The 42449-nt window shown below is 37.0% G+C and carries 29 protein-coding genes; 20 read left to right on the top strand and 9 right to left on the bottom strand.

Features of this window, described 5'->3' with window-relative positions:
* The 14 genes from A3EM_RS0126560 to A3EM_RS0126490 all read left to right on the top strand — a co-directional run.
* Window positions 1–557 (top strand): c-type cytochrome (locus tag A3EM_RS0126560; RefSeq protein ID WP_026210616.1); only part of this gene is annotated, 557 nt, incomplete at its 5' end.
* Window positions 558–570: 13 nt separating this feature from the next.
* Window positions 571–699, top strand: coding sequence for a twin-arginine translocation signal domain-containing protein (locus tag A3EM_RS47745; RefSeq protein WP_157638104.1), 129 nt, complete (start codon window positions 571–573; stop codon window positions 697–699).
* Between the two features lie 305 nt (window positions 700–1004).
* On the top strand, window positions 1005–2201 hold the full coding sequence (locus tag A3EM_RS0126550) for an FG-GAP repeat domain-containing protein (protein ID WP_026210615.1): 1197 nt from the start codon (window positions 1005–1007) through the stop codon (window positions 2199–2201).
* A gap of 311 nt (window positions 2202–2512) precedes the next feature.
* Window positions 2513–6769, top strand: coding sequence for a two-component regulator propeller domain-containing protein (locus A3EM_RS0126545; protein WP_169513408.1), 4257 nt, complete (start codon window positions 2513–2515; stop codon window positions 6767–6769).
* A 147-nt stretch (window positions 6770–6916) separates the two neighbouring features.
* The gene (locus A3EM_RS46315; protein WP_020531279.1) at window positions 6917–9391 is read left to right on the top strand and encodes a glycosyl hydrolase; all 2475 of its coding nucleotides are present in this window, start codon (window positions 6917–6919) and stop codon (window positions 9389–9391) included.
* A 191-nt stretch (window positions 9392–9582) separates the two neighbouring features.
* Window positions 9583–10269, top strand: coding sequence for an RNA polymerase sigma factor (locus A3EM_RS0126535; protein ID WP_020531278.1), 687 nt, complete (start codon window positions 9583–9585; stop codon window positions 10267–10269).
* An 87-nt stretch (window positions 10270–10356) separates the two neighbouring features.
* Complete coding sequence (locus A3EM_RS0126530) at window positions 10357–11391, top strand: FecR family protein (RefSeq protein WP_020531277.1); 1035 nt, start codon at window positions 10357–10359, stop codon at window positions 11389–11391.
* Window positions 11392–11576: 185 nt separating this feature from the next.
* Entirely contained in the window at window positions 11577–15020 is a 3444-nt protein-coding gene (locus tag A3EM_RS0126525) for a SusC/RagA family TonB-linked outer membrane protein (protein ID WP_245576560.1), read from the top strand.
* Between the two features lie 31 nt (window positions 15021–15051).
* A complete protein-coding gene (locus tag A3EM_RS0126520) occupies window positions 15052–16407 on the top strand; it encodes a RagB/SusD family nutrient uptake outer membrane protein (RefSeq protein ID WP_020531275.1) in 1356 nt (451 codons plus the stop codon).
* A 197-nt stretch (window positions 16408–16604) separates the two neighbouring features.
* A complete protein-coding gene (locus tag A3EM_RS0126510) occupies window positions 16605–17513 on the top strand; it encodes a hypothetical protein (RefSeq protein WP_020531274.1) in 909 nt (302 codons plus the stop codon).
* 55 nt (window positions 17514–17568) lie between these two features.
* Window positions 17569–18522, top strand: a complete 954-nt coding sequence (locus A3EM_RS0126505; protein ID WP_020531273.1) for an MCP four helix bundle domain-containing protein — start codon at window positions 17569–17571, stop codon at window positions 18520–18522.
* Between the two features lie 81 nt (window positions 18523–18603).
* Window positions 18604–19707: a WD40 repeat domain-containing protein gene (locus tag A3EM_RS0126500; protein WP_020531272.1), complete on the top strand. Its 1104-nt coding sequence runs from the start codon at window positions 18604–18606 to the stop codon at window positions 19705–19707.
* A 98-nt stretch (window positions 19708–19805) separates the two neighbouring features.
* Window positions 19806–21683: an aldolase/citrate lyase/malate synthase family protein gene (locus A3EM_RS0126495; RefSeq protein ID WP_020531271.1), complete on the top strand. Its 1878-nt coding sequence runs from the start codon at window positions 19806–19808 to the stop codon at window positions 21681–21683.
* 575 nt (window positions 21684–22258) lie between these two features.
* Entirely contained in the window at window positions 22259–23452 is a 1194-nt protein-coding gene (locus tag A3EM_RS0126490) for a mandelate racemase/muconate lactonizing enzyme family protein (protein ID WP_020531270.1), read from the top strand.
* Between the two features lie 93 nt (window positions 23453–23545).
* On the opposite strand, the gene A3EM_RS0126485 is transcribed toward A3EM_RS0126490, so the two are convergent.
* The 9 genes from A3EM_RS0126485 to A3EM_RS0126445 form a co-directional block, all read right to left on the bottom strand.
* Entirely contained in the window at window positions 23546–25018 is a 1473-nt protein-coding gene (locus A3EM_RS0126485; protein ID WP_020531269.1) for a sulfatase family protein, read from the bottom strand.
* A 112-nt stretch (window positions 25019–25130) separates the two neighbouring features.
* A complete protein-coding gene (locus A3EM_RS48000) occupies window positions 25131–25373 on the bottom strand; it encodes a hypothetical protein (RefSeq protein WP_020531268.1) in 243 nt (80 codons plus the stop codon).
* Between the two features lie 138 nt (window positions 25374–25511).
* A complete protein-coding gene (locus A3EM_RS0126475) occupies window positions 25512–26216 on the bottom strand; it encodes a sugar-binding protein (protein WP_020531267.1) in 705 nt (234 codons plus the stop codon).
* A 303-nt stretch (window positions 26217–26519) separates the two neighbouring features.
* Window positions 26520–27842, bottom strand: a complete 1323-nt coding sequence (locus A3EM_RS0126470; protein WP_020531266.1) for an NHL repeat-containing protein — start codon at window positions 27840–27842, stop codon at window positions 26520–26522.
* A gap of 118 nt (window positions 27843–27960) precedes the next feature.
* The gene (locus A3EM_RS0126465; protein ID WP_157638102.1) at window positions 27961–29310 is read right to left on the bottom strand and encodes a hypothetical protein; all 1350 of its coding nucleotides are present in this window, start codon (window positions 29308–29310) and stop codon (window positions 27961–27963) included.
* A 232-nt stretch (window positions 29311–29542) separates the two neighbouring features.
* Window positions 29543–30967, bottom strand: a complete 1425-nt coding sequence (locus A3EM_RS0126460; protein WP_157638101.1) for a GH39 family glycosyl hydrolase — start codon at window positions 30965–30967, stop codon at window positions 29543–29545.
* A gap of 245 nt (window positions 30968–31212) precedes the next feature.
* Window positions 31213–32082, bottom strand: coding sequence for an AraC family transcriptional regulator (locus A3EM_RS0126455; protein WP_020531263.1), 870 nt, complete (start codon window positions 32080–32082; stop codon window positions 31213–31215).
* A 153-nt stretch (window positions 32083–32235) separates the two neighbouring features.
* Window positions 32236–35253 (bottom strand): glycoside hydrolase family 2 protein, encoded by a 3018-nt coding sequence (locus A3EM_RS0126450; protein WP_020531262.1) that lies wholly within the window; start codon window positions 35251–35253, stop codon window positions 32236–32238.
* A 213-nt stretch (window positions 35254–35466) separates the two neighbouring features.
* Window positions 35467–36792 (bottom strand): TolB-like translocation protein, encoded by a 1326-nt coding sequence (locus tag A3EM_RS0126445; protein WP_020531261.1) that lies wholly within the window; start codon window positions 36790–36792, stop codon window positions 35467–35469.
* 192 nt (window positions 36793–36984) lie between these two features.
* Between A3EM_RS0126445 and A3EM_RS0126440 the strand changes: the two genes are divergently transcribed.
* The 6 genes from A3EM_RS0126440 to A3EM_RS0126410 all read left to right on the top strand — a co-directional run.
* A complete protein-coding gene (locus A3EM_RS0126440; RefSeq protein ID WP_020531260.1) occupies window positions 36985–38175 on the top strand; it encodes a hypothetical protein in 1191 nt (396 codons plus the stop codon).
* 155 nt (window positions 38176–38330) lie between these two features.
* Complete coding sequence (locus A3EM_RS0126435) at window positions 38331–39008, top strand: TetR/AcrR family transcriptional regulator (RefSeq protein WP_020531259.1); 678 nt, start codon at window positions 38331–38333, stop codon at window positions 39006–39008.
* Between the two features lie 508 nt (window positions 39009–39516).
* Window positions 39517–40089 carry a hypothetical protein gene (locus A3EM_RS43765; protein WP_020531258.1) on the top strand — a complete coding sequence of 191 codons (573 nt, stop codon included), beginning with the start codon at window positions 39517–39519 and terminating at the stop codon, window positions 40087–40089.
* A gap of 859 nt (window positions 40090–40948) precedes the next feature.
* Window positions 40949–41254, top strand: coding sequence for a type II toxin-antitoxin system HigB family toxin (locus A3EM_RS0126425; RefSeq protein WP_044239914.1), 306 nt, complete (start codon window positions 40949–40951; stop codon window positions 41252–41254).
* 8 nt (window positions 41255–41262) lie between these two features.
* On the top strand, window positions 41263–41631 hold the full coding sequence (locus tag A3EM_RS0126420) for a helix-turn-helix domain-containing protein (RefSeq protein WP_020531256.1): 369 nt from the start codon (window positions 41263–41265) through the stop codon (window positions 41629–41631).
* 408 nt (window positions 41632–42039) lie between these two features.
* Window positions 42040–42449, top strand: a 410-nt coding sequence (locus tag A3EM_RS0126410; RefSeq protein ID WP_169513407.1) for a recombinase family protein, incomplete at its 3' end; no start/stop codon positions are given.

The raw sequence follows: 42449 nt of genomic DNA, 5'->3' as shown, positions 1-42449 counted from the left end.
TGAAAACTGATCTTCAGGAAATAATCAACTCGAAAACTGAAAAAGGAAACCTGGCAAAAATATGGAATTTTTGTAGCGAATTTACCCCGGAAGAAAATCGTCCTCAAAATGATAAATCATGGGAGGATTTTCTGAATGAAGGAGAAGGTGATCCGGTAAAAGGTCAGTTTGTTTTTCAGCAACAAAGAAACCAGTGCCAGACCTGCCATAAAGTAAATGGCTGGGGAGGGGATTTTGGTCCGGATTTATCACACATTGGAAGCAGTAAGACTAAGGAACAACTTATAAGGGCCATTCTGGAACCCTCAGCTGAGATTGCTCCGGAATGGCAGGGTTGGTTTGTGAAATCAGCTGATGGAAAAATGCACTACGGAAGGCAGATAGATGTGGGCTTCAAAAATGTAGAGTTAATGGGAAGTGATGGAGAGTTTGTGACTTACAAGGAACCATTGGATTATGGAATTACCCCCTCATCCCTAATGCCGGAAGGTTTGGAAAACAACCTCACTGCCAGGGAATTAAAAAATTTAATCGCTTATTTAACTGAATTGAAATAAATTACTACTGACTATGGACTCAAAAATTAACAGGCGTGCCTTTGTGAAAAATACATCCACAATGTTAGCCGGAATGGGGCTTGGCTTGGCTGCCCAGGGGAAATCTAATGAAAAAAATTCACTTGCCGATATTGATATATAATAGGCTCCACCAATTGAAGGACTGGATTTAGCCACCGAAATGGAAAGAATAAGAAAGATTTTCACGCCTTTTGAGAAGTGAAAAATGGAATTAATGGACTATAGCGGTAATGCTTAATAATAATTTCTTTTTAGTATTAGCAACAATGGAAGAAAGGTCCAGTTTTACACGCATTGTGTGGTTTAGGATGATGATTGTTAAGCCCAAAGCAAAACATATAGTAGCAGTAAAAAAATAAGCACAAAAACATTGCAACATTGATTATACTGGAATTAATTATGAATGGATTATTAAAATATAACTTAATGCTTTTCTCATTCATGGTAATTTTGACAGCCTGTTGTACTGAACAAAAAGTTGAGAATGTGAAGGAAAGGGTATTTGAGAAGCAAATACTTTCAACAGAGTTTTATGCTGAAGGAGTGGGTGTAGGGGATATCAATAGTGACCAAGTTCCCGATATTGTAGCAGGACCTTTCTGGTTTAAGGGACCTGACTTTACAGAAAAGATCAGCTTTTACAAGCCAAAACTATTTGATAAAAAAAAGGAATATTCCGATAATTTTTCTGTGGCTATCAGGGATGTAAACGAGGATAATAAAAATGACATTCTAATCATTGGATTTCCCGGAGAAGCAGCTTATTGGTACGAAAATCATGGACAGGATATGGGTTATTGGGAGAAACACCTTATTTACCCAAAGGTGGATAATGAATCTCCTACATTTTATGATTTGACAGGAGATGGGCGATTAGAACTCATTTTCCATACAAATGGATATTTGGGCTATGCAGTGCAGAATACCGATGCCCCTAATGAACCCTGGACTTTCCATGCCATTTCAAAGGACTGGGGTTGGCAAAAATTTAGCCATGGACTCGGTCTTGGCGATATCAACGATGATGGCAGGGTCGATATCATGAAAAACGAAGGGTGGTGGGAAAACCCTGGTAAAGACAAATTAAATAGCCAATGGACTTTCCACTCGGTTGACTTTGGACCGGGAGGTGCACAAATGTACGTGATGGACATTGATAAAGATGGGTTGAACGATGTGGTTACTACATTGGATGCACATGGGTGGGGTTTGGCCTGGTTTAAACAGGTGAGATCGGGTAATGTATTGACTTTTGAGCAGCAATTAATCATGGGTGAAAAGTTGAGTGACAACCCTTATGGCGTGCGCTTCTCCCAACCCCACGCCCTCAAACTAGAGGACATAGACAAAGATGGTGTCACCGATTTGGTTTCTGGTAAAAGGGTGTGGACCAGAGGACCTCAGGAAAGTTGGGAACCCGATGAACCTGCAGTAGTATACTGGTTTAAACTGACGTACAAGGCAGGAAACCCCCATTTTATACCCTATTTGATGGATGATGATTCGGGTGTTGGCGTAGATTTTTCTATTACCGACCTTGATAACAATAATTATCCAGATATCATTACCTGCAATAAAAATGGGGTTTTTGTTTTCAAAAACTTTGGTAAATCAACCAATTGAGAAAAGACTTGAAGTAGAAAACTTCACAGACTAAAAACAATGACAAACCTGCTATAAAGATTAATTGAGAATCCTATACACATTATATATAGTATTTACTGATAATTATTTTTCTATGTTGTACACCAGCGTTCTTCCTGAAATTTGCAACAGACCCGAATTAGGAGGGTAAATGCACCTATATAATACCACCGTAAATTTAAAATAATAAAAGTCTGAATTTATTTAGACTACTTAATAAAGTGGTTTGGCAGAAATGACTATCTTATAATTTGTAAACCTAAGTGGAACTCAGGTATCTAAATATGAAAATGAAGCACAAAGTATTTTACTTTCTTACAAGGTTAATACTTCTTTTACTTCTTTTGGGTAACCAAAATGTCTATTCACAAGAAGAAATAGCTTTTGAACACATCACATTAAAAGATGGCCTTTCTCAAAGTACGCCACTTTGCTTTTTACAGGATAGTTATGGGTTTATGTGGATTGGGACTTACAATGGGCTGAATAAATTTGATGGCTATAGTTTTGCCCACTTCATCCCTGTTGAAGGAGACACCAACAGTATTTCCCACCAGCAAATAAATGTGTTGTTTGAAGATTCAAAACAAAACCTTTGGATAGGCACAAATGGTGGAGGGCTTTGTTTATTTAATAGAAATGAAGAAAATTTTACCCGTTTCTTTAATAGCCCTGAAAACCCACTTAGCCTAAGCAATGACGATATAAGGGCTATTGCAGAAGATAAATGGGGCAATTTATGGATAGGCACAAATGGTGGAGGGCTTAACAAGGTAGTTATCCCAGAAAATGAAGGGGTTAATGGAGCTCTTTTTGAGAAGTACTCTGCTAATGGTGAGAGCCAAACACCCTTAGCCTCCAACCATATAAGGGCTATTACAAGGGATGCCGAAGGAAACCTTTGGGTAGGCTCCCTTTCCCCTAATAAAAGTGGCCTTACTAAAATTGTATTTAATGAATCAGGTGAAAACCCAGTGTTCAAAAACTTTTTTCATGAACCTGAAAACCCATATTCACTCTCCCATAATTTCGTCAAAACACTGTTTACAGATGAGAAATCAAATATTTGGGTAGGTACAGATGGTGGCGGTCTTAGCAAGTTTGACCAACAAAAGGAGGTATTTAAACAGTATTCTGTGAAAAAATATAAGGCTAAGGGGCTTACAAGCGACTTTGTATGGCATATTGCCAGTGCAGGTAAAAATAAGCTTTGGATTGGCACTAAAAGCAATGGCCTTTTACTCTTTGACATGATTGCTGAAACTTTCACCAGCTATACCAATAACCCAACTAACCCGGAAAGTTTGAGTGGAAACAGAGTTTCAGCACTTTATCAGGACAAAAACGGGATTTTATGGGTAGGGGTTAACAATGGGTTTATTAATAAGTCGGACTTGTCTACTAATAAGTTTAAAAGTGTTACCTCAGGTTATGCCTTTCCAAATAGTATTAGGAACAATAATGTATGGGCTTTTTTAGAAGATAGGCAAAAAAACCTTTGGGTTGGGACAGATGGGGGGATTACAGTAATCTCCAAGAATAAGAAAAAATACACTCACTACTATAAAGGAAAAGGTTTGTTAGATGATTATGTACGCAGGCTCCATTTAGACAAACAAGGTGACATTTGGGTAGGGACTATGAATGGTGTATCTAAATATTCTGCTGAAAAAGGTACTTTTAAACATTTTAATCTGAATGTAAATGTAAGTTGTATTAAACAAGACAAAGATGGAAATATTTGGATTGGTAGTTGGGGCAATGGTATTCTAAAATACCTTCCAGAAGCTGATACCTTTAAGGTATATACTTTTCAGCCACATGGTACTTATAAGGCAGAAAATAACCAGGTATGGATTATTCATTTCGATAAGCAGGGCAACCTTTGGGCAGGGGTTAAAAACCATGGTTTAATGCGGTTGAATACAGAAACAGGGGAGTTTTCTTCCTATACTAAAACAATTAAAGGTATACCTAGCCATAATATTTACAATGTTTATTTTATTTATGAAGATAGTAGGGAAAAGTTGTGGCTGGGTACAAATAGTGGGCTTTTTGAATTTACTGGAGCAGAAGGGAAAATTTGCTGTAATAGTGCTTACCATGTCCCCGGTTTAATAGCCTATGCCGGAATTTTAGAAGATAGTGAAGGATTTTTATGGGTGGGCACGAATACAGGGATTGCAAGGCTAGACCCCGAAACTAAAGCTTATACCTTATTTGGGATTGATGATGGGTTGCAAGGGAAAGAACTTAACAAGGGTGCGGTTTACAAAGATAGTAGAGGGAAACTCTATTTTGGGGGAAAAATGGGCTATAATTATTTTCACCCTAGGCAATTAAAAATTAACACAAATAAGCCCCCCGTAGTAATTACCGATTTTAAAATTAATAACCGGCCTGTAAAAAGTGGTGAAGGTTCTCCCTTAAATACCCACATCACTTTAACTAAAGAAATTGTATTGAACCACAAGCAAAACTCTTTTTCATTTGGGTTTGTGGCCATAAATTTCAGCAAAACACAGAATAACAAGTACGCTTGTAAGCTGGAAGGTTTTGATAAAGATTGGGTGGACTTCGGGAAAATGCGGGTGGCAAACTATACCAACATTGAAGAAGGTGAATACACATTTAGGGTAAAAGCGGCCAATAACGATGGTGTCTGGAATGAACAGGGTGCTGCAATTAAAATAATTGTCGAACCGCCTTTTTGGCGAACCTGGTGGTTTCGCCTAGGTTTATTTACTATTTGTGTATTAGCAGTGGTAAGTTGGAACAGAGCAAGGTTGTACAGCCTCCGCAAACAAAAGCAAAGGCTTGAAATTGAAGTAGAAAGACGGACAAAAGAAGTGATAGACCAGAAGAAAGACCTGGAAACAAAAAATAAAGCATTGCAATTTCAAAAGGAACAAATAGCCGAAATGTCTAAAAAAGTGCATGAGGCAGACCAAATGAAAATTAACTTTTTCACGAATATTTCCCATGAATTCCGGACTCCTGTCACTTTAATTTTAGGTCCTCTAAACGAGCTCTCTGAATCGGCCTTGCTCAAAAATAATGTATCCCACCAAAGGTTAATCAACATCATTGACAAAAATGCCCATCGCTTATTAAGGCTTGTCAATCAATTACTTGATTTGTCAAAAATAGAAAGTGGGCATACAACACTTGAGCTAAGTAAGGTAGATATCGTGAAAAAAATTAAAGAACTTTTTTCTTCTTTTGAATACCGGGCAAAGGCTAAAGATATAAGCTATCATTTCAATTCCCCTCGGGTTTCTTTTACAGGATATGCAGATTTTGACAAGCTTGAAAAAATTATTTACAACCTGCTTTCAAATGCTTTTAAGTTTACAATGGAAGGAGGGAAAGTATGCTTATCAATCAATTTTATCTTAAAAAGTGCTATTAACTATTTATCTGTAAAAGTAGAAGATAATGGAGAGGGAATTGCCCCTGAGCATTTAAATCTGATATTTAAGTCTTTTTATCAGGCAAGCTATGGTGACCAGCAAGGGGAGGGGAAAGGAACGGGCTTAGGCTTGGCTTTAGCTTACCAATTGACAAAACTACACCAGGGCAATATTTCTGTTGAAAGCCAACAAGGGATTCGTACAGAGTTTTTACTGGAAATCCCTATTTCAAAAAGTTTTTATGAAGATAAAGGGATTACAATAGTTGAAAATAATGGAAAGCTCAACAACAAAATGTATGATGGATTTGATGGTAAAACTGGAAACATAAGCCACAACCTGCCCTTTCAGCCTATAAACACAACAAAAATATTAATTGTAGAAGACAATCCGGATGTACAGGAATTCCTAAAACATTCTTTTGAAAAGGAATATACTGTCCTTCAGGCTTATGATGGGGAACAAGGCTTGGAAAAAGCTTTACAACACCTCCCTGATTTAGTGCTAACGGACATTATGATGCCCAGACTTGATGGCTTGGCTCTTTGTAAAAAACTAAAAGCGCATGAACAAACAAACCATATTCCCATATTAATGTTAACAGCCCAATCAGATGGGGAAAATGAGTTGCAAGGTTTACAAATCGGGGCAGACGATTATATCTCCAAACCTTTTAATATGCCTTTGCTTAAAGCAAGAGTAGATAACCTTATTTCTTCCCGGCAATTTTTAAAGCAAACCTTTATTGGAAATATGGGGCTTGGTAGCAAGAATGAAATAAGCTTTCCAGAAAATGAATTTATTGCCAAGGCTATGGCGGTAGTAGTGAAACATTTGGGCAACCAAACTTTTGATGCGGAAATTTTTGCAATAGAAATGGGTATGAGTCGTACGCAACTTTACAAAAAATTAAACCAGGCTACCAGTTTATCTGTAAACGTATTCACTAAAACAATACGCTTAAAAAATGCGGCTTTGTATTTAATTGAAACTGAAATGGACACTACCGAGATAGCCGTGAAAGTAGGGTTTAATTCTCGTAGGTATTTCAGTAAATGTTTTAAAGAAATGTATAACCTTTCCCCAACTGAATACAGAGAAACTATGCGAAAAAGCCTACATAAAGTCCCTTAGAAGTCGATTTTACTATAATAGGCAGAATTGGGACAATAGTTCCCCCCGTATTTTTCTTTCTCATTTAGCTTTAAAAACACTACCAAAATGGGTAGTGAGGTACAAGCGTTTTCAGTACCTTATTCTTAAACTAAATGTATAGTGAAAATGAAAAAACACCAATTTTTATCTATTAAATCCTTATTTGGGACAGTTGCTACAGCGGCTTTTTTACTGTTCGTTCAAATGGGCTTTTCTCAAAACCCAGTAAACCCAAATGCATCACCAGAAGCAAGGGCATTGTTACAATACCTTTATGATACAAAGGGACAAGGAATCATAACCGGGCAACACAATGAACAATCTGATCCAGATGGATGGGACAACCAGTTAAAATCAAGAAATGGTAATGTGGAACCAGCTTTATGGGGAAATGATTTCCGTTATGGTAGTAATGTACAGTATCGGCAACGGTGGATTGATGAGGCAATTGACCAATGGGAACAAAAAGGTAAAATCATCACCATTATGTACCATCAGGTACGCCCAATGGATTCTGAGACAAGTGGTTGGTCGAGTGTACAGGGAGAATTAAGCTATTCCGAGTTTGAAAACCTATTAACAGATGGCCACTGGATACACGAAGCCTGGGAAGATAAGATGGATGACATTGCCTATTATCTCCAACAATTGGAAGATGCCAATATACCTGTGTTATTCAGACCTTACCATGAAATGAATGGAGGTTGGTTTTGGTGGGGAGCAAAGTCTTCTGGGGACCAATATAAAAGGTTATTTCGGATGACCTATAATTACCTTACCAATACAAAGGGCCTTAATAACCTGTTATGGGTTTTAAACTTTGACGATACCAATAATAATTTGTCTGCTTACCATCCAGGAAATAATTATGTAGATGCTTTTGCTACAGATATTTATAATGCAAACTTTAGCCAGTCTCACTACAATGCCATGCAATCCATAGCCAATGGAAAGCCTATTGCCATTGGTGAAGTCGGTGACATGATTTCAATGAGCCAAATTGAATCGAACTATGGGGATTATGTATGGCTAATGGGCTGGCGTGAGCTTTTTGTAAATAATAATTCAAGTTCAACTTTAACCAGCATATTTAGCGATAATTATGCTATAAATGCCAATGATTTGCCTGATCTGAAAAACTACAATGGGGGAGGGGGAAATAATAACCCGGTACAAATTCCTGCTCAAATTGAAGCAGAAGATTACTCTAATATGAGTGGGATAGAAACACAGGGAACTTCTGACACAGGTGGTGGGTTAAACGTTGGTTATTTCGATCCGGGAGACTGGGTGGAGTACCTGGTTGATGCCCAAAGCTCGAATACCTATGAAGTGAAGTTCAGGGTAGCCACTTCAAGGACTGGAGCTCAATTACGTATTGCCTCTAATGGAAATACTTTAAAAACTGTAGATATACCTAATACTGGTGGTTGGCAAACATGGGTTACTATTTCCACCACGGTCTCTCTAAATGCCGGGGAGCAAACCATCCGGCTAACTGCTGTTACCGAAAACTCTAATATTAACTGGCTGGATTTTTCAATTGACCAAGGTGGTGGAGGCGGAGGAAGTATCCCCTGGTGCGCACCTAGCGATTTTTCAATTTCAGGAAGCAATACCACCACATGGTCGTCTGGCACCATAGATATTTCTGGAAGTCCTGTGGACATAAACATGGACATACTGGCTTCTGGCAGTTTAGATGCTGGGGGGGATTTTGGTGACTATCTCAATATTTACTACAAAGTAAACGGTGGAAGTAACCAAACTATCGAAGAAATATCAGGACCTAGCTCGGTAACTTCTGCCAGTGTTACAGGGATTACAGGAAGTACTTTGGAAATAATTATTCAAGCAAGAACTACGGCTCCTGATGAATTGTACGAGGTAAACAATTTATGTGTAACAGCCGGAAGTGGAGGTACTGATGATGTGCCTTTCTGTGCCCCAACTAATTATGCTATAAGCGGCAATGCTACTACCATTTGGACTTCCGGAGTTATTGATATTTCAGCAACTTCTTCTGTAGACATAAGCATGGATGTGTTGGCAACTGGTGATTTGGATGCTACAGGAGACTTCGTTGATTACCTCAATATTTACTACAAGGTAGATGGAGGCAGCAACCAAGTGATTGAAGAAATAGTAGGTCCTAGTTCCATTACTTCTGCAGGAGCTTCCAACATTTCGGGGAACACTTTGGAAATCATCATTGAAGGTCATACCACTGGACCACAAGAAGTATATGAAGTGAGTAATGTCTGTGTAAATGCTAGTGGGAATACAAGGAAAGCAAAAAAAGGAGAGCCACTGAAAAGTTTGAACAACGAATTGAACATTAAGGAAATATCTGTCTATCCTAATCCTGTTAAGCATGATTTAACCGTTATTCTTCCTTCGGAAAATACAGGGGTTTATGCTATTGGGTTATTTGACCTTTCGGGCAGAAAAGTATTGGATCAAATAGTGCGTAAAACTGAAAATAATGAACAACCAATCATTCTATCTTTAGGGAGCCTAGATAGCGGATTATATATCCTAAAGGTGAAAAGCAGTGATAATCAGGGAAATATTTCAAGAAAAATAATGAAAGTTGATTAATGCTAAACTAACTTACTGAATAAAACCTCCTTTAGTGAATAGGTATAAACCTTATGCTGAAGGAGGATTATTTTTGATCCTTTAAGTGAAAAATACACACAATTACAAAAAAACAAAACTTTCCGATATGCAGAAAATATTACCAGAATTTTCTAATTTGGGGTAATACTTAATTTTTTTAATAGGTAAATATGAAACTTGAAGCGGATTTTCAAAACCAGAAAAATGGAGGGAAATCAGTAAAAATGATTATCCAGAAAAATTTCCCTCAATTCCAGAAACTAACAGATAAAGAAATTTGGCAGAAACTTCAAAATGGAGATGATAATGCCTTGTGTTATATTTACAGGGTGTATGCAAATCATTTATATCAGTTTGGTTGCCAGCTTACACACAACAAAGAAATTGTAAAAGATTGTATTCAGGATTTGTTTATTTTACTTAGAAAAAGGTCCTTTCACTTGGGAAATGTCATATCTATCAAATCTTATCTATATAAGTCCCTTTACCGAGCCATTTTAAAAGCAAAGGCAAATCACAAATTCATTAGTTTAAACCAAAATGAAGACTTTTCCATAAATATTTCCACAGAAACGTCCATAATAGAAGGTGAGCTATGGAGGGAAAAAGTAAAGGTGGTGGAAAAGGAAATGAATCTGTTAAATCAAAAGCAAAAACAGGCCATTACCCATTTTTTCTACAATGGATTTAACTATGAGGAAATTGCCTATATTATGGACCTCTCCAGTAAGGATGCTTCCAGAATGTTAATTAACCGAGGTTTAAAAGCAATTAGAAAAAACCTTTCAAAGTATAAAAATCTCCTTTTACCTATAGGGCTGCTTACTTTATTTTCCCAGTTTCAAATTTTATTTTAAAAAAAAAACAAAAATTTCGTTCACTTTCAATAATTCGCCCCTCTTTTAATATAAAGGTCGAAATAAAGCCTTTTTGGATTATTGAAAATGAAATATTCAGCATACAATACAATAGACTTTTTGGAGGATAGCCTATTTTTAAAATGGGTAAGAGATCATGATCCTGAAGCCAGAGATTTCTGGGAAAAATGGTTGAGAAATCACCCTCATAAGAAAGCCGTCCTCATGGAAGCGAAGCATATTGCCCAACATATTCAACCTTCCAGTATTTATAAACTAAATGAAAAAGAATATGTAGATATTCTGGAAAATGTCCTTAAGGAATCAATCGGAGGACCTGAGTATCCGATAGAGGAAACGAAAAAAAATGGGAATTTCTTTTGGAAAATAGCTGCAGTCCTGATCCCATTGTTTATTGCAGGTGGGTTTTATATTTACTCCTTGGAACATTCTGATAAAATTAATCCACCAAAAACTTCGGCTATTGTAGAAAAGATTTACCCCAAGGGGAAAAAGGCTACGCTTACATTAAAAGATAAAACCAGGGTAAATATTAATGCTGGGAGTAAAATTGAATTTCCTGAAAATTTTAATGAGAACCCTACCAGAGAGGTTTATTTGGAAGGAGAAGCCTTTTTTGACGTAGCTAAAAACCCGGCAAAACCTTTTATCATTACCACAGCCGAAATTAAAACCAGGGTATTGGGAACTTCATTCAATATCAAAGCCAATCCAAGCGACAAAATTATTGATATTACAGTAGTAACCGGTAAAGTATCGGTATATGATGAACAGGGAAATCATATTATCCTGAAGCCATTCGAAAAGGTGAGTTATAATAAAGTTACCAAGGAAATTGAGAAGAGAACATGTGACAATTTAGAAAGAATTATTGGCTGGAAGGAAGGATGGTTAATTTTTGAAAAGGCTACTTTTTCTGAAATTTTTTTGGTGCTTGAAAATTGGTATGGCGTAGAAATAAAGTCGGAAAAAGGGTGGAAAAATGATGGGATTTACAGTGGGAAATTTAAGAATGAAACACTTGAGAAAGTTTTAGAAGGAATTGCTTATACCTCCAATTTTGATTTTGAAGTAAAAGAAAACATAGTGTACATCAAATGATTAAAAGATTATGAGAAAAATAAAACCATACTCAGATCCATAGAAAAAGCCAGTTTCTTAAAACATAGCATAAGAAACTGGCCCAAATTTACTCACCAATAACTTTCCAAACTTTGGTCGGTGCAGAAAAGCCATTTGGTGAACCAGTTGATAGAAACATATTTACCAACCTAAACCATAAAAATATGAAATTGAAATCATTACGGCAAATTATCATTATGTCTAGTCATCTGATGCTTTTTATTTTTTTGCAATCTCTATTAGGGGGATTATTACATGCAGAAAATGGCCTGAGCCAAAGCAAGAAAATGGAGGAAATTTATATGTCCATCCATGTGGAGAATCAATCCTTAAAAGAAATCTTTGGCAAAATTCAGTCTGAAACAGGACTTGAATTTACCTACAATCATAAAATTGTAGATGACCATGAGCAGATTTCTTTAAAGTTTAAAAAAGAATCCCTTTTTGAAATCCTTACTCACATCGCCCGGGTAAAACAATTAAAATTTAAACGGATTAATAATAATATCCATGTAAACCTCAATCAACCAGTTTTTTCTGATAATAAGCTAATAGAGGAAGAAATTCTTCAAGTATTGGTGAAAGGAAAAGTTTTGTCTGGGGAAGATGGAGAACCTTTACCTGGTGTGAGTATTTTAATAAAAGGGACAGCTAATGGAACTACCACTGACTTGGATGGAAATTTTAGCCTAAATACACCCGAAGATGCCATCTTGCAATTCAGTTATATAGGCTTTCAGATACAGGAAGTTGCTGTAAACAATCAATCAACCATTAATGTAACTTTAAATCCTGATTTAGAACAGTTGGAAGAAGTGGTTGTTGTGGGGTATGGCACACAGGAAAAGAAAGATTTAACTGGAGCCATTACCTCGGTTAAACCAAAAGATATTCGAAATGTGCCAGTGTCCAATGCCGATGCTTTGTTGCAGGGAAAAGCTGCTGGTGTGCAGGTAGTTCAAAACTCTGGTACACCCGGTGCTGAAGTTTTCGTAAGGGTGAGGGGATCAGGATCATTATTAGGTGAAAGCCGTCCGCTTTATGTAATAGATGGTGTTCCCATGAATAATATTTCAGGAACATTTTTGGATGCTGGAGGGCAAAGAACCTCAGCCCTTTCGGATATTAACCCTAATGATATTGAATCTATTGAAATTCTGAAAGATGCTTCAGCAACTGCCATTTATGGATCAAGAGGTTCTAATGGTGTAGTTTTAATCACTACAAAAAGAGGAAAAGAAGGAAGGTCAAAATTTGCTTTTGATGCTTACCACGGTGTGCAAGAAGTCTGGAAAACGCTTGATGTCCTGAATGGACAACAATATATTGATCTGATTCGGGAATCAAGAAATAACAGGGCTGCATTAAATCCAAGTTTTGATCCTTTAGCCCCCCCTTACGATCAGTTGGAAGTGACCGGGATCAATACCGATTGGCAGGATGCAGTGTTTAGAAAGGCACCTATTTCCAGTTATAATCTTTCCGTTTCAGGAGGAGGTGAAAAAACGCAAAGTTTTGTTTCAATGGGTTATTTCAGACAGCAAGGAACAATCATTGGGCAGGATTTTAACCGGTTCAATGGTAGGGTAAACCTGGATCATCAGGCCAGTGAAAAGTTAAAAATAGGAACTAGCATTACTTATAGTTATTCAAATAGAGACAGGGTTGCCAACGATTTCAGTAGCAATTCAATTTTAGCCTTGGCTTTGTTGAAAAACCCTAACCTTCCTGTTTATAATCCTGATGGTAGTTATTCTGTAGATCCTCTGAGAATTAACAATCCGGTAATGCTTGCCAATGAAATTTACTTTAAAAGTATTCAGAAAAGGTTTATTGGAAATGTTTATGCAGAATACAAAATTGCAGATGGGTTAACTTTCAGGTCAAACTTTGGTATGGATAATATCTCTGATAGACAAGACAGGTATGAGCCAAGCTTCGTGATTGATGACAATGGTGTAGCCGAAGCTCAGGCTGTATCTTATGAAGAGTTTGTCTGGTTAAATGAAAATACCCTCACCTATAATACAACAATTGGTTCAAATCATAATGTCACAGCTTTAGCAGGTCTTAGTTTTCAGGAATCCAGACAAACTTCTCTACAGGCTGGTGGCCTTAATGCCGGATCGGATATTGTTCCAACCCTTAATGCTATTTCTGACCCTACCAACCCCAACCATTACATTACCAATTGGGGATTGCTGTCTTACTTCGGTAGGTTAAACTATGATTATAATAACAAATACATTGCATCAGCCTCTTTTCGTGTGGATGGATCTTCTCGATTTGGAGAAAATAAGCGATATGGATTTTTCCCTTCAGTTTCTGTAGGATGGAGAATTTCAGAAGAAGCATTTCTTCAGGATTTTGGGCTAATTGATGATATGAAGCTTAGAGCTAGTTTTGGTATCACCGGTAATCAGGAAGGATTTACCAGCAATTTCCCTTCACTTCCTTTGTATAATACTGGAGGAAACTATTCTAACTCAGAACCAGGGATTTATCAGGGGAGTATAGGAAACCCCAATTTGAGCTGGGAATCCACCGAACAGACAAATATAGGAATGGATGTAGCATTTTTTGAAGGAAGATTATCCACTTCAGTAGATGCTTATATCAAAAATACCAAGGATTTAATTTTTGTGAAAGATTTGCCATGGACTTCAGGATTCTGGAGTATTCCTGCCGTAAACCTTGGTGATTTGCAGAACAAGGGAATTGAATTTATACTGTCTTCCAGAAACTTTGTAGGTGCTTTTCAGTGGACTACTGATTTTAATATTTCATTCAATCGCAATAAAATTACCTATTTGCCAAATGATGATCCTACTTCACCTTATGGCTCTGATTATTTTATCCAGATGCCTGGTGCATTTGGAGCTAATGGCCCTACCAGTATTTATAGAGTAGGCGAACCTGTTGGTAGCTTTTATGCATTTGTTTACCAAGGCGTATATCCCACTGATGCAGACGTGCCTGAAAATTTACAGGACAAGGAAGTGAAAGGAGGAGATTCCAAATTTTGGGATACTGATGGTGATGGTTTCCTAAACAGGGGAATTGACAGGAGAATTGTGGGTAATGCGCTTCCATTGCATACAGGAGGATTTACCAACACTTTTTCCTACAAAGGTATTGACCTAAGTATTTTTTTGAACTGGTCGTATGGAAATGACATCTACAACATGACAGGAGCAGTATTAGAAGATATGTCAGATGATTATAACCAAAGCACAAAGGTGCTTAGAAGGTGGAAAAATCAGGGAGATATTACTGATGTTCCTAAGGCTATTTATGGTACATCTTCGGTAAGTGGAGCCAGCAATAATGAAAGTTCCAGCCGATTTATTGAAGATGGTTCATTTTTACGAATTAAAAACGTGACACTGGGTTATAGTTTCCCACAGCACCTTATAGAAAAGGTTAAACTATCCTCTGCCAGAATTTATGTGGCAGCTCAGAACTTAGTGACTATCACTAATTATTCCGGCTATGATCCTGAAAACCAAAACCTTTCAGGATCGGGTTCTGCTCCGAGTTTGGGTGTTGATTACCTTACTCAACCTCAACCAAGAACTTATATGATGGGAATTAATCTGAATTTTTAAGGAAAACCTTCAACCTCTAATTTAAGATATTATGAAAAAAATAATAAAAAATATAGTGGCGGGGATTCTGGGTGCAATGCTTTTGAACGCATGTGTACTTGAGCAGGAACCCATAAGCCAGATCACAAAAGATAATTTTTATAGAAATGCAAATGATGCTGAGGCGGCTATAAATGCCTGTTATGATGGGCTTCAAAGCTATAGAGCAAACCATTATACGCTACTTTCAACCGGGGTAATGTCTGATGAAATGATTGCAACCCGTGGCGGCAACTTTACAAGACATCAAAATTTTGAACCTAACCTGGATCAGGGCAATGTTGGAGATATATGGAGAGGTGGTTTTTTTGGTATAAACCGATGCAATGATGTGATGGAGAATGTGCCTGGAATCACAGATGGAGCGTTGGACAAAGATCGAATTTTGGGAGAAGCGTATTTTATCAGGGCGTTTTTATATTATGATTTGCACATGTTATATGGTAATTTACCAATTATTACTGAGGAAAATAGAACTATTGAGACAGTTACCAGTATTACCCGTTCACCTGTGGCAGAGGTGCAGGCTTTTATCATAGAAGACCTGATGAAATCTGAATCGATGTTGGGTGAGGCTTCTGAAAATAAAACCAGACTCAATAAATGGGCTGCTAAAAGTTTATTGGCAAAGGTTTACCTTACCAGAAGGGAGTCTGGAGATTTCGAAAAAGCCGCTGATTTAACCAATGAAATTATCCAAAATGGTGGCTATAGTCTTTTACCTGCCGAAGTATTGGGAAATCTTTTCCAGGCTGGAAAACAGGGAACTGAAGAAACTATTTTTGAAATCTACTTTGATGGTATTGCTATGAATGGGAATGGTATCAGCAATCAGACCGTTCCTGGTGGGACATATAGAGTGCTTCCTGAACAGCCAATCATTGATCTGTATGAAGCTGAAAATGATACAGTAAGAGGAAAAGTTGCCATTGATTCTACTGAGCTTGGTGAAATTTTTATTAATAAATATGTTCAGGTTGATGGAGATGATCCAAACATTGTAGTGTTTAGACTGGCAGATATTATTTTGCTTAGGGCAGAAGCTTTAAATGAATTGGGTCAAACAAACGAAGCCAAAGTTTTAGTAAATCAGATTAGAGAAAGGGCATTACTTCCTCCCACTACAGCAACTTCTCAGGAAGAATTGAGAGATGCTATCGCCAAAGAACGATCATTGGAATTATCCTTTGAAAACCAGCGATGGTATGATTTGAGAAGAACTGGTAAAGCAGTAAGTACGATCCCGGAACTCACCACACCAGACAGAGAAATATGGCCTGTGCCACTGAGAGAGGTTCAACTAAACGGAAATTTGGGTCAGAACCCAAGTTATGAAGGAGAAGGATAAATTTTACCTTCATGAATAAAAGCCTGGTTGTCCTGCCAGGCTTTTCATTTTCCCTTTTCCTATTTGCCCAATATCATCATTTAAGTCCATTGCTTTATTTCAATTTTTATCCTCCCCATTTCAAAAAAAGAAGATCAAGTTTAAGCAAATTAACATATTAAAAATATCCAATTTCTTAAATAATTATACTTAAAAATATGTCAGAATTTATTACCCACATCGCAGTGATGGAAGATTGTGCGCATTTGGCCATCATTTCCGATAAGATTACCACACCTTTTAAGAAGGTATTAAAAAATAATATTGAAGCGGCCCGGCTGGGTTCGGCTTCTCGAGGAAACCATGTTTTTTCAGGACCGCTTTTGGAAAAGTATCGGGATGCCTGGGACACTCGAAAACCGGAAGACAGATTAGAGGAAAAACTGGCTTTTGTGTTAGGGTGGGTAGCCCACCGTGCTGCGGATACTTACTTTAAGCCACGTTACAAAATTATTGATAAAGACAGATCAAAACGGCCACAGGATATCCGCATTTATCATGATTTTATTACCTTCGATGAGACATATAAAAAGGGTACCCTTCCTCCTCTTTCCCCATCTACCATGGATAGCCATTTGGAATCTCACCCGGCAGCCAGTGCTGTTGATACGGAAATGGTTGAGCCACTTTTTGGCAGCATGTATCAAAATGCTTTTATTCAGTTGAAAACTTATAACCAGAAGGATGAAGGGCTGGAGACCTGGTTCAAAAAAACTTTTGATGCCCATCAGGATTATTATGTGGACATCCAGCGGTATGCCAAAGGATATGCTCATCCGGATCCAAAAAAAGTAAAGCAGTTTTTTGAAGAACCAAATTTTTACAATCCTAAAGACCCTATTATTCAGCTGGTGAGGGCTTTACAGGATGGAAAAAAATCTGATATTGATTTGGAAGAAGCAGCTACGCTTAATGAACAAAGTCAGTATGCTGAATCGCTGCAGAAATGCTATCGTTTCTTTAAATCTGCCAGTAATTTATTTACTGAGGATATCACCAGAAAACAATTCGAATTGCAATTTGAAAATGATTATTATGTGCGGTTTGATGGAATATTAAAAAAATAAATTCTATTAAACTGAATAGTTATCCTTCATTTTCACATTAATCCAGAAAAATCTCATGACAAATTATAATAGAAGAAAATTCATACAAAAGTCGGCTGTAGTGGGTAGTGCACTTCCATTTTTGAGCAGTTTTACCACCCTGCTGAATAGCCCTTCGTCCACCTATTTTTCCCAAAAAGGAATTTCAGAAAGAATTACCCCTGTTGCACTTATTTTTGATGCAGTAAACATTTCCAAGATAACTGGAATGCTTCCAGATGTGACCAGCAATGCATTAAATGAATTTCCTGATATTGCAGGAATTGGAGGAACATTTCCTGAAAGTAAAGAGCATATTGAGCAATTGTTTGGGATGATTAAGGAACAGCCATTAAATCAAAAAGAAATGGAGCAATTCCAAAAATTAACCGCTTTTGCCATTGGTTGGACTTTACATTTTTCCCTTGTAAAGGATTTAAAAACGCTCCATTCATCAGATTCACCACAGAATGAATTGGGTATGACAACCACAGCATTATACCGCGATGTGGCGATTCTGAAAGCTTTTTCAGAAAGAGGAAAGTCAACCAAATCTAAAGTTTCAGAAGAAGATCTGGCCAACCTGTTCGATACTTTTTGGCCAAGATCATTAATCAAAATCCATACACTAAAACCGGATATGGAAGATGCAGATACCTGGATTACCAATTTGATAGATTTCACCAATAAAGATGATGTGATTTTGAAAAAATATGCCCAGATTTACCTCAATCCTGAGCAGAAATTGCAGAAGCAGTTTGTAGAAAAAGCGAATTTTTACAATTCGGAAGATGGCATAATTTCCCTGGCTGCAAAGGTGCAAAAAGGAAATGAAATTAAAGTAGAGGATATAAATAGCAGCTTAAAAGTTAAGCCAAAGTCCCAATATGGAAAGTCTCTGCAGTTGGGATTGTTAGCTGTTCAAAAAGTAGCGGAATGCCAGGCTGGTAAAATATCTACCTCAGATTTGATGAAAAGCTTAGGGATATAGTTAATCTTACTTGTTTAAATGGAATCAGGAGTTTATTAAGCTTAGAACAATATTTTAAATATCACTAAAAATTTAAATTCAATGAAATATCCTTATTTATTACTAATATTTCTTACACTTTCATTTTCAGGAAACTCACAACAATACCTCAATCACCAGTTGAGATTGGAACCGGTTTGGTCAAGAGTTGCCGATGCTTTGGGAGAGCCGGGGTCTGTAGAAAGTGTAGAGTTTTCTGTAGATGGGAAATACATGGTAAGTGGCACCAAATACGATAATTCTGTGATTATGTGGAGAACCTCTGATGGGGCAGAACTCTGGAGAAGATATGCCGAAGAGGAGGTAGAAAGGGTAGGTTTTTCTGCCGATGGAAAATATGTAGCGGCTTGTAGTGAAGATTATCTGGTGACTATTTATGAGGCAAAAACCGGAGAGGTTTATAAAGCCCTAAAACACTCGAAGGGAATTGATGGTCTTACCTGGTCGCACAAAGGAAGTTTACTGGTAAGCGGTGAAGAAAAGAATATAATAGATGATAAAACCACGGAAGGCTGGATTCGTGTATTTGATGTGGCTCAGGGGGCAAAAGAGATTAAAACCATCAATTTTGGCAATACGGTAAATGAGTTATTTTTCACTGAAGACGATCAGTTTTTGTTGGCTGTTGGTCATGGAGCAGTGAAAGTTTACAAAGTAGAAGACTGGTCGCTGGTGCAGACTTTAAAGCCCGATTATTTCACCATTTTTACCAGTGGTGTTTTTTCTCCTGATGGGAAATATGTATTTGCCGTAGGGCAGGGGGGAACTTCCCGAGGGAACTGCTATTTATGGGAAAGGGAATCGGGAAAATTAGTGAAAACATTCAACCACACTGGTAAGAAAATAGAGTCAGTATCCTGGCACCCAAACGGGCAATATATTGCTCATGCCGGTCATGATCCCTACATTTATGTTTACAGATTTAAGGATATTTTGGAATATTCCAATGACCATATTCCAGTGGCTCATAAAGTCTGGGCAGGGGACAATGCCGAATACATTGATTTCAATACTGATGGAAGCTTTTTATCAAGTGCCCACCAAAATGGGTTGATAAAGCTGTGGGTTTGGATGAGTGAGGATCCTGCAATGAATGCTAAAAGGCACAGATGGGTATCTGAAACACAGACAGATGCTAAGAATTAGGAATTTAAGCTAAAAAATATGTTGGAAGAGAATATACTAAGTCTGTGTTCCTTTCCAGCTTTCTTTCTATTTTTCCTCAATATTCATAAAATTTAAAAATGGCACAATTAATAGTTTCTCAAAACAAACTTCAATCCTATACTGATATTTACACCAAAGAAGCTTTCCAGGCTTTGGAGGTGATGTGCCATTTGAATAAAGAACAAAAACAATTGATGGAGAAGCGGAATAAGCGAAGGTTTCAACGAACTGCGAATAACCTATCTATTGATTTTTTAGGTGAAATTGAGCGTATTGGGGATTTAAAGGAAACCGCTGGGCAAATCCGTAAAGGGGAGTTTGATTGCTCGGAAATTCCTGATGACCTGAAAAGACAGTGGATTCAGGGAACTGGTCCAGCTGCCAAACCGAATGCAGAGTTGAAGTCCAGTATTCGAAATGTAGCTTATGCTTTACTTTCCGGGGCAGATGGATGGATGTTTGATGGAGAAGATGCACTTGGCCAAATTAATACCATGTCTCTGGACAATCAGCGCAATCTCAAACTTGCCATTGCCCGCGATTCGGTATTCCTTAAAGCAGCGGAGAAAGTGAGTCAGGAAATGAATAGTTGGGCAGAAGATTTTTTAGGTAGAAAAATCATAGAAGACTGGAAAAAACAGCTTGATTTTACCACTATAATTTTCCGAACCCGTGGTTTGCACTTGGATGACCGCCACATTACCACAGCAGATGGGCAGTCTTTCTCAGCTTCTCTTACCGATACCACTTTGTATGTGGTCAATAACTATAAGCAGTTACAGGAAAAGGGAGCTTCTATTGTACTTTATCTTCCTAAAATTCAAACAGCTGAAGAAGCCTCTTTTTGGAATAAAATATTGGTTACCCTTGAAAAGCATTTGGGGCTTTCGGTTGGAAGCATTAAGGTTTATGTGTTGGTAGAACAATTGGAAGCCACTTACCAATTGCTGGAAATCCGAGCCGCTTTGGGTGTACACTTTGTTGGGTTTAATACAGGCAGGTGGGATTACATCAATAGTGTTTCAGATGCGATGTGTGGGGATAAAAAGTTTATTAATCCTAACATAGAGGATATTACCATGACTTATGCCTACATGGCTGCTTATGAAGACCGGGTTCGCAAAGTGGTTAATATACCTGATAGAAATGGGAATTTTAGTCTTTGGCAGGGTGGAATGGAACCCAATATACCTGTGGGATCTGAAGAAGGTGTTAAAGCAAGTATGGAAAAAGCCCTGAAAGGAGCAAAACGGGAACAGGCCGCTGGGGCTTCAGGAAAATGGGTGGCTCATTGGAAAATGGTACATATTATCAGACCAGTATGGGAAAAAGTAGGGGAACAAAATCAGTTGGGTAAAAATTTTGATGTACCCACTTATACAGCTGCAGACAAAGAGGCTCTGGTAAACCTTGAGCCAGCTGCAACCACAATTAGAGGTGGACGGAATTTATTAAGCGTAGCCCTTCAGTACGGAAATGCATTTCTTCAGGGTTTTCAGGCAGCAGCACTTAAGCCGGCAGATTTTTTTGGAAATGATAATGTGCTTTACCTCATGGAAGATATGGCAACTGGTGAAATCCGTTTAAGTGTGCTTTGGGAATGGATTCATAAAGGTGCTAAATTAACCGAAGAGGATAAAGCCACAGGTGTAGCCACAGGAGATACTTTTACTCTTGAATTATTTGAGCAACTTTTAGAAGAAGAATATTCAAAACTTCTTAAAGCTAATCCTAAAGATGTGCATGAAGATTCTAAAACTACCTCTTTACCAATTGCATTGCTCATTGTAAAAACTTATGTGAAATCTACAGTAAAATGTCCCTGGTATATCGATTTATTAAATCTGAATTTAAATAATTCGGATTTGGAATTGGCAAAAGAAAGGGTAGATCAGTATTTCCGTGATTTTAAGGCTACTGGAAACAGAATTACTCAAAATTTGGATAACAATTGAGTATTTTGTTGCAATCTCCCAAACAGCAATGCCTTATGATTCTGAGAAGAGAATATTCCCAGGGTCTTCGGGATCAAAAGTAGATGCCTGCCACATTTCAATCTGATTGTTAGTCATTGCGGGATAATAATTACAACCTACCTGCCAGGGTTGTTTTTTATACCAGTTATTCGCCTTTTTGGCAGACCATTACCAAGAACTAGATTTTCTAAATTTATTTCGGATTGAACTGATGATAGGAATGAAAATAATGAGAAGAAGGGAATCAATAGAAGTTGTTTCATTTTACTAGTCAATAAAGTTTTGCAAGGGTACTTTTTTTGGGAAATATCTCACAAGGCGGAAATTTTAGCCTGGCTTTCTATTTCATTTGACTAATTCAGAGTAACCTTGAATATCCGCTGAGAATAGAGAGGAATATTGCGAAAGAAAAAATTCTTTTCTGAAGAAGGTATTTTCATCAAAGAGGTAACCAGTCCTTTGTGAAGTTAGAGAGAATAATGCTTGGATATTCTTTTTAAAACCAATTCAAATACTTTAACTTTTTTTTGTAAAAAATTTATTACTAATTGAAAATGAAAATTAAACGAAGAAAATTTTTGTCATCTCTTGGGATGGTAGGTTTGGGGAGTTATATGCCAGGTATGGTGAATGCTTCTGTGCCAAATTTGCATGATAAAACGGGTATTAAAATCTCCGATGTAAAAACCTTTAGGGTAGATCGGGGAATTTTTGTAAAACTAGAAACTGACGCAGGATATGCAGGTTGGGGGGAATCCAGTCCGAATAGCACTGAAATAATTGAATCTTTTATTCACAACCTGCTTAAGAAGGAGGTCATTGGAAGAGACCCTTTTGATGTGGAACCAATTTGGGATGAATTATTTTGGAAAAGCCATGATTTGGGACCTGCAGGTGCATTACCATATGCCATTGCCGGCATTGATTTGGCACTCTGGGATTTAAAAGGAAAAATCCTTAAGCAGCCCGTATATAATTTGCTAGGAGGAAGTTTTAGAAAGGAGATGAAGGTATATGGTGGATTTGGGGTTTTGGGAGGGAAAGTACCTTTAGAGCAGGCCATCAAACGGGCGGTAAACTTGGCTGAAAAAGGTTTCACTATTGTTAAACTAAGGATGCAAATAAGAGAAAATAATCTAAATCCTATTCCAGATCCCACTTTAAAATACTATACTGCCATTCGAAAGGAATTGCCGGATTCTGTAGAATTATTTGTTGATCCCAATGAGGGATATACCGCTTCAAGAGCCATTCAGATAGGGAAAGAATTACAACAACTCGGTATGAAATTTTATGAAAGCCCCTGTCCACTAGAAAATCATAAAGATACTGCTGCTGTGGTAGAAGCGATGGATATCCCTGTATTGGCAGGTGAAAAATGTTATACCCGATGGCAATTTCGGGATTTAATACTTCAGGCGAACCCCGATGTCATTCAACCTGATTTAATTAAATCAGGAGGAATAACAGAAGTAAAAAAAGTAGCAGCATTAGGTCAAACTTTTTTTAAAACACTTGCCCCACATAATACTAAACCCACTTTGGGAACGGCAGCCGCCATGCATTTATTAGCTTCAATTTCAAATGCCGGTCCATTTATTGAATTTATTGAAACAGAACTTTATGGAGAAGTAATGAGTGTTTTTGACACCCTTGTGGAATTTAAAAATGGTAAGTTAATTGTTCCTCAGGCAAATGGTCTGGGAATTGAAATTAATGAAAAAAAGCTTAAAACAATCGCCAGATAGTCTAAATTTTCAAAATGAGGAAAAAGGCCTTAGGAAAATTTCGTTTTATTATTCATATGGTGCTAGAACTACTACAAAGAAAGTACTGATCAATCATAAAGGGAGAAATTGAAGGGTATCTGAAGTTTCTTCCTGCCACTTTTTAATTAATTCCTTTAAACCCTCAATTTTTCCCTCATATTCCTTATCACCGTACAAATTATTCAGTTCCAACGGATCATTATTCAGGTTAAAAAGCTGAGATTTATCGCTGGTACTCCAGTTTAATTTCCAGCCATCCTGCGTCACTATGGTCCTGATATGGGTTTTTAAAGCCTGAACACAATCTTCTTTTTCCGCCCAATCGGGGCAAAATCTGAGCATTTTATCCCACTGTATAAATGGTGTCCATTCTAAAAAAACCGGGTGATTAACTGGCTCACCTTTCATGGCATGAACTAAAGATTTTCCCTGTAAAGCTTGTGGTACTTCCTGTCCCATCAAATCCAGCAGCGTGGGAACTAAATCGATGTGCCCTACCCTGCCTTCCACAATTCTGCTTTCAAAATTCGGTACTTTCATCATCCAGGGAATTCTGGCGGCTTCTTCATTCATGCGCACTTTTCCGGTAAATCCATATTTCATCAGCATTTTCCCATGTTCGCTGGTAAATACCACTATGGTATTGTCATCTATTCCCAAAGTTTTCAATTTATCCAATACTGCTCCAACAGATTTATCTACCTGGTGGACTAATCCCCAATATTTGGCAAACTCTTTTTTCACTCCTTCTTTGTATCGGTACCGATTTTCCATAAAATCCCGAAGAGGCAATTCATTTGATGGAGTCTGGAAATAACTTGAATCAAGCTCCACCATTGAGGTATCGTGCAAATCATTGAAAGGACCATTATTTGGACTGTGTGGCTCTAAAAAGGAGAGGTACAGCATAAAGGGATTTTCACCAACCGAATCCAGGTACTGGATGGCTTTGTTTTCTATAAATTTGGTTTTGGAAAATTCAAAAGGCAATTCAGAGGCAAAGTTTCGGGAAAATGATTTAGTTTTCTCATTATCAGGGGAATAGCCATTTTCCACCAGCCAGTGATGGTAATCGCTGAACCGGGTGGTATCCTCTCCGGTATAGCCATCTTCGGAGGAAATTCTGGTTTGAAATCCATGCCAGGCATCCAGTTCTTTTCCCAAATGCCATTTGCCAATATAGGCAGTTTTGTAATCAGTATCATTTACTAGTTCCGGAAGTGTTTTGGCATTTTCGGGTAAGTCGATATTATTGGTGAAAACGCCATTGGTGTGGGGATATAGCCCGGTGAGAATACTGGCTCTTGAAGGAGAACAAACTGCCTGGGTGACATAAGCATTTTTAAAAACGATTCCATTTTCCCCAAGTTTGTTCAGGTTAGGAGTAATGATGTTATGATTCCCATAAGGTGCTGAAGTATCAAACCGTTGTTCATCTGTTAGAATAAAAAGCAAATTTGGCTGCTTTACTTTTTCTGGTTTTTCACAGGCATAAAAAACCAATTGAATTAAAATACAGAAGAAGATAAGGTGGTTTGATTTCATTTGATCAATTTAGTTATTCATTTCTATTCCAATATTAAAGTCCTTTACCTCATTGAGAATTTGCTTTATTAAAATTATTACAGTAAAGTCAAGAATCACATTTTTTTGCTTTTCAAAAAAGCCTTGTTCTAAATGACAAACCTTGCAAGTTGATAAAACCTTCGATACTTTTCCATTCGATGAAAAGTACGGCAGCGGCCGACCGCCCAAAAATCTCTACCTTCAAAAAGGTTTTCCGAGAAAGTATGAAGATATCTGCCATTCTTTCCCTCCAAGGACAAGCAAAAGATATCCTGTATCTGATATCCTTTCCCACACTTATTTTGAAGGCATTTTTACCGTTTATAATCTTCATTCTTTATTTCAAAGATATTTCTCATCCTCGTTTGCAACGAGGATGTTTGAGAAAGGCGATTGTATCGCCTATCGCAGGAAAATTGCATTTTAAAGCTCAAGGTAACCACTTCGTTTGATACTTATGCCAGGTAAATAATTATTCCAATATTAAAGTTCCAAACTGATTTGGGGACCGTGCGGGCCATGCGCCCATCCAGTCGAATAATTGCCTGCCTTTGCCGTCATTGTCTCCGTTGGCAAAATTAAAACCCATTGTCATCCCTTTTTCGGGCCTTTTTTCTATAACTTCCCAAGGCACAGCCACTTCCAAAATATAGCCTTTATCTACATCTGAGGAATTATTTAAAGTTCCGTTTAAAGTGATTTCAAATTGATATTGACCATCCCAATCTACATTTTTATTTCCATTTTTATCGCCTCTGTCATCTTTTATAGTGCCATTGAGATTAATATGGCACACGAAATCATCCGCATTCCAGAAATTACTTTTATCATTATCTGCATCAATCAGAAATTCTACCATATCATCCAAAAACAATTTCGGATGTTCTCTCTCTGTTTGAATTGCCCTTAAATCAGCATCATTCACCTGAAAGGCAAGAAATAAATATTGCTGATTGTAATTGGCATAAACTTTAACTTGATTATCGCTAAGGACTCTTTTATGATCTCCCTGGGCAATTTCCCGATCATGGATGGTAATTGGATGATCCAGTTTCCAATCATCCAGTTTACCATCTATCCGGATTTCTTCCTGAAATAAAGCTACAAATTGTTGAGCTGAAGGAGATTTACAACTCAGAAAAAAAATGCCTGTTATCGTTAAAATGAAATATTTCATCTAAGTACCTGTACTTATTTAATATTGAACATTTTTAAAAATTAGGGTATATAAACTTATAATATTAATTTCCTCCCCCTAGCCCCCTCAACGAGGGGGAAATGCGTTTTTCCCCTCTGGAGGGGATACAGGGGAGGTTTTTAGCTATCATTATAAGTAGTAACAAAGTAGATCTCGGATGGAAAATTTCCATCTTAGATTAATATTGTCCAGTAATACCTGTACTTTTTTAATATTGAGTAACTACATCCCACTATCAATCAGTAGTGACAAATTATAAGGTAGTTATTTCTGTCCAACCACTTACCTGGGGTTTGAGGAATTTAAAGTCCCATCAAAAACACCTCCTCCCGGCTGGTAAATGAATAATTTCGCCCTCCGGTCACTTTCACCAATAAAAATAGTTCCATCAGTTCCCTTCACCATATAATCGAACTGGTAAGGTCTTTTGGCATAATAAGGACTGCGATCTACGCCCAAAACACCAAATTCTGTAAAGCCATTTTGCTTGTTGCTCGTATCAAAACTGTACATTTTACAAACATCTTCCCATTCTCCGCAAATCATATAAACGGCTTCATCATTGCCTAATGCCATGGCTCTCACCCTTCTTCCCCACCTTGGTTTCCCCAAATTCAGGATTTTATTTTTGCTAATATCCAATTGAAAAATAAAGCCATCACTAGTGCCACCATAAATTAGAGAATCCTTTTTCACCATCTGGTCAATTACCGGAAATCCATTGTAATTCCAGGCTTCCCAGTATTCTCCGGGAATTCTTAAATTAAGCTGGCTGATAGTAGCCTTTTCAGGATTGAAAACTGTAATTAAGCCATCATCACCAGAAGAATATACTTTTCCGTCTTTGCCTACAACCAATGATCTGGGAACACTTCTCAAATACCTTTCAGGTCCGGCATAAGACAATTTTTCTAACCAGGCACCGTGATCTTTCAGTTTTTTAGACGCCAGGTCCAATTCAAAAAAGTGAGCATCGGGATAAGTTATCCCATAAATTTTCCCATTTTCACCATCAGCCACCATGCAATAAATGGAATTTTTGGGAACGGGAATTCCCAAGTCCGTTACCTTAGCCTGATCTTCATTCAGGTAGGCTTCCCCATCTCCTTTTTCAGGATCATAAACATATATATGACCACCAGCATAATCCTTATATTTATTTTGAATGTCTTTCCACAACTGATCTTCTATGGTTCTTCTGCCACCGGGAATATCCTTGGTTAAATGTAATTTCTTTAATTCATTTTTTCCCGTGCCAATGTAAACCAATCCATCCGGACCTTCCACTATGCTGTGGAACACCCCTTCTTCACTGGCAATTTTTCCCAATGGCAACACTTTGTTTACCCTTTGGTCAAATGCGATTAAATAGGATTGTTTTCCGGTAGTTGCTCCATAAATTCTTCCATTAGAATGCCCTAATAAAGCGGCTATTGGCGAATTGTCAGCTTCTATTTCATTGGCAGCCGGGTAGCCCAAATCCCGGTAATCCAGCCGATGTGCCATAAAATTTGGGTTCACCCACTTTTGGGCAAAAACCGCTACAGAAGATAATGTAGAGATAATGATTATGGAAAATATTAATCTATATATTGAGTTTGTCATTTTTGCAATTTTTTAATGGACTTCAAATTGTTTTTTAGCCAATTGGGAAATTGCGTTACAAACGCAATTCTCGGACATCCTCGTTCGGAAACAAGGATGATAGCCTGTTCCTTCAAATTTATTTCTCATTTTTCGGATCCCAGGAAACCAGCCCCATGCTGAATGGATATCGTCTGGCTACTTTACCCACTTGTTTTTTCGGGTCTTTTTCTTCAATTGCCCCAACAAAATAAATCTTTCCATCTTTTTGCCCGGTGCAGGCGCCTCCAAGTCCCAAAACCATATTGCCTTCTGTGGTTTTCATCAAACCAAGGTTTTCCCTTTTTCCGGTTTCAGGATCATAGGTAATTAATGCTGAAACAGGTGGAAAATATCCTCCGGCAAGTTTGGCGGTGAACTTCTCCTCATCGTGTACATCCCAGGAATTTCCCACATAATCGAATGAACCCGAAGCAGTTGGTGCATAATACAGTTTATGTTCTTTGCTCATGGTAAGCGTAAGTGTAGCGAAGGGAATTTGTCTTGGGTCAGCTTCTTCCCAATATTGGGGAGCGCAAAGTTTGGTCAGGTAGGTAATTTCTCCTTCATCTCCTTTATGCGGATCGTATTTGAATAAAGTTGAACTACCTCCCATGATGCCATAAGCCACTTTATCTACGGGATCCCATTCAATTACCCTCCAGATCACTTTTCTGTCAATCATTGGTTTGGACATTGTTCTGGGTAATACCCGAAGGTCATATTTCAGTCGGATATTTGGATAATCAATTACTTCATTTTTTTGCACATCATATTTCCAAATCTGACCAACCGGAAAAGAACCGTAAACATTGCCTTCATCATCAGCAAAAATAGTTCGGCATATATCCCAGTCATCTACCCTGCCCAAATCATAAGTCTCCTTTTGGGCGATGTCATGTTTGTATAAATGTCCATCCTCTGCCAGTCCATACAGACACATATATTTAGGGTCCATAATCATCCCCAATAAACCAAAGTGGCGGTTGATTCTGCCAAGCGCTTCCACCTTATCTTTCTTCACATCATATTTGTACCAAAATGGTCCTAAGTAACTACTGGGGTCAATACTTTCCGGTCCTGTATCTTCATTTAAGCCGGCAAAATAGATATTTCCCTCATTGTCTTCACCCATTCTCACGTGAATTTTTCCCTGTGTATTAATCCCTTTTCCTCTTTCTTCATGCAGCACTGTTAAGTCTACAATATGGCGCATGGTTTCAGTTTCCGGATCGAATTCATAAAAGTGAGCCGCTTCGGCATGAGTGCATAACCCAATATAAATTTTCCCACTTTTTGCCCCGTAAACCGCACTCCACATACTGTCCTCATTGTATCCTCCTACAAAAGGATAATGTTTCATGGTAGCAATTTTTTCCTTAGCATTCTCCTGCGCACTAGACAATATGGTGCATAGGGAAAAAATGATTATTAGTAATCTCTTTTTCATTTCAAATTTAGTATTTAGATGAATTATTTTATGGACAACTCTTGAAGAGTTAATTCAAGTTATATTTCCTTCCTAGGGTTACTCGTAAGAGAAACCTGCGTTAAGGCACCCTTTCTCGGTACTAGCACGCGGGGTCGTTTGCAACAGACCCCGCTGGGACTGGATTACAAGATGTGTCCAACCCTTAGCGCATAAATGCCGACCCTGCTGCGACTTCCAATTTTTATCTCAATTATTCCCCTGCCATATTGTCAATCTCAATCGCCTTCAAATCTGTGAGCAGCATAGGAGCATCATAGCAGGGAAGTTTGTATATAACTTTATCCCCATTTTTTTCAATCAGACCTGGGCCAATTTGCTGCACTTTACCCGATATTACATTCACCAACACAGGCTGTTTTATTTCCGGATTGACAGTAATTTTTATTTCATGAAAAGTATCGTTATCTGCAGGAATGGAAGCATCAGTCCAGTAGGCAATTACAGGCAAACTTTCAGCATTTTTCCAGTTAAAAATGGAAACACTGCTATCACTGGCTACCTCTAAATTGTTTTCATTGCTTAAGGTCAATTCGTGATTGAATACCGATGTAAGATGTTGATAAGCGAAATAAGCCGGTTTTGGACGAACCACAGAAAAATCTTCTTCATTAATTTTCAAAATCCCTTTGGTGTTTAGTCCTTTTCGGGTGGTATCATTATACACAAATTCCGATAGCAGGAAAAGACTGAAAGGAATTCCCCTACCCAAATGAGCCAGTGCCCGTCTACTGTTCCATTTCGCTTGTGAAGCTTCTGTCCAGGGATATTTTGACAATGCGCCTGTGGAACCCAAGGAAGAAGGACATCCCGTTTCCCCCTGCCAAAATTCAATTTTATCACTGTATTTTTGGGTGGTATTTACCAATCTTTTTACTGCATTAAAATTTCCATCAGGATTTCGGGGATAGCCATGAAAAGAAACGACATCTACCAAATCCACTTTTCCCCTTTCTTTCAGGTAATCAAAAAATCCGCCTACGAATTCCACTCTGCCAACTCCGGCAATGGAAAGTGCGATAATTTTAGCATCTGGTTGTGCTGCCCGAATGGCATCAGCTGATTTTTCAAACATTTTGGCATATAACAATTCCCCATGCCCCATAGCTCTATTGAAACGGTGATCGGCTTCATTCCAAACTTCCCACTCATTTACCCTATCCTTGAAATGGTTGACCAAAGTTGTGCTGTAATTGGCATAAGCATCAAGCGCTTCATCGGAAGTAATTAATCCCTGGCTTAAACTCACCCCGCCACTTCCCGGGTAAATGGGATTCCCATAACTGATCTGAATCCAGGGTTGAACTCCTCTTGATATCGCATCATCCACAATATGATCCAGCCAGGCAAAATCATAGACTCCTCTCTCCTTTTCTGTTTTCGCCCAGCCACTCTGCAGCCTGATCTTTTTTGCAGCTAACGTTCCGAGATATTCCTTGTAAGCATCATAACTGCATAAATCACGATCCAAAACCTCACCCCCAATCCATAAATCCGAACCCTCAATGTCTTTGGCTTTTTTTACTTTAACTTTACCTATATCTTTTAAAGCAGGAACTTCTTCAGTGCAGGCTAAATGGGCAATACAAAAAAGTAAAATGTATAACTTATTCCTCATTTTCATAGTTTTGTTTTAAGTGGGAAAAATCATGCGATAAAGCAGGGATGATTTATAGCAGCCACTTTTATTAGTTTAGATGAAAGCAAAATAAGGGAATGGAAAACAGGAATACACAAAGTCAGTTTGCAATAATCAACACTATATTTGCTTCATGATGACTTTATAATAATTTTAAGTGTATATAATACTTAAAATAACTTCGTGTTTGGGTAGAATTGATACACGAAGTGGAACTTCGGTACTTATGAGACAAATTCTTTGCGATAGTCTCTGGGGGATTTTCCAAAATATTTCTGGAATTGCCTGTTAAAGTAAGTCAGATTCTTATAACCCGACTCAAAACCTATTTGAGTGATTGAATAAGTGGGATCCATTAATAATCTTTTGGCATAGTTCAGCCTGATTTCATTTACAAAAAGACTATATGTTTTCCCTGTTTTCAATTTAAAAAACCTGCAAAAAGCAGTTTTATTCATACAGGCTTCCTTGGCGGCATCTTCTAAGGATAAATCGGTAGTGAAATTGTTGAAAATATAATTATAAATAATATTGATGCGGTCATTTTTATTAGGACCAAAGGACTCCACAAAACCCGGACTGGCCAACAATCTGATTTCTTTAGATTCAGCAATTATATTGAGTATTTCCAATAAGGACAGTAAACGGTAGTTAGGTTTGTAAGATTTCATCCTTTCCAGAATAAGGGCTATTTGTTCTCTTGTTTTTCCTGTAATGGCCAAACCCCTTTTTGCCAAATTCAAAAACTGATTGACCTCCTGTAGTTCAGGTTTATTGAAAAAATCATGTCCCATGAAATCTTTTTCAAAATGGAAATTTATCACTTCACATTCAAGATCAGCATTCCCTTCAAAGTATGACGCACTATTTTTCCATACATGTGGTAGGTTAGGACCAATTAAAGCCATGTCTCCATCCGTGAAGGGTTCAACATTATCCCCAATAAATCGAGTTCCTTCCCCCTTAACTATATAATTTAGTTCTAAATCACTATGATAATGATATTTACTGTATAAATGTGATTTTTTAGCTTCGGTAAAATCAAAGGATTGTTTAATATTTCGGGTATTTCTTTCAAGAAAAACAGCTTTCATATAGGTAAAATTAGTCTTTTTAATTTAAAAAAATGATCCATGGAAGAACTAGATCTATTTCCATGGAAATGATTACCTTAAGCTATCTTTTTAAAATAAATCTTTTAAAGATTTATTAAATCTATTTTATTCATCATAGTATGCCGTTGCTTATTATTTCAAATCATATTCAATGATATAAAATCCTTCTTCGGGAACTGTTGGTTTAAAAGCTTCCAGTTCCACACTTCCTCTTTCACCCTCTATTTCAATATTGTTGTATTGCTTTTCGGCAATGGTTTTTCCATCTTTTGTCTTTACAATTACTGTAAGAGAGGCACTTTTTTTATCTCCCCAATGAATGACAATAGGTTTAATTTCATCTTCAGGACCATAAACCAAATCTACATTAGCACTGCCACCAATATTTTTCTGGAAAACCATTTTGTTTGTCCAATAAGCCAATTTAGCGTGTCCCTGATAATCAATAAGTGGTTTTTTATAAGTCACACTATTGGCTCCGCCATGCAAACAACACCAGGAAAATCCGTCATAACCCAGCCATCTTTGTTTTTTCATGGACTCCCAGGCACTGAAAGCCTGCCATGCCTGACTCTCCTTCCATTCGTCCAAATTCAGTTTTCTGCCAATAGTTCCTTCATCGTATTCCCATTCGTAAGAATGTAGTTTATACCAGGGTTTACCTTTTACCAGATTCCAGTTGGGCTGTCCCATCGATTCCTCGTGTTCAAAGTTAAAATATGCCCTTTCTTTACTTTCCAGAAAACTTTTGAAATAATCATTAGGCCATTTTCTGAGATTAGTCCAGTTGGCCTTATAACCTGTAATACCATCCTGATTCCCTCTTGTAACCATAGGACCTGTCCAGGCTGGTGAAGGGGTAATTGAATTTCCTTGCTGATCTATAGTCCCTTCATCATTTCCAAAATGCAGATGTTTGATATATGAATTCAAAGAAATTAATCGGCTCGGATCAAGTGGATATATTGTATTGTGTACTTTTTCACAGAAAATATTAGACTCTTGTAAATCTATTCTCTTAAAACTTTGGGTATGATTAGCTGCTTCCCAAATCACAATACTTGGATGGTTATAAACCTGTTTCATGTATTTGGGATAACCTTCAAAATCAATCTGTCCCCAGCCTTTGCCGGTTCTTACCCACGAAGGCGTTCCCCAAGCCATCATCATCCCCAACTGATCTGCCATCTCACAAAGTCTCGGATCATTGATGTTAGAAGAAGGAAATTCATAGCCATGCACATGCACCCTCAAAAAGTTGCCATTCATTTTCTTTATCATCAGAATTTCTTTGGCCAGCCATTCTGCAGGAGCACATCTTACCCACTTCAGCATATTTTCCTCAGGACCTCTGAATCCCATAATCTGAGCGCCATTGAGCATTGAAGTTTTCCCATTTAGCCGGAAACTTCCCCCTACCTGACTTATGGTTCTGATTCCTGTAGTAACCACATAATCATCCACTGGTTTCCCTTCCGAATTTTTCAGTACAACATGAATTTTGTATAAAGTCGGATTATCACTTGTCCATGGAATTGGGTTGGTAATCGTGATGTCCTTTTCAAATTCTACCAGACCGTTGCCCACCACAATTGGAAATTCATCGGTAGCAACCGGATTTGCCGCTTCAGTTGGAAACCAGGGATAAACCTTTATTTCAGCATTTCCCCTGAAAGAAACCCAATGCTGATTATTGATATTTACTTTAGCATGAAGTACCGCTTTTGTAGCATCAAGTGATTTAGTATACATCAGCACTTCTTCAATTTGTGTATCTGCTACTAAATCCAAAGACATTCTTCCGGCAAACCAACCCACATTCATATCCAGAGAAGAGTGAGGCATAATTTCCGCCACCCCTTCTTTGATATAAAAACTTCTGACCTTTATCGCCAGTTGGTTTTCCTCATCCTTTTTAAGAAAATTAGAGATATCTAACCTGATAGGATGCTTGTTATTAACAACCGCTACCACTTCTCCATTCACCCAGATTTCTCCTCCCGGATCAAGGGTTTCTATATTTAAAAATGCCTTGGTAAATTTCCCAACCGTAATATTTTTCCTGAGATAAAGATCTTCCAAAGTATGTCTCTCACTTCCATGGACAATCGGTAATTTATCCGATTGCCATAAAGAATCTTCATAGACAGCTTTTTGCCAGTCAGCAATATTGGGTTTGATTTCAAAATTTTCATCCAGGAAAGTTTCTACTGTGTACGGATAAGTTTCTCTTCCGGTAAGATGATAACCTACTCCCCAGATATCATCTATTTGTAATCTCTTTTTGCCTTTTATGGTAAATGTATTCACAAAAGGAATACTGGTAAATCCTGTCGCATAGCCAACTCCTTCTGTAACTACTCGTTGCATGGGTATATAATCAGCTATTTTTTCATCATTTACATAAAGATTATACCTTACTAAATCCTGTCCTCTTTTAAAAGCAGCAAAATCCAATTCCAGTTTAAAATTGTACCACTCATTGGCCTTATAACTTCCGGTTTCTACTTTTTCATTATTGGCAGTGTAATAGAAGAATTTTCCAGAGGCTCCGAAACCTAAAGTAGTGGCTTTCACAATTTCCTTATCGGAAAATTCAAATACAATTTCCTCATTATTGCTCACTGGTTTTACTTTCCAGCGAAAAGTAGATCTCCAGCTTTGGGAAGGAAATTCAAACTTCAGTTTTTTATCCACATTGAAATTTAAAACTCCCTTTTCAATGGATAAACCTGTTTTCCCAGCCCATTTATTCAATTCAACGGTTCTCTCCTCTGCCTGTCCTTCTTTGTAACCCAGCCATTTCCAATTTTCCAGGGGAATTCGTTTTCTTACTTCCGGCAAAGGCTGCGGTTTGATTTTGCTTAAGGCATTTTCCACTTCACTATCTTCTACCACTTTGGTATTAAATTCCTGATCTTTGAAAAACCGGCTGGCATAATCGGCATAATGTTTCAGGTATTCTACTCTTTGTTCTACACTCAGATATTCGGTCTCCCCTTTAAAATCAGTTTCCCCATTTGCTTTCGGATCATTGGTGAAATACCTTAATTCAAAAGTTTTTGATGAAGTTTGTGCACTTAAATTAAAAGAGATGAGTATCCCGATAAAACTGAATACTATCAGTTTTAGGAAATTGCTATTTTTCATTTGTTATAGAATTTGAAGAAATACGCCTTCTGTATAAAAGACATTTGAAATTGCATTTAATTAATTATTTATCATCCTCAGTCAATGGCTTAAGTATAAAGCGAAGCGATTACTTGAGCCTTTAAATAAAGGAAAGTTTGCAACTTTCCGCCATGTACAAAGAAGGGCACAAGCGGACGCTTGCGCCAGTTATTAGCCAGTTAGGAATTTCCATCAGGTATTCACAATCTGGCTAATATCAATCATATACATTTGCCTACCGTTTCCGCCATGAGTGGAATCAAAAATTACTTTTTTACCATCAGGCGTGTATCTTGGATGCAAATCACATCTCCATTCATCCTGATAGGCTTTTGGTGAATGAAATTTTCCCAGAATCACTGTTTTTCCTGTAGGAATATGGTACAGATAAAGCGTTTGCAACCGCTCATTTCCCTGTGGATAAGTATCATTCAATAACCACTCATTGTTGGTATTGGGGATATAAGTCTGATGACCATTTTGAGTCATATCTCCTTTTCCAACCCAGGAAACTTCTTCTGTTTTATCTTTAAATAAATAGAATCCGTTTTTGTCTTTGTATTTCGTCCAGGCTAAAACATGTTCAGGGTCTCTCCAGATAAAATGAGAAGTTTTCCCAGATTTATCCAGCTCGTATAAATCTGTACCATCACAATTTACGGTAAACATTCTGGTGACATATTTTCCCCTCACAAATTTTACATTACATAATGGATCTGCGCGCATTTCAGGAGTTAGAGGGAAATCTCTGTATCGGTTTAAAAAGATCATCCTGTCACCAGTTGGCCCTACCAACAAATGATTGAAATAGTGCCATTTTTTCTCAATGTTTACCCCGTTATGAGGAATTTTGGAAATCTGGTTCAAAGTCACAATTAACTCGGCTTTTCCAGTATCCAAATCCATACGGTGAATACCACTTTCTTTGGGAGCTTCCTGATCGTAATATTGATCTTTTCCGCCAACATAGCCATAGCCTACCCGCATGTTGTCAATTCGGGCAAAATCACTACAAACGGCAAACTTCCCCTGAGGATCGAGAGCGTAAACAGCTCTGGGAAATACTTTTTGCTTTTTGGTTTTAATATCATAAATAATACTGACGAATTTTTCCCCTTTCCGCGAATTCCAGATCACTTCCGAATCCGACCCGGGTCTCCATTGCAGCATACAACCCTGTTGCCAACCCCAGGCTGTTGTCTCTCCGAAAGAAATCCATTTATCATTGTCTTCCATATCCACCATCCCAATAATGAGTTTGTCATCTTTTTTAGGAGGCCTTGATTCAAAATCTACTTCCATTCCTAATACATACCTTCCTGTAGGGTCAGTTTGCCATTTATCGTAATAGCCAAACCAGTGGTGATTTGGGCTATTTGTTATAGCTCTCACTGAAGGATAGTTATCTTCTGATAAAGAAGATTGAGCAGCAAAAGAAGAAAAACCAGATATGATGGTAATTCCCGTTCCTGTAATAAAAGTGTTTTTAAGAAATTTTCGCCTGTTCTGGTTTTTCATTTTCAATTTGTAGAAAGATTTCGGTAATAGTTTATGCTCCTTTCAATTTTAAAACTATGATCGGAGAAGTATTTTCTAAAATTAGGAAGGAATCCACTAAATTTACCCTGAAACACTCAGAAACGGTTTTTTAACGGTTAGTTAACCTGAAAAATTCTTGAATAAAAAGTATTATATCCCTTTTTTGCATTAATGGCCCCAAAAAAAGAAATAGCAGAACACCTTTCAAAAATCCTCAAAAGCAAAAGCTTTGAAAAAGCTAAATCAAGCCAGGAATTACTAAAATACCTCGTAGAAGCCAGCCTTGAAGGGAAAGACTTGAAGGAATACACTATCGGAATTGATGTATTTAATAAGAAATATAAGGATGGAGTTAATGACTCAAAGGTCAGGGTTGCCGTTTATAATTTAAGGCAGAAATTAAATCAATTTTATAAAAATGAAGGATTAAATTCCGACTTAAAATTTGTAATACCCAAAGGACAATACCTGGTTAATTTTAAAACAGTTGAACCTCCAAACCAACAAGCAAAATTCATTTTTAGCAGAAAACAGAGGTTTACTTTTACAATTTTGTTTTTCCTAGTCTTAGCTATTGCTTTGATTCCGGTTTACCTGTCAAAGGATAAGCACATAAATAATTCATATTTTTGGAATGCTTATTTTGAAGACGAAAAAAGTACTATTGTTTATCTTGGTGATCATTTCGTATTTGAAGGACCCTTAATTACCAATAGAGGTGGGATTATTAGAGATTACCAAATAAATTCAGAAGATGAACTCGATAGATATTTTCAAGATCACCCGGAAAAATTAGAACAAATTAATAAGGTAAATTATACTTATTTGACCAAGCAAAGCCCTATTTGCCTTTTAGAACTTTCAAAATTGTTTTTTGCAAACAATAAAGAATTAGAATTAAAGCTGGCTTCACAAATTAATCTTGCTGATTTAAGTAACCGGAATTTGGTTTTTATTGGATCTTATAAAACCTTGGGAATGTTTAAAAATGTATTTTACGATATCAATCCAAATTATCAGGTGTCTAACCGAGAATTGAAATACCTTAATAGACTGACAAAAAAATGGTCTACTCTAAATTTTGTCTCTCAACAAGAAAAAACAGTAGATTATGCCATTGTTTCGCAAATAAAAGGACCTAATAATAATATAATAACTTTTTTCCTTTCCAATCATGATATTGGAAATATTGCTACCGTTAGGCATTATATCCATAATTTAAAAGAAGAGGCTAAAGGAGAACCATTCTATTTTACAAATCTATACAAAGTAAGAGGTTTAGAACGAACCGCTTTGAGTCTTGATCTAATACAATCTGATACCCTTATAGTAGATTTAAATTCAGCTGTGTGGCCAGAGTAATGGACAAAAGAAAATCTCATGAGAATTTAAAGCTACTTTTATACCTGAAGCCCAACTGACTTATAGAAAACTAAAAAAATAAAACCTTTTTAGTATTACTTTAGTTTATAATAGTAATACTATTTAAAATAATATTTTTTTTTATATAGGTAAAAATGGTGGCCACTTTACAATTACAAATGAATCAAAATCTTTTCTTGAGGGACCCTCAGGAGACAGATTTAGGTAGGAAAATTATAAGGCAAAGTGTAATAATGATAGACCAAATAGGTTTTGAGGGATTTACTTTTAAAAAACTGGCAAAAGAAATTTCATCAACAGAAGCATCTGTCTATCGATATTTTGAGAATAAACACAAATTACTGGTTTATCTTATTGCCTGGTATTGGAATTGGCTTGAATATAAAATTGATTACAATACCAACAATATAGACGATCCATTTAAAAAACTGGACATTGCTCTCAAATTACTGACAGAAAAGAAAAAGAAAGACCCTCTGTTCCCAGATATTGACGAAGAGGCCTTGTCAAGAATCGTAATTTCCGAATCTGATAAAACTTATCTTACAAAACAGGTAGATGAGGATAATCAGGTAGGATTGTTTCGAGGATTTAAATCTCTGTGTAAAAAAGTGGCAGATATCATTAAGGAGATAAATCCTGAATTTAATTATCCACATGCTTTGGTTAGTACAGTTTTGCAAGCGGCTAATCAACAAATATTCTACTCCATGCATTTACCTTCGCTTACAGAACTAAATGCGAAGCAGAAAAAACTAGATGAACAAAACTTCGAATTTTTGAGGACCATCGTTATAAAAGCGATTACTTGAAGATTTTTTTTAACCTTAAATGATAGTATTACTATCATTTAATGAAGTAAAGTTATTTATAACAAAATAGATACTTTGTTAAACCCCGTGGAAATGAAAATTCATAACCCGTAAATAACTGGTAATTAATCAACTATAATATTTTTTAGAGATCTTTTTCTAAAAAATTTAAAGGACTAGTGTCATGTCAAGCCTTACATTACGAGTAAAGCGAGTAAAGATTTTGTGGTAGGTCGAGGCGCAAAAAGCGAGGATAGCCATAGCTATGCGAGTCTTTTTGCAACGAAGAGATTCCGCAAAATACTCTCGGATTACGGTAAGTTTAAGGTTGACTTGACACTAGTGGGAAACACGTGAAATACATCAGATGAGTAATGCTTAAAAACGTGTGCCATGAGGACGATTCTAGATGTTTGCAAAATTGTCCGGTTATGCCGGGCTCTTTTGTATTCTAAACAAGCACAAAAAAAACAATTTTTAGTATGTCAATTAAAATTCACAACTACATATGAGACATTTAATCACTTTTTATTTTTTCATTTTTATGGCCTGTAATACCACGAAATATGAATTAGCAAATACCGAAAATATAGAACAAAACCCTATCGGCAATGAAGAATTAAATGAGTTGTTTATTGAAGATCAATTGGATAGGGAAACTAATGATATTGACTGGAATGTTGTATCGTTTAGGGATAGTTTAAGAGAAAAAAGATTGTTTGAACTTTTGGAAACGAATAAAATATATACTGCTAAGGATTACAGAAATGCTGCTATCATATTTTCACATGGAAAAGATACGCTCTCTTCAAAAATGGCAATTCTCATGATGCAGAAGGCCATTAAGCTTGATCCTACCATGAATAAATCAATTTTAGCAAAAGCCATAGACAAAGATTTAATGAAGCGGGATAAACCACAGATTTATGGTACTCAAAAAATATTGGATGGTCAGAATAACTGGAAGTTATATATGATAGACACTACACAGGTAACTGATGAAGATAGACAAAATTATGACCTTAAATCATTGGATGAAATTAGAAAAGAAATAAAAAAATTAAATGCTAATCAGAATTAAAAGATATCATAAGGTTACTATTCCTGCAAGAATCTTTCTCAACTAAACCATTCAAGCTAATAGATGGCTATGATGGAACTTTAACGTGCAGGAATAATAATTAATTTTACTGCATCTAAGACTAAGACTATCAGATGCAATAAAAAAGGGCTCAGATAGCACCTGGACTCTTAAGATAATTTTGTAACTTTTAAATCACTTCTGTAAGTTAAAAATATTATCCCCCAAAAACAAAAGATCACACCCTCATTTGGATGCAGTCTCTTTATCTGAAGTTTATCGATCAATTGCTAGCAATATCTTATAAAACTAAACAGGTTAGCAACAAATTGATTAACATATAGTAGCTTAAACATAGGAATAATATTACAATCTCAAGACTTAACCAACCTGCAAATTTTAAGGCTAGTTTTTGGTTTTGATAATCTTATATTCACTTTTCACTCTACAAGAGTGCGGCACGAGCCAAGCAAATCCTTCACAAGCATTTTCTTTTTTAGCGTCCATTTTGTTGAATTCATCTACCTGAGCAGAGTTGTAATTGGTAAAATCGTGCAGGAAACGCGATCAGACTACTAAATAAGCCCTACACCAATTTTTACAAGTATCCCGTGCTTACTCGTAGATGGAAAGGAAAATTATATCATAGGCTTTTAGAAAAGTAGGTTTCCAAATTTTCTTTTACTAAAATCTTAGGTGTTTCCAAAAGGGCTTTAACTTATTTTGTAAGCTCAAGGGAATTAGCAAAAACAATCCCACTATAGACAATGAAGAGGGTCTGAAAGTAATAATATCTACTTCCATATTTTAATAAAACCAAAATAGTTTCAAAAAATGAAACTATTTATTAATTTTAAACGTGAGAATAATAGCAAAAAGCACATTGGTTAAATTTTGGGAGAAACATCCCGCAGCCAAATCACCCTTGGAAGAGTGGTATAACTATGTAAAAAGGGCAAATTGGAAAAATCTCAATGATATCACTGAGAGTATTTCCAATTCCAGGAGTATTAACGAAGGTAGAGTGATATTTAAAATAGGAGGGAACAATTATAGGTTAATTGTAGAAATCAAATTTGCGATTTCAGCAGTTTATATTGTTTTTGTGGGCACTCATGCTGAGTACGACAAAATTGATCCCAAAACAGTTTTTAAAGTTAATTAAGAAGGAGAATGATGAATGTAAAACCAATAAGGACAAACTCAGATTTAGAGGCAGCCCTTCATCGAATTAGCCAATTACTTGATGCCAGGGAAGGAACACCTGAATTTGATGAACTAGAAGTCATCAGTATCTTGGTGGAAGATTTCGAAAACCGGAAATATGAAATTTCTGAGGTCTCTCCCCAGAGAATCCTCAAATTTTTAATGGAACAAAACAACCTGAACCAAAAAGACCTAATTCCATATATTGGAAGTAAAACGGGTGTGAGCGAAGTAATCAATGAAAAAAGGCCTATTTCATTGAAAGCTGCCATAAAACTATCAAAAAGGTTTAAAGTTTCTATTGATGTTTTTGTTGATGAGAAAATTTATGCCTAAAGTAAAAAGTATGTGTTGTTTTCAATCTGAATCTTAAAGATTCATATTGTTTTATATCCATTTTATTCCCCATTAGGAAAGTTACTTTCGATTTATAATACTGAAATTATTGGGATAAAAAATATTTTTACTTGTGCAAGGAATTACGCTTTTGATTTTAACAACAAATTGCTAACCTGGCAAATAATTTCCTATTTAGGAAATTATTTTGCTATACTTTTAGTAATATGTACATAGTAGAAAAGAGCAATAACAGGAAATATCCAGTTCGAATAGAATCTTATTCAAAATGGGGCAAAAAGGATTCTAAAAGATTTGGGTTTGATTGGTCTAAAGAGGAGAATATTTTCAAGTTAATTCTGAAAGAGGATATAAATACTACTCTAGGATTAATGTCCCTGAAAGAATTTGACCAGGAATATAGGATATCAATTGAACTATTGGAATCTTCAAAGGAGAATCAGAGCTTCTTCCAATAAGCAGGAAACTGACCATCAGGAATTGGAAATTAGAAGACATGCCAGTGGGTTGAAAATGGAAATTACCACCGTGGTAAAGGTGAAAGTGTCTTCCAGAAAAGGACCAGTGGAAAGAAGAATTCAGGAAGTCTCTGATCAACTCAAAAGTGGGAACACCCTAATGGTTACTGAAATTAGCCGCTTAGGCAGAAGTGCCTCAGAGATCATACAGTTCATCAACCAGATTTTAAATAATGGAATTCGACTGATTGTCATCAAGCAAAAATTGGATATTAGCAGTCATGACATGCAATCTAAAATACTGGTGACGCTATTTTCCTTGCTTGCTGATTTAGAAAG

This window comes from Flexithrix dorotheae DSM 6795, assembly GCF_000379765.1.
Lineage (GTDB): Bacteria > Bacteroidota > Bacteroidia > Cytophagales > Flammeovirgaceae > Flexithrix > Flexithrix dorotheae.
The sequence above is the reverse complement of the archived record's forward strand: the minus strand, read 5'-3'. Positions and strand labels throughout refer to the sequence as shown.

What these genes read in the sequence shown, in the direction of transcription:
- A3EM_RS47745 (WP_157638104.1), top strand. Translation starts at nt 571, where the DNA reads ATGGACTCAAAAATTAACAGGCGTGCCTTTGTGAAAAATACATCCACA.
- A3EM_RS0126550 (WP_026210615.1), top strand. Translation starts at nt 1,005, where the DNA reads ATGCTTTTCTCATTCATGGTAATTTTGACAGCCTGTTGTACTGAACAA.
- A3EM_RS0126545 (WP_169513408.1), top strand. Translation starts at nt 2,513, where the DNA reads ATGAAGCACAAAGTATTTTACTTTCTTACAAGGTTAATACTTCTTTTA.
- A3EM_RS46315 (WP_020531279.1), top strand. Translation starts at nt 6,917, where the DNA reads ATGAAAAAACACCAATTTTTATCTATTAAATCCTTATTTGGGACAGTT.
- A3EM_RS0126535 (WP_020531278.1), top strand. Translation starts at nt 9,583, where the DNA reads ATGAAACTTGAAGCGGATTTTCAAAACCAGAAAAATGGAGGGAAATCA.
- A3EM_RS0126530 (WP_020531277.1), top strand. Translation starts at nt 10,357, where the DNA reads ATGAAATATTCAGCATACAATACAATAGACTTTTTGGAGGATAGCCTA.
- A3EM_RS0126525 (WP_245576560.1), top strand. Translation starts at nt 11,577, where the DNA reads ATGAAATTGAAATCATTACGGCAAATTATCATTATGTCTAGTCATCTG.
- A3EM_RS0126520 (WP_020531275.1), top strand. Translation starts at nt 15,052, where the DNA reads ATGAAAAAAATAATAAAAAATATAGTGGCGGGGATTCTGGGTGCAATG.
- A3EM_RS0126510 (WP_020531274.1), top strand. Translation starts at nt 16,605, where the DNA reads ATGTCAGAATTTATTACCCACATCGCAGTGATGGAAGATTGTGCGCAT.
- A3EM_RS0126505 (WP_020531273.1), top strand. Translation starts at nt 17,569, where the DNA reads ATGACAAATTATAATAGAAGAAAATTCATACAAAAGTCGGCTGTAGTG.
- A3EM_RS0126500 (WP_020531272.1), top strand. Translation starts at nt 18,604, where the DNA reads ATGAAATATCCTTATTTATTACTAATATTTCTTACACTTTCATTTTCA.
- A3EM_RS0126495 (WP_020531271.1), top strand. Translation starts at nt 19,806, where the DNA reads ATGGCACAATTAATAGTTTCTCAAAACAAACTTCAATCCTATACTGAT.
- A3EM_RS0126490 (WP_020531270.1), top strand. Translation starts at nt 22,259, where the DNA reads ATGAAAATTAAACGAAGAAAATTTTTGTCATCTCTTGGGATGGTAGGT.
- A3EM_RS0126485 (WP_020531269.1), bottom strand. Translation starts at nt 25,018, where the DNA reads ATGAAATCAAACCACCTTATCTTCTTCTGTATTTTAATTCAATTGGTT.
- A3EM_RS48000 (WP_020531268.1), bottom strand. Translation starts at nt 25,373, where the DNA reads ATGAAGATTATAAACGGTAAAAATGCCTTCAAAATAAGTGTGGGAAAG.
- A3EM_RS0126475 (WP_020531267.1), bottom strand. Translation starts at nt 26,216, where the DNA reads ATGAAATATTTCATTTTAACGATAACAGGCATTTTTTTTCTGAGTTGT.
- A3EM_RS0126470 (WP_020531266.1), bottom strand. Translation starts at nt 27,842, where the DNA reads ATGACAAACTCAATATATAGATTAATATTTTCCATAATCATTATCTCT.
- A3EM_RS0126465 (WP_157638102.1), bottom strand. Translation starts at nt 29,310, where the DNA reads ATGAAAAAGAGATTACTAATAATCATTTTTTCCCTATGCACCATATTG.
- A3EM_RS0126460 (WP_157638101.1), bottom strand. Translation starts at nt 30,967, where the DNA reads ATGAGGAATAAGTTATACATTTTACTTTTTTGTATTGCCCATTTAGCC.
- A3EM_RS0126455 (WP_020531263.1), bottom strand. Translation starts at nt 32,082, where the DNA reads ATGAAAGCTGTTTTTCTTGAAAGAAATACCCGAAATATTAAACAATCC.
- A3EM_RS0126450 (WP_020531262.1), bottom strand. Translation starts at nt 35,253, where the DNA reads ATGAAAAATAGCAATTTCCTAAAACTGATAGTATTCAGTTTTATCGGG.
- A3EM_RS0126445 (WP_020531261.1), bottom strand. Translation starts at nt 36,792, where the DNA reads ATGAAAAACCAGAACAGGCGAAAATTTCTTAAAAACACTTTTATTACA.
- A3EM_RS0126440 (WP_020531260.1), top strand. Translation starts at nt 36,985, where the DNA reads ATGGCCCCAAAAAAAGAAATAGCAGAACACCTTTCAAAAATCCTCAAA.
- A3EM_RS0126435 (WP_020531259.1), top strand. Translation starts at nt 38,331, where the DNA reads ATGGTGGCCACTTTACAATTACAAATGAATCAAAATCTTTTCTTGAGG.
- A3EM_RS43765 (WP_020531258.1), top strand. Translation starts at nt 39,517, where the DNA reads ATGAGACATTTAATCACTTTTTATTTTTTCATTTTTATGGCCTGTAAT.
- A3EM_RS0126420 (WP_020531256.1), top strand. Translation starts at nt 41,263, where the DNA reads ATGATGAATGTAAAACCAATAAGGACAAACTCAGATTTAGAGGCAGCC.